We start from the raw sequence: 57,671 nt of genomic DNA, 5'->3' as shown, positions 1-57,671 counted from the left end.
TCTTATCTATTACTTCAAGCTCTTCTACGCCAAACGTTATTCCATTCATAGAGTTAGCAAAGTCATGAAGCAGCCGTCCTGATAGCAGTTCCGTTATTAACAGTATGTTTTTGGTATTTTCGTTCATTGGATAATTATAAATGATTTAAGTTACCCTATATTGGTAAGTATATAATAGTCAATTAAGAGAAAGTTTCGTTGCACTTTTTATATCAAGGCATTAATATAGTATTAACAATTTTAAAATTTATAAAAGGATTATGAATACTTATACCAGATCAGGAATAGATATTGAACTATATAATAAGTTAATAAAAGAAGTCAAGCCTATTGCTCAAGAAACTACTAGAGAAGAAGTAATCAGCGAAATAGGTTCATTTTCTGCGTTATTTGATTTTGCTGCACTAAGTAAGAAGTATGACCATCCAGTACTCGTTTCCTCAACTGATGGAGTAGGTACGAAACTGTTGATAGCTCAAGAAGTGAATAAACATGATACTATAGGTATAGATTTAGTTGCAATGTGTGTAAATGACTTACTTGCACAAGGAGCAACGCCTTTGTTTTTCCTTGATTACTTTGCAACAGGCGTTTTGACCAAAGATGTTTTATTATCTGTGGTTAAGGGCATTGCAGAGGGGTGCAAGCAAGCTAAAATAGCATTGGTTGGTGGGGAAACTGCAGAAATGCCTGGAATGTATGGTAATAATCACTATGACCTTGCAGGGTTTGTGGTTGGTGTAGTTGATCGAAAGCAAATTCTTCCAAACTGTAGTATGATGAAAGCAGGTGATTATATAGTTGGCTTAGAGTCAAGTGGAATTCACTCAAATGGGTTTTCTTTAGTGCGCCATGTTTTCAAAAGCTTAGGTATAAATTATAACGATACATCTCTATGGAATAATAAATCTTGGAGTGAAATACTACTTGAACCAACAAAAATATATGTTGATTCTTTGCTGCCTATCATGTCACAAGTAAAAGGTATTGCGCACATCACGGGTGGTGGTTTGGTAGACAATATTCCGCGAATTCTTCCAAAAAACTTATTTGCAAACATAGACATTAATTCCTGGAAATGGCCAGATATATTTTTATGGCTAACAAAGGAGGGTAAAATAGAGAAGAAAGAAATGCTAAAAACATTTAATTGTGGTATTGGTATGGTATTGATCGTAAGTTCTGAGAATATGCAAAACGTGAAAAATCATTTCCAAAAACGTGGAGAAAAAATTGAAATTATTGGAAAACTTGATGAGGCATGTAACCCTCCACTTGATAGAGTAGTATTTAGTTAACCTAACTTTACTGACAGTCTTTTTGCAACTTCTAGGTATGCTTCCTTTAAATCTCCTAAATTCAAACGAAAGACATCTTTATCTAGCTTTTTATAAGTATTTTTATCCCATAATCTGCAGTTATCAGGGCTAATTTCATCAGCTAAAACGATTTTAGTACTGTCATTTATTAATCTGCCAAATTCTAACTTGAGATCAACTAAATATATACTTGCATTTGAAAATAGGTGAACTAATATTTCGTTGATTTTTAAAGTTGTAGTTTTAACTTCATCCATTTCTTTGCTAGATAGCCAATCAAAATACAGTATGTGATTTTCACTTACCATTGGGTCGGCTAGGTCATCATTTTTGTAAAAAAAATCGATTATAGGAGATGCAAGCCTCTCACCTTCTTTGATATTAAAACGTTTGCAAAAGCTGCCAGCTGCGACATTTCTAACTACTACCTCAAGAGGTATTATCTTGAGTTTTTTGACTAGCTGTTCTCTTTCGTTTAGAGTTTTTATAAAGTGTGTGCTAATTTCTGCTTTCTCAAGCTTTTCCATGATAAAAGCACTAATATGATTATTAATTATTCCTTTACCATCGATTATTTCATATTTTTCCTTATTGAATGCTGTAACATCATCTTTAAAGTGCTGTATGACAATTGATAAGTCTTCAGTTTCAATAATGGCTTTCGCTTTACCTTCGTATATCGTTTTATTCAGTGACATGTTTAATTTAACTATATATTATATCAATTTACTATTCTTAGAGTATAGCCCCAAATAACTTAAAATAAACCTTAATGGCATTCAATGTTACAATATTAACCATATTCCCAGAAATGTTCCCGGGGTTTTTGAACTATTCTCTTGCCGGAAAAGCGTTAGAAAAAAAAATATGGAACCTTGAAGTAATAAATATTCGTTCTTTTGCGAAAGATAAACATTCAACTGTGGATGATGTTCCATATGGAGGTGGAGCAGGAATGGTTATGCGTTCTGATGTAGTTGGTGATGCAGTAGATAGTATGCTCTCTGTTCATAAAAACACTAAGTTTATTTACATGACTCCATCTGGAACTAAGTTTAATCAGAATATTGCCAGAGAATTATTAGAGTTTCCTCATATAACAATATTGTGTGGTCGATTTGAAGGTATTGACCAAAGGATAATTGATGCGTATACTCCTTATGAGTTAAGTATTGGAGATTATATACTTTCAGGAGGTGAGCCAGCTGCAATGGTGGTTCTTGATGCATGCATTAGACTTCTTCCAGGTGTAGTAAATAATACCGATAGTATTACTGAAGAAAGTTTTAATTATGGTGGTGGTGTACTTGAATATCCTCAATATACTAGACCTGAGCAGTGGAAGGGATATAAAGTACCTGAGGTTTTGTTATCTGGCAATCACAAAAAAATAAGTGATTGGAGGCAGAAGCAGTCTCATGTTATAACAAAAAAGCGTAGGCCTGAATTATTGAGTGGAGAGATAAATGACAAATTTACTTAAAAAATTTAACGAACAGCAAATGCAAGTGTTAGCTAAAGAAATACCAGAATTTCGTCCTGGCGATGATTTGAAGGTCACTTTTAAAGTAGTTGACGGTACAAGTGAACGTATACAGATATTTGAAGGTGTATGTATATCAAAAAGGAACCGCGGGTTACATTCTTCTTTTGCAGTCAGAAAAGTGAGCCATGGAGAAAGTATAGTGTCTCAGTTTTTTGTTTATTCTCCTGCACTGGTTTCAGTGCAAGTGACAAGAAAAGGAAAGGTTCGTAGAGCAAAACTGTATTATCTGTGCAAACTATTTGGAAAAGCTGCAAGGATCAAAGAGCGTACTACTTATGTTAAAAAGAAATCTAAGTAGATACAATAGGGAGTGATGTCAATTGTGTCATCTCAGAACTCTCTCTTGTCATCCCAGTGCGTGACACACAACTGTACGAACATTGTGTTTGCCTCCCGCTGTGGTGTCATCCCAGTGCTCCGACACTGGGATCCAGCATTCATTATTCTCCTTTTGGTTTGTGCTTTCATGGAAAATGTAAAAATTATTTGCAGGCAAAGCCTGCTGGATCCCAGTGTCAGCTACTTGCATGACAAAAAAGGGGAAAGTTTTTTCAAATCCTCGTGTAAAGAAAAGTAAATGAGTATAAAGAAAAAATTCCTTAAATTACTTCAGTCAAGGCGTGTACATGCTCGTATAAAAAGGAAAAATAAAAAGAACAGAGCGCTACGCTTTTGTTCTTTCACGGCACTAGTTATCTCACTTGGCTGTCCTGTGTGTATATTGCTCAGTATATTGGTTAACTCTTACAGTGCCTTAACAGTAACGAAAATTTTATTGCCAGTTGAAATAAATGCTGATCTTGCTTTGGCGAGTAATCCTAGTGATTTGCGGTATAAGTCCATTGGCTTACTCAACGATTCTTTACGTAAGGTGTTTGGAGGAACTGATTTTAAAGACGGTGACGAAATTTTAAGTCGTAATTCTTACAAAGAACTAGAGAAATTTTTTCGTAAGAAAGTAAAAGATAGTGGTGAATATGAGATCTGGTTTACCGCGTCAAGTATAATTAATTCAATAAATAAAGATAAATATTTGAATGATCGTTATGCTAAATTACTTGATTGGCTAAAAGAAAAGAGGAGAGTGAAAAAATTTTTTAATAAGTCTTTATTCCTTAAATCTGACTCTCGTGAACCTGAAAATGCAGGGATTTTAGGAGCGTTTATCGGTTCATTAATGACAATTATAGTGTGCCTAGCATTAGCATTACCAATAGGAATTATGTCGGGCATCTGTCTTTACGAATTTATGCCTAAAAATAGGCTAATGACTAATATTGTAGAAATTAGCATAAATAATCTTGCTGCAGTGCCTTCAATAATATTTGGTGTAGTGGGCTTAACTCTCTATCTTGGCATATTTGGGCTACCACGCTCTTCACCACTTGTTGGTGGAATGACTCTTTCATTTATGATGTTACCTAATATTATAATTGCAACAAAAAATGCCTTTGCGAATGTTCCTATTACGATAAAAGATGCAGCGTTTGCGCTCGGTGCACCTCACATCAAGGTGATATTAGATCACTCTTTACCGATTGCGTTACCAAGAATAATACATGGTACTGTGCTTGCAATTGCAAGGATTTTAGGTGAATCTTCTCCTTTACTTATGATGGGTATGGTGGCATTTATTGCTGATACACCTACGTCCTTTTTCGATCCGGCGACTGTTCTACCTGTGCAAATATACATATGGTCAAGCAATCCTGAAATTGCATTTGTTGAACTTGCTGCTATCGCAATTATAGCTTTATTATTGGTGTTATTTGCGTTAAATTTAGTAGCAAATTTTGTAAAAAGGAAATTCGAATTTTTTAATTTTTAGCAATTCATGAAAATCACAGTCCTATCTGGTTATGGCTTAAATTGCGAAAAAGAAACTGCATTTGCATTTATGGAATGCAGCAGAAAACTTGGTATTGGTAATATTGAAGTAAAAATCGTTCACATTAACGATATCATAGATAATCCAGGTGAACTGAAATTAAGCAATATACTTGCAATTCCAGGGGGTTTTTCCTATGGTGATGACACTGGTGCTGGTAATGCGTTTGCTTTACGTATTAAAAACAACTTGTTGGATGAGTTTCAAGAGTTTTTATCTCAGGACAAGCTGATTATAGGAATATGTAATGGTTGTCAGATATTAGTAAAATTAATTCCAGAATTCTCTAGTCTAGCTTTAATCCATAATGATATAGGCAATTATCAATGCCGTTGGATTAGAGTGAGAGTTAATTCAAAGAGTAATTCTGTTTGGCTACGGGGTCTGAGTGAACTATATCTCCCTATTGCTCATGGGGAAGGCAAATTTTTTATGGATCAAGATATTTTGAACCAATTGATTGAGAGCAATTCCACCGCATTACGTTACATTGATAAAAATGGCAACTATGCTAACCTACAATTTCCTTACAATCCGAATGGATCTACATACGACCTAGCAGCTTTATCAGATAAAAGTGGAAGAGTGCTAGCTTTAATGCCCCATCCAGAAAGGGGAATATTTTTTACCCAGCAAGATAATTGGCCCCTTGAAAAAGAAAAGAGCAAGCGTTTAGGTGTTGCTGTGCCAAAATATGGCGATGGAATGCTTATATTTGAAAATGCACTAAAGTATTTTTGTTAAAATTTATTGATAGGGATTTATGGTCGAAATTATCCCCTTGATATTGCAAAAAACTTGCTTGACAAGCCTTGCCAGTCCCCTTATCATGAAACTGAAGCTATTTATTTATCTTCTCTGTACAGATTAAATGACAAAAAAACTCACGTATCTGGCGTCCCATGTTTAATTTTTTGCACTATGTGCATCTTATGTCTTTATAAAATTTCTAGGTTTTTACCTAATATAAGCTGAAATGCGCTTATAAAGCATTTAAAATATCAAAAAACGCCAACTTAAAAAATGGATAGTGAATAATTAGCTACCCTAGGGTTTCTTTTGCCTTTTTTTCTGTTTAGTAAATTTCTTAAACATTTATGACTAAAGGTTAGTTGCATTAAAAAGCAGCTAAATCGCGGTTATTAAGCGTTTAGAATAAAAAAACGCCATACTTGAAAGTATAATGTAAGTAATTAGCCAACCACGGGGCTTCTTTTGCCTTTTTTTTATTTGGTAAATTTCTTAATATTTATAGCTAAACGACAACCGTCATCCCGCTACTTGTTAGCGGGATCTATGCTTTGAGATACCGCGAATGAATCGCGGTATGACGGTGTAATGATGGTTAAGTAATTCGTCATTCCGCTACTTGTTAGCGGCTGAGATACCGCGAATGAATCGCGGTATGACGGTGTAGATGATGGTTAAGTAATTCGTCATCCCGCTGCTTGTTAGCGGGATCTATGTTAAGGTATAGTAGGGGATCTATGTTAAGAGATACCGCGAATGAATCGCGGTATGACGGTGTAGATGATGGTTAAGTAATTCGTCATCCCGCTGCTTGTTAGCGGGATCTAGAGATACCGCAACGTCTCACCTATAGCCTTCAGTGCTCCTTTTTTTGTCATCCCAGCGTCACGCGTTGGTTTCAACATTATATCATGAACTTTCTAAAATTCATTGAACTGTGTTTTCAAACGGTAGTGCCGGGGTGTGAGTATAATGATTATCAGTATATAAAAGTCATAGCAGACAGACTTGAAGCGGCAAATGTTGGCAAAATGAGGCGAATAATATTCAATATGCCTCCGCGTTCAATGAAGTCCCTGTGCGCTAGTGTTGCGTGGCCCGCATGGATACTGGGAAATCAGCCAACTGCAAGAATAATAGTTGCAAGCTACTCTCGGCTGCTTAGCGAAAAGCACTCGCTCGATACAAGATGCATAATGCAGTCTAGTTGGTATAGAGAGCTGTTTCCAGAGGTAGAACTATCCAAAGATCAGAATACCAAATACAAATTTCAAACAGTGCAGAGAGGATACAGAATCGCAACGTCAGTTGGAGGGACGTTAACAGGTGAAGGTGGTGATTTCATCATCGTGGATGATCCACTGAGTCCCGCCCAAGCTTTGAGTGAAACGTTTAGAAAGCGTGCTACAAATTGGTTTGACCAGACTTTAGTAGCCAGGCTCAACAATAGAAAAAAAGGAGTAATTGTTCTTGTGATGCATAGGCTACATCAAGAAGATTTAACCGGGCACCTTCTCTCCAAACCGAAAAACATATGGAACCATACTTGTTTACCGATGATATCTGAAAATAAGGAGATTATCTATTCAATCAAAAAGCCAGCGCCTCCTTTTCTTGTTCCTGTCACCCGAGTAACTACAAATGAGTACAAAAGCTGGATTACAGCATCAAGTGCTAGAATGACACCACCCGTAATATTATACTCAAGAGAAGAAGGTCAGTTGCTATATCCCCTCGATGGAGGAAAAGAAGAAGTTGAGATGATAAAGGTTGAACTTGGAAGTTACGCTTTTGCTGCACAATATCAACAAAACCCTCTGCCACTTTCAAGTGGTATAATTAAACGAGAGTGGCTGAAGCGCTATAGAAATTTTTCTGATAGTCTCTCATATGTCACTCAGAGCTGGGACACTGCAGTTTCAACAAGCAGCATGAGCAACTTTAGCGTCTGCACCACCTGGACAAAAGTGGGCAATAAATTCTATTTACTCGATGTATATCGCGCAAAGCTTGAGTATCCAAAGCTTAAAGAGCAAGTTCTGTCACTAGCTGCAAGATGGACACCGCACGCAATTTTAATCGAAGCAAAAACAAGTGGTCAGCAATTGGTGCAAGAGCTAAAGACAAACAGTGATTTACCAATTATCGAAATAGTACCACATGATGACAAACTCACTCGATTTTATCAAATTGTTCCGATTATAGAGTCTGGCAAGGTTTTTCTGCCGCACCAAGCAGTATGGCTGAACGATTTTGAGTATGAGATTTTAATGTTTCCTGAAACTCGACACGATGATCAAGTGGATAGTACCGTGCAATATTTGCAGTGGGTGAGAGATAGTAGCTCTAGGGTCGCAGCTTTACGGGCATTGTGATTTAAGCCTACCAGATCCAAGTAGTCAGCTACTTGCATGACACCCTGACAACCGTCATCCCGCTACGTGTTAGCGGGATCTATGCTAAAAGATACCACGGCGGTATGACGTAGAACTGCTGCTTGTTAGCGGATGAGATACCGCGAATGAATCGCGGTATGACGGTTAAGTACGTGTTAGCGGCTAAGAGATACTGCGGCGGTATGACGTAGAGCTCGCGTTAGCTATAAGATTAGCTAACATTCTGCACGTCCATAAAAAACAAACCTTCTTTTTCGTCTTGAACGCTAATAATAGCGTGAGTGTTAAAAGGTAAAGGATCATTTGTATGTCCATGGCCTACCCCTTTCATAGTAAATACAGGAAAGTTAACACTTTTTGCAAACCTTTCTTTTACAACTTCAACAAGGTTATCGTTATAGCAGTTAACGAAATCCCCAAAGATTACTGCATGTACTCCATCAAAGATGTGAGCTTGTTTTAGGTGATCTAAACTGCGCTCTATTGCGTATGGGTAGACTCTTATGTCCTCTAAAAATAGAATTTTACCTTTCGCATTTATTTGCCAAACAGTTCCTATACTGTTTTCAACTAAAGTCATATTACCACCGATGATTTTAGACTTTAATCTGCCATCTTTTAGTCTAATGCCATTATTTATCATCTTTAGCTTATCAAATCTGATAGAATCCCGCTTGTTAAGAATTAACTCTTTCAATTTTTCAACAGAGCTTTCAGAAACGGAGTTATTTACTATCATTTCCAACATGGTGCCGTGAAGAGTTTGCCAATCATATTTAGCTTGTAGATGGATGTGCAAGGCAGTTATATCGCTATAGCCTATGAGGATCTTTTTGTTTTGAGCAATCCTTTCTTTTTTATCATTGGGTAACTTTTCTAGATAGGGAATTAACCGAGAAGCCCCTTCTCCTCCTCTGATACACCAGATTATTTTACTATCACCGGTTAGTGCACTAACCAAATCATTTGCTCTGAATTCATCAGAGTTGGAATAAAATGGGTTATCATTACTATATATTTTCTCCGAAATATGGGGATTAAAATCCAAAGCTTCTACATATTCTTTTATAGTAGTCAGATCTGATTCTTTTCCCTTGGAGGAAGGAGCAATAATATCAACTTGGTCCATTGCATGAATACCTGTGTTAGCACATAAAGTGAGAATGAAATATAAAAGGTAAACAATCATTAAAATATCTTATAAAACTCTTTTTTTAGTATATCATCCAATTCAGAGAGTGGAACTTTCACTCCTAGTTCTTCCATTGACGTGACGCCATAACCTTGCAACCCACAAGGAATAATACCCTTATAGTGAGAGAGGTCTGGAAAGACGTTAAGCGCTATGCCATGATAAGTTACCCATTTTCTTAAGCGAATACCAAAAGCTGCAATTTTTTTTTCTACTCCGTTATGGTTTACCCAAATGCCTATTCTATCTTCTCTAAACTCTCCAAGTATATTAAATTGCTTTAAAACATTTATGATCCACTTACTTAGATCTCTAATATATAGCTTTATATCGCATTTGTTTCTTTTTTTAAGGTTTAACATTAAATATATAATGCGCTGTCCTGGACCATGATATGTGTGTTTACCACCCCTTCCTGTTTTATATATGGGAAATAGTTTTTCAACAATATCATCAGCTGTTGCACTGATTCCTGCAGTATAAAGTGGAGGGTGCTGGAGTAGCCATACCAATTCGTCTGCTGAATTATTGTGAATTTGTTGAATTTTCTCTTCCATGGATTTTACAGCACAGTTATAATCAATAAGCTGATTAGATATTAGCCATTCTGTCATATTCTATTTCTTTTTTTTTAGTATAGCAGTTCGTTTTTTCCTGTTATTCCAGTGTGTGACACTGGGCGCAGCCTTTCTTATTCCTAATATACTTAATACTAACTTCTGTGCTATTTCTCCTTAACAAACATAGTACATGACAAATGTTTAATTATTTGTCAACACAGGTCCTCTTTACGTATAGGCAACTTTTTTTATTGAAAAATTCAGAAAAATGTTGTATAATTATTAGTAGATTTTAGGTAAAATATATGGCAAACTCAAAATTTAGCATAACTTTCAACAACGAAATTTCAGAGTGTCTTGCTGGACTGGCTAAAATAAGAAATAAGTCCATTAAAGAACTAACAGAGAAGCTAATACAAGAAGCAATTGAAAATGAGGAAGATAAAATACTAATTGAGCGTGCTGCTAAACGTAATGTTTCAGGTGTAAAGAAAATTAGAAGTGAGGATGTAGACTGGAATACAATATTATCTTCATAGAAAGCGTTCTTGAGAAAGACCTTCCAGCTCTTCCAAAAACAATAAGATTAAGGATCATAAATGCGATAAATAAGCGCCTTACAGTTGATCCCATTAACCTTGGTGAGCCATTATATTACAGATTTAAAGGACAAAGAAGATTAAGGGTAGGTGATTATCGCGTTATCTATTCCGTAAATATTATAAAATATGAAGTGGTTATCACAGAGATAGGACACAGAAAAGATATTTATAAGTAAGTACATCATATAAATATTAAATATATTTTTACTCCTTCCTGATTCATTTTCTACCTTAGGTGGCTTCGCTCAGCTCAAAAAAAAAGCTCATTCTTTTTGCTACCCCTTATTGTGCCTGCCATTTAACTACTGTGTAGAGATTGCTCTCAAACATAATGTTCGTACGTTAGTATATCCTTCCTGTGACACCAATTGATATAATTCTACCACAAATTCAATTTTTTAGGAGGCATATATGAATCTCAATATTTTTCAAAGAAAAAAAAGCGCAGTATTTACTAAATATTCTGCTTTGCAGCTAATGATGGAGCCAAGTTGGAGTAAGCGTGATTATGTAAGTTTTGCTGAGGAAGGTTACATAAAAAATGTTATTGCCTTTCGAGCAATTAATATGATTGCAAGTGCTGCATCTTCGGTACCTTTTACTCTCTGCCAGCTTACTGAACAGGGAAAATCGCAATTAAAAGCCCATCCATTACTGAAATTACTTTATTCTCCTAATCCAATGACATCAAAATCGGAATTTATTGAGGGGATTGTAACTTATCGGTTAGTTAACGGCAATTCTTATATATTGATGGTTGAGTCACAGAATAGTAGAAAACCACCAACAGAGCTTTATCTTCTGCGCCCCGATAGGGTTGAAATTGTTCCAGGGAGAAATAACGTTCCTTATATCTATCGTTATACCATAAATAACAACAGTTATGACTTTAAAGTTGATAAACTAACTGGATGTTCAGCAGTGTTGCACTTAAAGACCTTTAATCCTTTGAATGATTGGTATGGGTTATCACCAATTGAGGCAGCTGCATATAGCATAGATCAACATAATCAGGCGGGTGCTTGGAATCAAGCGATGTTGCAAAATGGGGCAAGACCAAGTGGTGCAATAGTTGTAAAATCAGCAAAAGATGGAAGTGGTGGAAGTTTATAAGTCAAGAGCAGTACCAACGCTTAAAAGCGCAGATAAATGATCATTATTCAGGTTCTATAAACGCTGGAAGACCGATATTGCTTGAAGGAGGCTTGGAGTGGAAAGAAATGAGCTTATCGCCAAGGGATATGGATTTTATTGAGTCCAAACACAGCTCAGCTCGTGATATTGCGCTAGCTTTTGGCGTTCCACCGCAATTGCTTGGCATACCGGGTGATAACACTTATAGCAATTTAGTCGAAGCACGCTTATCCCTCTGGGAGCAGACGGTTTTACCAACGCTAGAAAATATTATCTGTCACCTGAATTCTTGGCTGACACCAAGATTTGGTGAAGATCTGTGCTTGTCGTATGACAAAGATGCAATAGAAATTCTCATGGAAAAAAGACAAAAGTTGTGGAAATACGTAGAAAACGCAAGCTTCATGACGCTCAACGAAAAGAGAGAAGCATTTGGCTTGCCACCACTGCCAGGTGGTGATGAGTTAGGTTAAGTTTGTATCCGTTCAGATGAGTTTATTGTCCCCTAAACCGTACACCTAAGTAAATTAACTATTTTTCTTGCCAACCAGAGCGATGAAGATTTGGTCTACATCAAAACTCATCTTAGGACGCCAAATAGGGCCATCCAAATGCATATCGATATAGATTGGATTACTATAATTTGGTGGTATGAAAAAGAACCTGAATATAGAAGCTAAAGCGAAGTTAGATAAGGTTAAATTAGAAGAGATCGATCCTGATGCTTGATCAATCCCGAACTGTAAACTAGTTGAACATATACCACTCTTAATACTTGCTTTTCCGCTAATATTTTCAAAAAATGTCTTGCCATTATATATATCAACATAAGCAAGTGTGGAAATTTCAGATTTATTCTTACTGCTTAACAAATTAGTGATAAATGAATTGAAATCTACATTAGTAACTTCTATTCCTTGCGCTTGTAAGTTTACATCTCCTGATAAGTTACTAGCCCAATCATGAAAACTTTTTCCTTGAGTTTTGATTTCACCATTTAAGCTTACCTGACCATTTACATTGTCAATTCCTATAACCTTACCAATCTTTTTAGTGTCCAAATTTACAATAGAAAATCTTGTATTTATTGAGTCTGATCTTAAATAACCCTGAAAAAACACTTGCCCGCGTTCTAATACGTAACTTGCCTGCCTGATAGTGATAGTGTTGTTTCTCATTACCGCATCCAAATTAAAATCTTTTAAAACATTCTGCTCGGTTTTAAATTCTGCAGTATTGATTTGCACATTTGCATCAAAGCCTTCTTTATCATCCAAAAAATCAAGCTGCTTTGTTGACCATTGAATTTGATCTATCTCATTTCTTGAATTTCTTTTCGTCTCTACTAAATTTGGTAATGTAATAATTTTTCCATTAAATTTACTGCCCGTAAGGTTAACATCTAATAAAGGTTTGGCGTATTTTTGATCTGCTAATATTTTTGCATTACCGGTAATATCGAAATCTTCTCCAGATAGTTTTATTTTATCTGCAACTAGCTTACCTTTTTCCATTTTCAGCAAAAAATCCAAATTTTTAATTTTCGTATCATTCAATGTAAGGTTATTAACACGGGCCTTTATATTTGTATCATACTGAAAATTTTTCAGCCATTGCATTTTAGGTAAACTGCTAAATAATGAATGATCATATTTATCTGCATCAAGATTATGCATGCTAAATTCACCATCGATCACACTGCGTTTTTTTGTGTGGCTTACTCTAATTGATCCTTGCAAGGATTCCTTATTATTTAGCAGTCTAATGTCTGAGATAGATAATATTCTTGGTGCAAGGTGCAGTTTAGAACTTAGTGTAAATTGATTTTTCTGGTTTTCTTTCATCTTTATAGAAGGGAAAAAACATGAAATGAATGACTCAAAATCATTTCCTTCGACTAATAAATCACCGTTGAATTCAGATAGGACATTATTGTTTGAGATCTCTCCTGATAAGTAAGATATATTATTGATTCCAGGAAATTTAAGAAGCGTATTAACTTTTACTTTGCCATCAGTGGATTTTAGTACAGCACGGAAATTGTCCAATATTTTGTTTTGATATTGAATGTTAGAAGCTTCCATATTAAAATTTAAGCTCAAGTTCTTTGGCACAACTGCTCTAAAACATTCCAGAAGATCCTTCATATTCATTGTTCTTTGTGAATCATTTTGTATGGAATCTAAATCAACTTTACTGAAGCTAATATTGAAATTAGTGTGATTGCCTTTTCTATCATTTTGTATTGTACCGCTGGCTTGCATGCTTTTGGAATCAATTTTTAAGTCAGTTGCCGTAAACTCACTTTCATTAAGACTTATATTGGATGATATCTTGATATTTTCGCTAGGAATAACACAAGAGAGAAAGCTAAGATTAATGATTTTTGCTAAATCACTCACAGAACCGGAACTGTTATTAATTGTTAATGTTAAATTACCCTGGAGTTCTTCTTGATTTCTATTACCTGTAAATAGCAAATTTACAAAATTTGATTCAACACTAATGTGTACATTCCTTTTTGTGATATTAACCTTTCCTGAAAAATCGTAATTATTATCACCTACCTTTACTTTACCAAAAAACTGCTTATTTTTTTTTACAGCAACTTCCTTTATGTTAACAATATCAGCGAAATCATTCTTGAAACTTACTTGGCTGTCTTTTATTACTATATCGACTGTGTTACCACTGGCGTTTGTATTTATAATATTAAGTAAATTTTCTTTGTTGCTTTTCATGCCAAACAATGTGATTGACTTTGGTTGCAACGAAAATAAAAACAACGATAGGAATGATGGCCTTATTTCAATTTTTCTTACACTAATTAAATCTGACAACTTTTGCTCTTTATTTTCGTTGTATTGTACGTATACATTATAAATAGTGAGCTTTGGGGTAATCAACGAAACTTTAATTTTTCCCCCAATATGCACTTTAGCATCATACGTCTTCTCTAACTCTTTTATGATATATTTCCTGTAGCCACTCCAATCCTTAAAAGTTGCAGCAACATGCATGAGAATTAATAGCAGTGAGATTGATAATATAGCATATAAAGAAAGTCTCATAATTTACACATGCTTAAAGTTTCCCTTAAATATTAAATAGAGAATACCAAAATAAACAATAACACTCAAAGCTATTAAAGTCGTTAAATAAACAATACGAGCCAACATTTTATCAAAAAATAATCCTGCCAACAAAGAATTAAAAATATAAAGGGCTATTGACATGACTGCCGTTGCTACAAAAATTTTCATGACATTTAACAATAACGCTTGGCTAACCTTATACATTTTATTTATTGTTAAATAACTAATTAATAGAATAGAGTTTATCCAAGTGGAAACGGAAGTAGCAATAGCAATCCCCGTATGCTGATACTCGTTCATTAACAAAAGGTTTAGCACTACATTAATTCCAAGACACATTAGCGAAAATATGGTTGGTATTTTCAGATTGCCTTTAGCAAAAAATGTAGGTAGCAATACTTTATTTATAATAAATGCAGGTAAAGAAAGAGAAAATGCTATTAAAGTGGGAACAGTTTGCTGCACTGCATAATGATCAAACCGGCCGTAAGAAAAAAGCGTAAGTAAAATTATGTCGGGAATAATGATAAAGGCAGCAGTTGTTGGCATAATTAACATTAATCCTATGTTGAGAGCCTTGTTCTGTATTTTGACTATATTTTCAGTATTATCCACCTGTTTTGAAATTAAAGGAAGAAGCACTGTACCAATTGCAGTACCGATTATTCCCTGCGGTAGTTGATTTAGTCTATCGGCATAATATATATAGGACACCGCATTTGGTATAAAACTCGCCATGATTGTATCAATCCATAAGCTTATTTGAGTTACACAATTGTTGATAATTGCAGGTATCACACGCTTAAAAAATAACCTTACTTCATTGCTTAATTCAAGGCTAAAAGAAAAAGCTGCCTTTAACTTGTATGCACTAAATAGTATCAAAAGTAGCTGGAAAATTCCTCCTATAAGGACAGCTATAGAAAGGTTGTGCGCTGGAGTTTTTACGTAAGGCACAAACAAACTGATGATTAAACAGAGATTCAAAACGATTGGTGCAATAGCTGTTGAAGCAAAATGCTGCTTTACTTGCAGCATTCCACCAATAAGTGATGCAATTGAAACAAAGATTATGTAGGGCATCATAATTCTTGATAAAGTAACAGTAAGGGTAAACTTACTTTGGTCAAATCCAGGAGCAAAAATTTGAATCATATAAGGGGAGAAAGTTTGCATGATAAGGCAAAAAATTACTAAGATAATAAACGTAATGGATATTACACTACTTGCAAAATTAAATGCCTTTTTATTATCATATGATTCTGTCGAATATAATGGTATGAATGAGGTAGTGAACGCTCCTTCTGCAAAAAATGCTCGAAATAGATTGGCAAAACGAAACGAAGAAAAAAATATGTCTGCAAGAGAGTTCGCACCAATAACCGTAGCAATCAATACATCTCTTATTAACCCTGAGATCCTTGAAATAGCCGTAAAAAAACTAAATGTGAAAATACTTTTAAACATACCACTACTTCATTAGTGTCAATACAATTAACTATAATGGTAAAAGTATCAATGAAAATATTTATTGGCTAAACTTAAAACCCTCTGCAAAAGGAGAGTTAAATAATCAATTGACTATTTGCGCTCTTATGTTAGAAATTTTATATCTTGGCGGGCGTAGCTCAGTTGGTAGAGCGTCAGTTTGTGGTACTGAATGTCGCCAGTTCGATCCTGGTCGCTCGCCCCACTAAAATCCGATAATTTGAAAAACCGTCATCCCGCTGCTTGTTAGCGGGATCTAGAGATACCGTGACGGTATGACGTGAGTTAGCTATACATTGGCCACTGATGATTGAAATAGTTAATTACTGTAAAATTTGACATTAACCGCTAATAGTTAGAATATTAGTAGAGTAAGAATTACTCAAGAAGGCATGCATAAATATGATGTAGTAGTAGTAGGTGGTGGTCATGCAGGGTGCGAAGCTGCTGCTGCTGCAGCTCGCCTTGGTGCAAACACGCTGCTTATAACTCATAAAATTTCAACTATAGGGGAAATGTCCTGCAATCCAGCAATCGGAGGAGTTGCAAAGGGCGTTGTAGTCAGGGAAGTTGACGCTCTTGATGGAATAATGGGAAGAGCAATCGATCAAGCAAGTATACACTCAGTCATTTTAAATAGCAGCAGAGGTGCAGCAGTATGGGGCCCGCGTGCACAGGCAGACCGAAAATTATACAAGCAAGCAATACAGGAAATTATTCTAAATTATAATAATTTGACGGTAAAAGAAGAGTCGGTTGACGATTTTCTTATAGAGAGTAATAACAATGGAGAATTGTGCATTAAAGCTGTAATAACAAGCTCAGGGGAGCATATACTGACAAGTAAAGTCGTTCTAACTACAGGGACTTTTCTGCGGGGTGTGATTCATATAGGAGAGCAGGTAACTCCTTCAGGGAGAATGGGAGATAAGCCTGCAGTAGAACTTGCAAATACGTTGAAGAAATATAATTTTAAATTAGGTAGATTGCGTACTGGAACTCCACCGAGGCTTGATCGTGGCACTATAAACTGGTCAATACTGCAAGAACAAGTGGGTGATAATCCACCTGTGCCGTTTTCTTATCTCACAGAAAAAATTAACCAACCTCAGGTATCATGCTTTATTACCCATACTAATGAAAACACGCATAAAATAATTAGAGAGAATCTGCACAGGTCAGCTTCTTCGTATTTGGATGATATTATAGCACCAAGATACTGCCCATCAATTGAAGTTAAAGTTAATAAATTTGCAGAAAAAAGTAGTCATCAAATATTTCTAGAGCCAGAAGGCCTGGATGATGATACTGTATACCCGAACGGAATTTCAAATTCATTGCCTATTGAAGTGCAGCGTGAAATGATAAAGAGTATCAAAGGACTTGAAAACGCAGAAATACTAAGGCCTGGATATGCAGTTGAGTATGACTATATTGACCCACGAGAGCTGTTTCATACTCTTGAAACTAAGAAAATTAAAGGCCTATATTTTGCTGGCCAAATTAATGGCACCACTGGATATGAAGAAGCAGCAGGGCAAGGAATTATTGCCGGGATCAATGCAGCACTTTCTGCATCTGAAAAAAAAGAAAGCTTTGTTCTTCATCGCACAGACTCATATATCGGCGTAATGATAGATGATCTAGTCATCAAAGGGGTGATCGAACCTTATAGATTATTTACCTCGCGTGCAGAATATAGGCTAGCTATCAGGTCAGACAATGCAGATAGAAGATTAACACAAAAAGGTTATGATATTTCCCTTGTTTCGCATGAGAGATACTCTGTTTTACAGAATAAACTTGAATCCATTAAGCAGCTTGAAGAGAAGTTAGGGAGTCTGACGATTACTCCTGAGCAGCTTAGGTCTTATGGTATCAAAATATCTTATGATGGGATAAGAAAAACGGCACTAGATTTACTTAGCTATCCAAACATCGACTGGAATAAATTACAAGAAATATGGCCGGAGTTAAGCAGCGTCACGCGCTGGAATGGCAAAATGGGACACACCAAAGCGGATAATAGAGCTAAGAATGAAATATGCGAAGCGGTTGAAATTGAAGCAAAATATAAACCCTACCTAATAAGACAAGAAGCAGATATGAAGTTTTTACGAGAGGAAATTAACACTCAAATTCCAATCAACTTCAACTATTCACAAGTTAAAGGCTTGTCAAGTGAGGTAATAGAAAAGCTACAAACAATAAAACCAGCGACGATTGGCATTGCAAAGCAAATACAAGGCATCACTCCCGCAGCGATAGTGAGCATATTAGTGTATTTGAGAAACAGGAAAACGAAAGTAGCTGCTAGTTTTGCGTGAGGCATTCCATGTCAAAAATCAAAGAATTTCGTTCTTTTATGCACGAAATAAACGTTGATGCATTTGTGTTACATACTAAAGACGAATATTTAAATGAGTATTCAGAGGAGCTAACAAAGCTGTGTGGCTTCACAGGAACAAATGGGCTGCTTATTGTCACAAAAAACAACAAGTGCCAATTTTTTACAGATGGACGCTATATCACACAAGCTCACAATCAGCTCGATCAGGGCAATTTTCAAGTATATAATATACAAGAAGAGGATCCACGCGAATGGATAAAAGCAAACTTAACATCGACTGCCTCACTAGGTTATTATTTGCAATATTTTACCATGGAAGATATAAGAAAGTATGAGAATATCTGTAAATTAATACCCTGTTTAGCTGGAAAAAAAAGTGACTATCGAAAACAAGCAGTGGTTTTACATTCTATTAAATATGCTGGTGAAAGTAGTAAGGACAAATGTGAAAAAGTCGCTAAAAGTATAGATAAAGAAGCTGAAGCAGTGCTTTTAACTGATCCAAATTCAATTTCATGGTTATTAAATTTAAGAAACGAAAATGCTAAATATACTCCATGTATATTGGGTCGTGCTATATTGTATAAAAGCGGTAATGTTGATTTGTTTATTCAAGATAAAGAACATTCAACTATAGAAGCAAATTTAGGCAATCATATAAATATTTTTGATATCAGTGAGCTAGAAAATTCGCTGCACAAGCTAAATTCAATAGTTATAGATCCAAACACAACTCCAATGAGTATCATGGCTGTAATAAAAGATAAACAGGTAGCTGAAAGAGAGGATCCTTGTTTAATTTATAAAGCAGTAAAAAATCAAACTGAAATAGCTGGGGCTATAAATGCGCACATCAGAGATGGAGTGGCAGTTACAAATTTTCTACATTGGCTTGAAAGTAATGTTGGTACAGAGCTTGAAGCTGAAGAAAGGATTTTAGAATACAGAAAAGAGCAGAATTTGTTTAAACAATTGAGCTTTCCAACAATTTCTGCATTTAATGAGAATGGGGCAATAATTCACTATCGTGCAAGCAGTAAGACGAATAAAGTAATTCAGAAAGATGGACTGTATTTGATTGACTCTGGTGGCCAGTACCTTGACGGCACAACTGATGTGACAAGAACTGTAGTAGTTGGTAATCCGACCAATGAGCAAATAACCCACTATACAATAGTACTCAAAGCTCACATTGCTATAGCAAGTGTCGTCTTTCCCCCCGGCACTACTGGTGGAGAATTGGATATATTGGCACGTACGCATTTATGGAAATTTGGAATGGACTATATGCATGGTACAGGGCATGGAGTAGGAAGTTACCTATCAGTACACGAAGGACCACAAGCAATATCAAAAAGTAATAAAGTGAAACTCACGCCAGGGATGATACTTTCCAACGAACCTGGCTATTACATTCCGGGAGAGTATGGAATAAGGATTGAAAATCTGATGTATGTCAACAGACAAGAAAACGGCTTCTTAAACTTTAAACAACTGACCTCTATTCCATATGATAGAAGACTAATAAATGTGCAAATGCTTACTAAGGATGAAATTGAATGGATAAATGGCTACCATCAATTTGTCTATAAAAACTTAGAAAATAGCGTCAAAGATAAGGAGTGGTTAAAGAAAGTATGTGACCCTTTATAAGCAAAGGAGCATTTTTTATTATTTAAAAAGTATTAATGCAATTGTGATGAGTATTTTGTATTGTTTTTAATTTAAAAACAATATATAATAAAGAATCGATATTTTCAAGTAGGTGTAATTATGACAGGTAAAGTGCAAGAAGATGAATTTATGAAGCAGTATATGGATACTTGCAAAGAGCAAATAGAAAAATTAGCCAAGGATCCTGAATTGCTTAATCAGACTTTAAAACCATTTATGCAAATGTCTCAGCAGCTTATGGCTGGCGGTATGTTAGAAGGCGCTATGCCTAACATGATACCTGATTTGGACAGCATGGATGCTAACAAGATGATTGCTCAGATGAAGGAAATGATTGACTACATAAGAGGTAACTATAAGGAACTAATGAAAGAGCGCAGCTCGCAAATTCAAGAGCTTGATGAATCCAGTAAGAAGCTAAGAGGTTTAGTTAAAAAATTGATAGAAAAGATCGAAAGTAAGTAAATAACATCTGGATTTCTGTCATTCTATATACAACTTTCTAGTTGGACGGTAAGTCGAGGTCAATTGTTGATGTCATGCAAGTAGTGTAGCTACTTGCATAGCATTTATACCAGTTTTCGTAAATAAATAAGGTACGTTGCTTAAGGCTGCAGTTATAGTGAGGTATTTTTTCTAGTTTGTTTTCTTATTTCTGAGGTTTATAGCTAAGGTTTTCCCTACGTCATACCGCGATTCATTCGCGGTATCTCAGCCGCTAACGAGTAGCGGAATGACGGTTTTTCAAATCGTCGATGAACCTAAGTCACTTTATCTGTAGTATCGGGAACGTAATTGCACATTGGTTTTACAAATTTGAAAATTAGTGTTAAATAAAAATATAAACGCAAAAGGAAAAGAAATGATTGAACTTAAAGGCCCAGAAATTTGTGCAGGCGGAAATAAGAAAAATTTGATTATTTTTTTACATGGTTGGGGCTCAAGTGGCGATAATTTCATTCACCTTGCTAAAGTTATGAGCAAGTTTTTACTGGGTTCATATTTTACAGTACCCAATGCTCCGTTTGAAAGAGAAATAGGTGATGGTTATCAGTGGTTCAGCTTGGAAGATCGTAGTGAGGAAGCGCTATATAATGGAGTAAAAAATGCTACATCAATTGTAAATCATTTCATTGATACAAAATTAAAGGAGCTTAATTTAAAAGATACGCAACTTTCTTTAGTTGGATTTTCTCAAGGAGCAATGCTTGCAATACATACAGCTCTCACCCGCTCTCAATCCTGTGCATCAGTTGTTGCATACTCTGGTAGGTTTCTTTCACCTTCAAAAACTGCACCAGAGATCAAATCAAAACCTAACATATGTGTTATCCATGGTGATGCTGACGACGTGGTACCTTTTTCGTCCCTCGACTTAGCGGTTAAAGCTCTGAAAGAAAATGGAGTAAATGTTGAAGGACACCCAATTCATGCATTAGGGCATATTATTAATGAAGAGGGAATAAAATTAGGAGTAGAATTTATCAAGAAGAATTTTAAAAATTAATTTTCATGCACTTGTTTTGCTTTGGTTATGGATATGTAGCTAAATTTTTATCGAAAAAATTACTGAACTTAGGTTGGAAAGTCAGTGGCACATCAAGAAGTAAAAATATACAAGATGTAATCCTCTTTAATTATGAGAAAGTTAGTCAAGATCTGCTTAAAAGCGCAACGCACGTTTTAATTTCTATTCCTCCAGATGGCGATGATGTTGTGGAGAGATACGGTGATTGCCTGCAAAATGTAAAATGGTTCGGTTATTTGTCTGCAACTAGCGTCTATGGTGATCACTCTGGTAATTGGGTGAATGAGGAATCTGAAACAAAACCTATAGAAATCAGAGGAGAAAAGCGCCTTAGATCTGAAAAGAGGTGGCTGAATAGCAGATTGCCTGTACATATTTTTCGTTTAGCTGGAATATACGGTCCTGGTAGGAACGTGTTAATTGACTTGCAGCTTGGCAAAGCAAGGAATGTGAAAAAAGAAGGGCATTTTTTTTCTCGTATTCACGTTGAAGATATATCAAATATTTTATTTTCTTCCATGCAAAACATAAAACCTGGTGAAATATACAATTGTGCAGACGATTTACCCACTACACAATCTGAAGTGGTAATATATGCGACCAAACTTCTCAATGTTAGCCCTCCAGAACCAATTGAGTTACCAGATTATGCACAGAGTTTTTATTTAGGATCAAAGAGAGTAAGTAATGTTAAAATTAAAAAAGATCTTAATGTCTCTCTAATTTATCCTAACTACAAGGTGGGATTAGAGAGTTTGCACGTAAACAAAACTGAAATCACATCAGAATGATAGATAGGCTTATTGTCACTGCCATTAAGTTAAGGAAAGAATGGTTAAAAACTGAACTAAAAAGTCAGAAATAATTAAGGATTTATGACAAATGCTGAAACAGAATAGAGTAAACTTTAAAGCAGATAAACTCTGAAGTGTAAATTACTTAAGAAATAGTGACCTTACCCAGAAAAAGTGGAGAGAAAGAAAAGAGTTTTTTTGGGTAAAATAAAATTTTGGAGGATTAGAAATGGTAAGAGAATATACGGCAGAATTCAAATTGGAAGCTGTTAAGCTGGCAAATGAACAAAGAAAGGTAGGTCAAACAATTACAAAAATAGCAAGAGATTTAGGAATAAAGGGTGGTTTATTAGGAAAATGGATAAAGAAACACAACGAAAAAAAGTCAGCGGCAAATGCATTTCCAGATGTAGCACCTTATGACAAAGAGAGGTTTGATTTACAAAGCAAGAGTAACAAGGGAAAGAGACATTTAAAAAAAAGCCCTGGCCAGTCAAAAAGAGTAAAATATTTTTTTATATAGTAACTGCTATAAAGTACAGGAATTATGTAGGATTTTCTGCTAGTGGCTACTATAAGTGGACCACAAGAAAAATAAGCAGTAGAGAATCAGCAAATAAGGAGCTACTCGAAGCTATTCAAAAAATATATCAAGTTTCTAAATGTAGATATGGAGCTCCTAAAATTCATGCTGAATTGAAGGCTTTGGGTAAAAGTTGCAATTTGAAAACGGTGCAAAGTATTATGCAGAAAAATGACATCAGGGCTATACTGAGAAGAAAGTTTAAAATTAAAAAACAACAAACAGATAATAGAGCTGTAGCTCCCAATATACTAGATCAAAACTTTATTGTTGATCAACCAAATAAAGTATGGGATTACTTACATCAAAACCAAGGAGGGATGGCTATATTTGGCAGCAATAATTCTCACGTATGGTAGTTAATGAGTAGTGCAATAAATAAACAATTGGTTATGAACTCTTTATTAATGGCCATTAATAGGCGTAAACCTGTTAAAAATCTACTGCTGCACAGTGACCAAGGTTCACAATATACTGCGCAAGGGTATCAATATCTCTTAGCTGTAAAGAATATAGATGAGTAATAAAGGCTGTTGTTACGACAATTCTGTTGCAGAAAGCTTCTTTAGCTCATTGAAAAGAGAAATACTTATTGATACTTCACAACACTCTGCTCAACAAACTAGAACTGCAATATTTGAATACATAGAAATTTTTTATAACAAACAACGTCACTATTAACTATTGCATTCCAGAACAATTTGATGCATCATTCTTTTTGTAAAAAACATTCCACACTTTCTCTCCACTTTTTCTGGGTAAGGTCATATGTGTACATCCCCATCATGAATGCTATTTTCGGTAAAATCTCTTACAACGCTCAAAAGCAGAAAAACAAAAACTTGATTTTCTCAGCTAAATAGTGGACCATCAAAAGCACGCATAAATATCTACAATGAAAGAAAAAACTTTCACAATCATCGATGGCTATGGTTTTCTTTTCAGAGCTTACTATGTACTACCTCACTTAATTACCACAACAGGAATGCCAATAGGTGGTGTATATGGCTTTCTGAATATGGTTCTTAAGTACATTGCCCATTCGGACTACTTAACTATAGCACTTGATGCAGGGAAAAAGAATTTTAGGCACAATTTATATCCTGAGTACAAAGCGAACAGAGTAACGCCTCCTGAGGATCTAACTCCACAGTTCACCATACTGAGGGAAGCGGTAGAAGCTTTTAACCTCAGCTATGAAGAGATTGAAGGTTATGAAGCAGATGATATAATTGCAACACTAGCTGCAAAATACGCCAACCACCAAGACTTTAAAGTGGTAGTCGTTTCATCAGATAAAGATTTATTTCAACTCTTGAACCACAATATTTTAATATTCGACCCCATTAAAAATATATATATAGATGAAAAACAAGTAATAGAAAAATTTGGCGTAAACTCACACAAGCTTCTTGATTTATTTTCTCTAACTGGTGATGCATCTGACAACATTCCAGGCGTTCCGGGAATAGGTCCGAAGACTGCAGCTAAATTACTAGATGAATTTGATTCATTGAATAATATTATAGAGAACATTGATAACATCGAGCAAACGAGGATTCGTAATATTCTTGCTGAACATAAGGAAAAAGCGCTAATTTCAAGAGAACTTTTATCACTATGCGAAAAAGTAGACCTTCAACATGATATTGCAAAATGTGAAGTTCGCCCTCCAAATATGGAAAAACTATTATCCTTTTTAAAGAAGTATGAATTCAATTCCTTGATAGGGAAAGTGGAAAAGCTTTTTTCCTATAGTGGGTCTAGCACAGAAGAAAAAATAGAGTATAGTAGTGAAGAGTTAGAGAAATTTTTAGAGCATTGTAGATATGAAGGCAAAATTGCAATTCATTACCACCTTGAAAACAATGTATTAAGTCTATCTTATAGCGAAAGTAATATTTTTTATATAGAGCAAGACAGCATACAAGATGCACTCATTATAATTAACTTAACTTTGCTCTCAAATGGAGTGCTTAAAATAATACATAACATTAAAGAGATCAGGAAAATCTTCCCTGCAATAGAGAAGATGTTAGATTCAGTTGATGATTTGATGATAATGTCGTATAGCTTGGATACAGGAAAGCATGATCACAGTATTCCAAACATAGTTGCGCATAATTTGAGTGAAAATGCAGAAATTTTCTCGGCAAAAACTTTAATAGCAATTCATGAAAAGCTAAAGCAAAGGTTATTTCAGGAAAAATTGCTCACAATTTACGAGCGCTTCGATAAGCCACTTATGAAAGTAATATTTGATATGGAGAAAAATGGGATATTACTGAACATACAAAAATTACAGGAGCTGTCCGATAAATTTCAGCAGGTAATTGCCGTGCTTGAAGATGAGATATATAATTTGGCAGGAGAAAGATTTAATATTGCTTCGCCAAAACAATTAAGTGATGTTTTATTCAACAAAATGGGGCTTAATAAAAAGAAAAAGTCAAAAAAATCTGGATCGTATAGCACCAATTATGAAGTTCTAGAGGCACTCGAAGAAGAAGGGGTAGAAATCGCAAGTAAAATCTTAAATTGGCGACATTTAAGTAAATTAAAAGGCACCTACACTGATGCATTAATAAAGCAAGTTGATCCACTTGATGGTAGAATACACACAAGCTTTTCAACGACTGCAACTGCAACTGGAAGGCTGAGCTCCAGCAATCCTAATTTACAGAATATTCCTATCAGAAGCGAAGAGGGAAATCTTATCAGACAAGCATTTATTGCGCCAAAAGGGCATAAGATAATTTCTGCTGACTATTCGCAAATAGAATTAAGACTCCTGGCACACGTTGCAAACGTTGCAGCATTTAAAGAAGCTTTTGCAAACGGACAAGATATTCATGAGATCACCGCAAGGCAAGTTTTTGGAGTGCAAGAAATAGATGAGCAATTAAGACGCAAAGCAAAATCCATCAATTTTGGAATTATATATGGCATTAGCCCATTTGGTCTTGCAAAGCGGCTTGGAATTACCATTGCGGAAGCTGCTGAATACATTAATTACTATTTTTCCTGTTACCCAGAAATAAAGGCCTATATGGAAAAAGCAGTGTCTATCGCAAGATTGCATGGTTATGTAGAAACTTTGTTTGGCAGGAGATGCTTTGTAAGAGACATAAACAATACAATTCCTTATATAAGACAATTTGCAGAAAGGGCAGCAATAAACGCACCACTGCAAGGAACCGCTGCTGATATAATAAAACGTGCGACAATTCAGCTTTTTGACCAATTGAAAGTAGGTAAAATAATCCTCCAGGTTCACGATGAACTACTGGTTGAAGTAGAAGACGAAAAGGTGCAAGAAACAGCAAAACTTATAAAAGATATAATGGAAAATGCAATAGAAATTTCTATACCACTTGAAGTAGAAATAAAAATTGGCGACAACTGGGGTCTAAATTCCCTTAATTATGACTTAAACATCGTGAATTCTAGGAGTATAGATTATTTGAATTAATATGAAAAATATGCTACAATTGAAGTATAGTAAATGTGAGTAACTCAGTTATGACAAAAATATTAACTCCACAAACAAAGAATTTGGAACCTTCAAATCAGGTAACTAACAAAGATGAGAAAATTTTTGAAAAAGAGGAACATCAGGTAATCTATGATTACTTTGTAAAAGTATTAGAAGGTAAAGCCGAATTAAAGGAGAACAAAGAAATAACTGATTATTTTATATCAGCTTATAAGGACATACTACTTAATAATGTCAATCCAAAAGATATAAAACCACTCAGTGAAGAGAATTTTTCTCAGTTTTTACTTTCTATGTTTAAAGAAATTAGAGAGCAAGGCTTAGCTAGAGAAGAGAAATTAAATAATGATAAAATACAACAAATAATAACCAAGTGTGTAGCTGATATACGTGGTACAGAAGCTAAAGATTCATCCATAAAGTTTGTATTGGAAATGCTGCTGCTGCTAATTGGAGGGATCAAAATAGACCCGAAAAATATTTCTGGCTCCTTTATGGATGGGATGAAAGAAAAAATACCATTCTTAGGTAAAGACAAGAAAGAAGAGGATGAACCACCACTCAGTGATGAAGAGATGGTAACAACGTTCTTAAGCAAGATCTTTTTTCCTGTCCTTCTTTCCACTATTCCAATGTTAATTTTTGGTCCTACTACACTCGGAGTAGTTCTTACTGCTATCGGCACAATATTTGCCATAAAAGGAGGAGTGGAGGTTCTTTTTTCAAATAACAAAAAAGGTACTTTGTATGACCCTAGCTCACAAGATAAAGATGATACAGAAAAGAGAGCAAAACTGAATGGAAAAATTCTCGAGGGCATTGATGATATTTTAAAAACCCCAGTTACAGAAGTTGAGAAAGGCACCTCTGTTTCTGAACAAATTTCCCAAGGAAAAGAAAAGAGTGAACAACAGCCTGTTCCTGAGCAAATTTCCCAGGTAGGAAACGAAAAAAGTGAGCAGCACGATCAATCTTGGACAGGAAAGGAAAACAAACGAAGGGAAAAACCACAGAGCAGCAAAGGTAAGACTACTCAGGTTTGCTAAAAGTGAATTGTGTAAGAGATCTGCTATTATTCTATAGCACATACAACAGGAGTATGGTCAGACGGATTTTCTAGCTTACGCAATCTATCATCTATGTAGCATGTTTCCAATTTATCTACAGCTTGTGGTGATAACAGCATATAATCTATTCGCATTCCTTGATTATTTCTGAGTGAATTGCCTTGATAATGCCACCAAGTGAATTGTTGCAAATTTGGGTGAGATATTCTAAACGCATCTTTAAACCCAAGATTCAAGATCGCTCTTAACTTCTCACGTTCTCTTATATGAAAGCACACTTGGCCATTCAATAAGTTTGAATCAAAAACATCAATTTCATCCGGTGCAATATTATAATCGCCAGCTATAATAGTTAACTCTTCATTCTTCAACAAAGTGCTCATCCTTTCATATAGGTTATCAAAAAACTTGAGTTTATATTCAAATGCGTGAGAGTCCGGGCTTTGACCGTTTGGCACGTATACACTTCCTACCCTTATCTTACTATTGGTATACTTTATCACGCACTCTATATAACGTGCTTCTTGATGACTTTCCACAATGTCAATTTTAAACTTCTCCAGTATCGGATATTTAGATAAAACACAAACGCCATTTCTTGCAACTTGTCCATAGATAGCATATTCATATCCTAACTTTTCTATCTCCGCATAAGGAAATTGCTCTTCCGTACATTTTATCTCTTGCAGCAAAACTATATCTATCTGACTATCAACTATAAAACTACAAAGTTGGTTAACTCTTTTACGTATGGAGTTTACATTCCAAGTTGCAATCTTTAGCATCAGCAATCCTTATTAATTATATCAATTAAACTCTCCCCAGTAGGCAACCTCGATGTTATAATTTTTTTCCACTTGATTAACTTTAAACTATCAGCAATGTTTTTACTCATGGTATATGCAACTGTATTATTCATCACATGAGATAGCCCACTTTTTAGAACTAATGAACAAAATACCCTTGCTGTCTGTGAGGAAAAAAAAGCAACACTACCAATTTTACCATCCAACAGTAAATTTTTACACCTATTAGTTAGACTCCTTTTAATGATTGTTTTATAGAGTACAACTTCTCTTACGTTAAAATCTTCTTCAGATAATCTCTTTTTTAGGTCACATGATACTTCTTGTCCTCTTATATATAAGAACTTTATTGCACTTGAATAGTGAGCTTTTATGAATGATATCAGACCATCAACGTTGCTGTCTGCTGAGATTATATCAGAAAATCCCAAATTTTTTGCAGCCTGCATGGTTGAATTACCAACTGTAATAATCGGAAAGTCATCCACTTTGCATATTTGACTAAAAGCCTTTACACTGTTTTTACTTGTGGATATTACAACGTCAAATTCGTGTGCAGATATATCAGGATTTAAGTACTTTATTGTGAATACTGGTTCTATATAAACTTTGTATCCATACTTTCTCAATATATTTCTTGTATTGAACGAATCCAATAAAGGCCTCGTTAATAAAATAGACTTCATTCTGATTTATTTCACTACTAGTAAAATAGTACCCTTTATACACAAATTACTGAATAAAAACTTTTATTTTGATAGCTTGAGCAATTATTCAAGTAATTTATGTGGAAGTAGGAGTACTAAGCGCTCCTACCCCAATAAGCCCACAATTTCTGCTTACACTTTTTTGACGCTAATTACATCGAACTCTTTTGAATGGCTTCCTTCAGTGGAATTATATAGCTAATATTCCTGTATAAGTTAAATAAGTTAATACTTAAGCTTGTACTCTTGCAGTATTTGAAGAGAGATTCTCAAGGACGTTTTTTGTCTGTGGTTCACTAATCATAGTTTGAACGATATTAGCTGCCATAATAACACAGCCTAGAATAAAAAAAGGCGTAGAAACAAAATAAATAACAGAAGACTCAAAAAGCGACATAGATGCAATACCTCCTATTAGAAATGAAGCACTGGATGCTATATCAAGATAGATCTTTGTTAACTTTTTTTGTCCTGGAGTGTTTTTTATGCCAGATTTCTTATTAAGATTCTGTTGTCGGGAATGATCATTTAGTGACCATATATTTAAAGCAAACGAAAGTGCACTGAATATAGTGCCGGCAATACTAAAATACAGACTTAAGACAGGAATATTCAAGACCAATGCCGCTATGTATCCAATGAAAGAGATAGTAGATAGTGTAGTAACTAAGCGTTTCGAGTAAGTTCGTACCTTCTTTCTGTAGGCTAACTTATCTTTTTCACCATACATAGCATAAATATTACCTAATATGTTATATTATAACATTAATTAATTCAATAAGCAATATGGAAGCTAAGAGTGCCCGAGAGAAGACTTGAACTTCCACAACTTAAAAAGTTACTAGCACCTGAAGCTAGCGCGTCTACCAATTCCGCCACCCGGGCTTTTTATAGTTTACTATGTTAAAGTTAAATAATATACTTAAACAATTTTTAGTTCAAAGGTAATGCCAAATCTAGATCAAATATTTTTTGCTCAAAACAATGTTAATATTAATAACGTATATAAAATAGTCAATAACGCTTTGAGCAATAGCGATGGTGGTGAGCTGTTTCTAGAATTTTGCCAGTCGGAGTCCCTCGTTTTTGAGGATAACATATTAAAACACATGGACTTGAATACTAGAAGGGGATTTGGTTTAAGGTCTTTTTGTGAAGATAGTACATCTTTCGTTTGTTCTTCTGAGATCAGCGAAAAAGAAATTAGTAATGCTGCTTCTATGGTAAAAAGCTCAGTGTCTTTAAACAAGACAAATTCAATAAATTTAAACGAAGAGACAAAAAGCCTATATTCGAGGATTAACCCTATAAATGAAATGGATCTGAATTCAAAGATTAAGCTACTCAATGAGGTTAATGAGTATGTAAGGTCCAAAAATAACTGCGTGAAGCAAGTAAAAATAACTCTAAGTGGAGAATGGCAAGTTGTACAAATAATAAAGGGTGATCACAGATTAAGCGATATCAGGCCTCTGGTACGTTTTAATGTGCTAGTCATTGTAGAAAAAGATGGCCGTACCGAAAGAGGTTCTGCAGGGCATGGTGGAAGGGACTCTTATAGTAAGTTTATTTCTGAGAAAAAGTGGAAAGAAGTTGCAAACCAAGCGTTAGAACAAGCACTGGTAAATCTTGAAGCAATTCCAACTCCAGCCGGAGAAATGACAGTCGTTTTAGGTCCAGGCTGGCCAGGAATATTGTTACACGAAGCCGTGGGTCATGGACTTGAGGGCGACTTCAATCGCAAAAAAGTCTCAGCATTTTCAAATTCTGTGGGTAAACAAGTAGCAGCTAGTGACATCACAGTAGTTGATGACGGAACTCTGCCCAATTTGCGCGGCTCTATCAGCGTAGACGATGAAGGCACTCCACCCAGTTATAATATATTGATAGAGGATGGGATCCTAAAAGGATACATGCAGGATCATATGAACGCTAAACTCATGGGTGTAAGCCCAACTGGTAATGGTAGAAGAGAAAGTTATAAAGAAGTTATTATGCCGCGCATGACAAACACCTATATGTTGCCCGGAAAGTATACACCGAAGGAAATAATATCTAGCGTAAAGAAAGGTCTATATGCAGTAAATTTCGGTGGTGGGCAGGTTGATATAACGTCAGGAAAATTTGTTTTTTCATCTTCGGAAGCTTACCTAATAGAAAATGGCAAAATTACACAGCCAGTAAAAGGAGCAACACTAATTGGTGACGGTCCAACAGTGTTGAAAAAAGTATCTATGGTTGGTAATGACTTAAAGTTAGATCCTGGTGTTGGCACATGCTCGAAAGATGGACAAAATGTGCCCGTTGGAGTTGGTCAGCCGACACTCAAAGTCGACGCAATAACTGTTGGTGGAACTGAGATATAGATAAGGGCTAAAACGGATTCCAGCGCACGGCGCACAGCTGTACAAACATTATGATTTGGAAGCAATTGCCACCAATAGGGTGTCATCCCAGTGTCTGGGCACTGCCTTTGTGTTTGAGGCAAAACTGGCTATAACATTTAACACACTGCTTTCGCAAATAAATGTTCGTACAGTTATGTGTCAGCTACTTGGATGACACTTTTGTACTTGATGCAAGATTATATCTTGAAAAAATTAAGTTTTAATGCTGTAAAATAATTGTAAATTTTGTCTCCGTGGTAGCTTTATGAATGTTGAAAGTAAAAAAATACACGATGCTAAAATAAAATTACCAATATTTCTTGATTATCAATCTACTACTAAAGTAGATCCCCGTGTTTTAGAGGTGATGATACCTTACTTTGGTGAGTTCAGCAATGCACACTCTCGCAGCCATTCATTTGGTTGGACTGCTGAAGAAGCAGTGGAAAAAGCAAGGAAACACATCGCTGATCTGGTGAACGCAGATAGCAAAGAAATTATCTTTACCTCAGGTGCAACTGAGTCAAATAATACGGCAATCAAGGGCGTTGCTCACTTTTATAAAAATAAAGGAAATCATATAATCACTGTCTGCACGGAGCATAAGTGTGTTCTGGATTCTTGTCGGCATCTGGAAAATGAAGGCTTTAAAGTTACATATTTGCCTGTTAAGCAAAACGGAATTATAGATTTATCAAAGCTTGAGGAAGCAATTACTGATAAAACAATTTTGATTTCAGTAATGATGGTAAATAATGAAATCGGAGTAATTCAGCCTGTAAAGGAGATTGGTAAAATATGCAGAAAGCATAATATATTTTTCCATACAGATGCAGCTCAAAGCTTTGGAAAAGTTCCAATTGATGTTAATGAGATGTGCATTGATCTTATGAGTCTCTCTAGCCACAAAATTTATGGACCTATGGGAATAGGCGCATTATATGTACGTAGAAAGAATCCTCGTGTTAGGCTGATACCACTAATTAGTGGTGGTGGACAGGAAAGAGGCATGCGTTCTGGAACAGTTCCAACACCTCTTGCAGTTGGTTTTGGTGAAGCGGCACGTATTGCTAGAGAAGAAATGAAAAAAGAAACAACTAGAGTGGAAGAATTAAGGGATATTTTGTATAACAAGATAAAAGAAGCGTTTCCTGATATCGTTTTAAATGGTGATTATGAAAATAGAATTCCTGGCAACCTAAACTTGAGCTTTCCCTATGTTGAGGGTGAGTCTCTCATCATGGCAATCAAGGATTTAGCAGTAAGTTCTGGTTCTGCGTGCACGTCTGCGTCTCTTGAGCCTTCCTATGTAGTACGGTCGCTAAATAATGGCCATGACCTTGAGCATTCATCAATTAGATTTGGCCTAGGCCGATTTACAACTAGAGAAGAAGTTTTGTATGCAGCAGATCTTGTTGCTAAAAATGTTGGCCGACTGAGAGAAATGAGCCCACTTTGGGAGATGGTACAAGAAGGAGTAGATTTGAACACCGTGAAATGGGACTCTCATTAAATGTATCCGTTCCAACTGCAAATGCACTTTGAAATTACTCTGTACCGTTCACACTTAATTCTTCAATCTCACTAATAGAAAGGCCAGTAAATTTGACAATAGTGTTGACATCAACATTGTTAGCCAGCATTGCTTTTGCGACTTCGATTTTTCCTTCAATTTTCCCTTCCTCTTTACCGATTTTGATGCCTCTTTCTTCGCCAATTTGGATGCCTTTTTCAGTAGCAAGGTCAAGTCTGTATTCAAGAATGGCTTCTTCTTTCCGTAGATCCATTATTCTTTCTTCATAAGCTACTAAATCTTTTTCATTCCAGCTAAACCTGTCTAATTCATCGTAGGCTAACTTTATTATTGGTGCTTTTTCTGCTATTTTCCTTAAGTCTTCTTCCGTAGTTTCATCTGCATATTTGAAGAAAAATAACCAACGATCCACTATGCTTTCTAGCTGTTCTTCCTTATTCTTAGGAAATTTAGGTAGTTCAATAAATACAAATTGAAAATCTTTTAAGTCATGCTCATAGGTTTTCTCATCTCTTATAGTGTGGCTGGATATATAATCAAGCTTATCAGGAAATAAATTACAATTAGAGATAGCAATAAAGAAAACCTTCTTTAAATCAATGTACTTACCAGATTTATCAGCTTGCCTTGAGTAAGCCTTAGCAGCATATAGTTGAGCTCGTTTTTCGAAGCCTTTATCGCGAGTGAGCTGGTTAGGTAAGGAAGTAGTATTGCTACTACTCCCTCCCTTAGAAACGCAGCATGCAGGTTTCCCCACACTACGCTTGAGCCCCTTATCTAAGTCCTTCTTTTCTCGAACCGGCTTGTCCTTCATGATTCCTCAGAAAACATCATTCTTAATGGTGACACCAACAGTAGAGAACCTTCTCTTGAGAAAGAGCTTGCTAAAATTTTTGTTTGTTTCACTCTTTCATCAAAATACTTTTTCCATTTTAAGTCAAGTGGATTTGCATCCGCCCTGATTTTAACATGTCGTCTGATAGGTATATCAATCAACCTAAGCAGTCTTAAATACCTTATCTCTTTCGGTTTGTTCTTGCATATGGGTGCAGCAAAGACCCATTGGCGTTGTTTCATTACCTTGAAGTAACGATTCTTTATCCAACGTAATCCTTTACGAGGATGTCTTTTCTTTGCCCATTTCCATAGAGCACACATAATTTCATGGTCTATTTTGTTAAAAGCTCTTTTCGCACACACATGGCTGTAGTAATTTCCCCATCCCCTTAATAGGGAATTGAGCAACTTGATTAGTACGGCCTGAGTGTTCGCTATGTTTGCCTTTATCAATGTACGTGCTTTATTAAGAAGTTTCTTAATACTTTCTTTTGAAGGTTTTATAATTAACTTCTTATTATACCTGCGTACATTACAACCAAGAAAGTCAAACCCTGTTGTAATAGATGTAATTTTTGTTTTCTCTTCGGAAAGGATAAGACCTCTCTCCTGAAGAAAGGACGATACTAGAGGTTTTACTTCATTTTCCAGTACTTCGCGTGTGATTCCTGAAATGATAAAGTCATCTGCGTACCTGATTACATTTACTCCACTTCTGATTTTGCTTCTTCTTTTACTGCCAAGTTTACCAAATTGACTTTCCAATGATTTTTCAAGTCCATTTAGGGCTAGATTTGCTAGTATTGGAGAGATGATACTACCTTGTGGGGTACCTGCAGTTGTGGAATACAGAGTTTTTGATTCTAGGAAGCCAGCTTTTAACCAGCTATGAAGAATTTTCTTCTCCATAGGAATATGCTTCATGAGCCATTCATGGTTAATGTTATCAAAACACCCTTTAATATCACCTTCGAGTATCCATTGTAGTTGGTTACGGCTTGCCAGTAACAAGTGACAAGCCACAGTAGCGTCTGCGCAGGATCTTTTTGGTCTAAAACCATAAGAGTGACGATCACTGATCGTTTCAGCTATCGGTTCCAAAGCAAACAAGTATAATGCTTGCATGGCTCTATCTTTTATCGTAGGGATTCCAAGAGGTCTTCTTTTGCCATTAGACTTACTGATGTATATCCGTTTTAGCGGAGAAGGTTTGTATCCTCTTTGTTTTAATAGCTTTATTCCTTGAAATTTTGTGTTGCAAGTTGACCATATTTGACGATCTACACCTGCTGTGTTTTTTCCTTGGTTTTCAGTTACTCTCTTAACCGCCAAAGCTTTGCCGCTAAAAGAGCGTGTGAGAAGGTGTTGTAAAGTTTTCACCTTACCCCATCTGCCTTGTTGGACAGCCTTAACAATACGCCTCTGTAGCCTCATAACAACTTTTTGGCATTTCTTCCAGGGTAACTGGTTCCATGCTTCGGAGTTATTGGTAGGTGCACTTACAGTTGTACTTGTAATCATCTGCTTTCCTACCTTAAGTGGTTAACAAAGTTTCTTGTCATGAGGGACCAAATGGAAGTCTGCTCGTTTTCACGCGAATTAATGTTACAAATTCTATCCATTTCGTTACAAAATGGCATTCGCTTTCTCCATTATCCTTTACCTGCACATCCATCAGCATTCCTTGCGGGTTGCCTGCCATATAGGCGAAAATACAGGCTTATCCTGTTCCTTTTGTCATACAATAGTGGGTTAGGTGGCTTCTCTATACCGGGGAATTATTATTTGCGTACATCCAGAAATGAAAAATGTAACTCATCCACATTACCTTTTGGTCGGAGCTTATCAGCATCTTTAGCTCTTTAATCGTTACGATACTTATGAAGCTTCACTTACGTTCACCATACCACTAAGCCTAGCCCTCCAACCACATGATGCTTGTAGTTTATGCTTTCTCTCACGATTGAGCATCTTCTTTATCAAGAGGAGGTTCATTGTCCGCGTCGCTCGGCACCAACTGGTTACCCAATTCGCACTGATGCGTAGACTCAGATGGCAAAACATCTGGTTCAATAAGCTTTAGAATCCTTTCAGTTTCTTTCTGAATGAATTCCTCTCCTTTTAAACAATATGACCGAAGGCTTTCAGGTCGCACCATTTCAATCACATACCTAGCCCCACTAGAGTCCCTGCAAAGAACATCAACTATACTTTGCTTATCAGAGGCAATTTCAGGATCCATTATAGTACTGAGGAATTCCACTTCTTGTATAGTATTTATCTCGGTAAACCCTAAAATATCATTCAAAAAATGTATGAGAATATTCTTGTTTTTTTCAGTGCCAAATATTTTTTTGAAGGTTAAATCCAGCTTAGGGTCGAGAAACTTAGATAAAGCCATAGCCAAAGTGCTTAAAAATATTAATAATTATACACTATTATTAACAATTATTCAACCATATTTTTGAAGATAGCTATGCCGCCGCGAACCGTCATACCGCCGCGGTATCTCTAGATCCCGCTAACAAGCAGCGGGATGACGAATTACTTAACCGTCATACCACCGCGAACCGTCATACCGCCGCGGTATCTCGGCATAGATTCCGCTAACAAGTAGCGGAATGACGATTGTGTATCGTGTTTTGCTAAAAATCACAGAATGCAGTCTGGTTACATTACTCTAGCTATACGCAACAACTTTACTTTCAACAATTTTGTGAGCAATAATACGACTTTCATAATCAATATTTATTATATCAGATAGTGAATTAATATCAGTATAACTACCAAAACTTTCCATTGTTGATTCCACTACCTCTACTATTTTTAAAAAGCCGATTCGTGACTTCAAAAATTCATTAACAGCTATTTCATTTGCAGCATTGAGCACAATACTGTTTGTTTGTGGAGCAGAAGAGTTTAACACTGCCATGCTAAGCTTTAGCGCAGGAAAACGCTTATGGTCTGGTTCTTGAAAGGTCAATTTTCCTTGCTTTGTTAAATCTAATTTACGATTTAAAGCTGATCTTTCCGGCCAAGATAGAGCATATGAAATAGGAATTGCCATGTCAGTTTCTGCAAGCACAGCAAAGTTGAACCCATCCTTATAAGTTACAATTCCATGTACTATTGACTCAGGATGCACTATTGCTTCAATTTTATCCGGGCTGATATTAAACAAGTTATGTGCTTCTATTATCTCTAGTGCCTTATTCATCATTGTTGCGCTATCAACCGAGATTTTCTTTCCCATATTCCAAGTGGGGTGACTAAGCGCCTTATCTACCATAACATTTCTTAATTGCTCAAGGCTATAATTTAAGAATGGTCCACCAGAAGCAGTAAGTATGATCTTTTCTACGCATTTGTCGTCATTTTGCAAAATTTGAAAAATTGCATTGTGCTCAGAGTCAATAGGGATTATTTGTACATTTTTTTCTTTAGCTTTTTTGAGTAATAACTTTCCACCGCAAACAATGCTTTCTTTGTTTGCCAATGCAATGACTTTGGTACCGCTTTCTATAACTTCCATAACTGGCCCAAGGCCTGCAATGCCAACTATTGCAACAACTGAGAGATCAACAGGTATGGTAGCAATATTTGTAGCACCAATTGCTATTTTTACATCTGTACCAAGTAAACTTTCTTTCAAATCTTTGTAAAGCCTTTCATCGGAGATAGCAACATATTTTGCATTTAGCAGTTTTGCTTGGTGTGCCAGTAGAGCAAAGTTCGAATGGGCACTTAGTGCTTCCACTTGGTATTCTTCTTTTCTCTTTGAGAGCAAATCTACAGTCTTTTTTCCAACACTTCCTGTTGATCCCAAAACTGAAACCTTTTTCACTAAGACAAACTCATAACAACAGCAACTTTTCTTATTAGGCCTTCTTCCAACTATTCAATAGTTTTTAAGTGTTTAACCAAGTTCATGTCCGTGGTCATCGCCAACAGATGGTGAAGGACCAGGTGAAAAAGATTGACCATGGTGATCACCTGCATCATGCATGTCTTGCAAACCATCAGCATTATGAGCTATTTCGTTATTGGCATGAGGGTAATCATCTGAGTGATGTCCATCATCACCATGAGCCATATCCATTTCTTCTGATGGCATATCTTCCCCACCTCCACCTGAAAAATATTCTGCAAGGCCTTCAAGAAGTTTTATGCCAAACATATTACCTGACTTTCCAAACAATGTTACTAGACTACTGCCACTCACCAAACCTTCAAACACGTTACTATAAGCAGCAATTGCTCCTTCATGAAAGTTGAACAACCATTTCATTCCATCGACAACTGTTGAAACAGAGTCACTATGACCAAGACCAAAACCACTTTTCTCACCAGCAGCCTCTTGGTGTTGCTGCTGCGCTTGCCATTCTGCAATGTTTGGACCTTGAGCTTCACTCATAAATTTTTACTCTCAACCTTTAAGCTATTATTTTATCACAAATATTGCAAAATATCAATAGAGCTTTTGAATATAGCTAATACAAACAATTTCTGTCATCCTATATATAGCTAAACTGACTTACGACAATTTGAAAAACGACAAATTCGTCATTCCGCTACTAGTTAGCGGAATCTATGCCGAGATACCGCGAATGAATCGCGGTATGACGTGTTAGCTATAGGATCCAGTTTGAAAAAAATCTGAATTCCAATGTTCACTACCTTTTACAAAGTTAAAACTTAAAAATATGACTGTTAGCAATAGTGTATATATCTTTAGCTATATATAATGAATGAATTTTTTTATATATTCGTTATTAGTATTTTGTATTTCCTGAACAGTTCCATGGGAAATGATCTCCCCTTCATATAATACTGCTATTTTATCAGCTATTTTAAATGCGCTATGAATATCATGTGTAATCGTGATAATTGTAGGGTTAAGATCTCTAGATAATTTTATTATTATCTCGTTTACTATATCTGACATAATTGGGTCCAATCCTGAAGTTGGTTCATCCAAAATAATGATTTCTGGATTGTGTGCAATCGCCCTTGCAAGTGCCACTCTTTTTTTCATTCCACCTGATAGCTCTATTGGAAACATATCTGCTATGCTTTCCTCCAGTCCAACATCATTTAACTTCTCGATTGCTAGCTGTTTTGCCTCTTTTTTGCTGATATTAAAGCGCTTTTTATAATTAAAAGATATATTTTCCCACACTGTAACGTAGTCAAATAAAGCGGAATTTTGAAATAAAACCCCAAATTTATTTTTGCTTTTACTATTTATTTTAACAGACCCTGAGTCTGGAGCAAGCAAGCCGATAATTGTTTTTGTTAATACAGATTTGCCGCTTCCTGAGCCACCAAGTATGACTAATGATTTCCCTTTTAATATATCAAAATTTAGATCTTTTAGTACTGTCCTATCATCAAAAGATAAGCTTAAGTTCAATATTGATATTATGGGGTTACGCATGTATCAAAGTAATCATGTAGTTTGCTAAAATGATCAGTATGGACGATAAAACAACAGTTGATGTTGTAGCAACACCTACTCCTCGTGCACCTTCTTTGCAATGGTAACCGTAATAGCAGCTTGAGACAGAAATTATGGCGCCAAATGCAGTTGCTTTTATTAGCCCAGTTATAAAATCATACGTATTAAAGAACTGAGCTGTGTGTTTAATGTATATATTTAAATTGTGGTTAAATTCGAAGACTGCAGTGATGCATCCTCCAAATATTCCTATTAAATCTGCACATACTGTAAGTATGGGAAATACTATGATTGACGCTAAAATCCTTGGTGCAATTAAATATTTGAAAGGGTTGATGTTCAAAGTTGTAAGGGCATCTATTTGCTCGGTGATGCGCATCGTACCAATTTCTGCTGCAACTGATGATCCAACCTTTCCTACCATTATTAAGCTGATCAAAACTGGTCCTAACTCTTTAATGATAGTGATCGTAACAAGTTTGGGTATTATCTGTTCTTGGTTAATTAATGGGTCACTCAAGCTACTTTGTAAAACTATCGCCGCTCCTATAAAAACTCCAGTGAGCCCAACAATTGGCAGAGAGAAAAAGCCTATCTCTATAATTTGTCTTGCTATGTTGCTAAAATAATATGGTGGCACAAGGCAGTGGTATAGAGATTGAATAAAAAATATGAATGCACTACCAAGCCTTAACAAAAAATTGATAAAGTACCTACCAATTATTCTAACACTATTTATATCAAAAAAGCTCACTTTGTATTCATTTTAGCTAGAGGTTAGTCTTACTGATTTTATTAAAATTTTTATTAACTTTATCGCAAAGTATAGCTGAGATATGTTTTAAGTTCAATATACTTGATGTTTTAATTTAAAGCTTAACCCAAGAAAGGTTTCCCTACGTCATACCGCCACGGTATCCACAACTGTACGAACGTTGTAGTTTGGGAGCAATTCCCACCAGTGGGCCAGTGCCCAGACACTGGGATGGCTTTGTTGCATCGCTACTTATGAAAGGCTAACTATAATTAGGATTATAAGCAACTTATTGAAAATCTTGTTTTTTTGCAATCAATCTGATCAAATTTAAGAATAGTAATTTGTTATTTATATTAATAAATTTAATTCTATTGAAAATAGCTAAAGCATTGAAATTCTTGAATTTTAGCCAGATTAGTGAGTGGTAGTGAAATTTCTTTTACTCAAATTTAGGTATTCACTGACCGTTCTTGTTATAAATACCAGAATAATAAGCTACTGATATTCCCTATCTTTTTTATCTTTAATCCATCATAGCTAGCGATGCAACAAAGCCCACTGGGATCCAGCTTCTATGCAACTTAATTAAAAACGTTTGTTTTAGCATAAGACAACTACCTTTAGCTCATCAGCTCAGTTATAAGCAAAATTTCTGGATTCCAGACTGGAATGACATCATCTGTTGTGCAATTTACCTTCAAAAATGAATGTTCGTACAGCTATGGATTCATTCGCGGTATAGATTCCGCTAACGAGTAGCGGAATGACGGTTTTTCAAATTGTAGAGCCACTTTAGCTATAGAACTCAATTACATAAGCAAACCTTACTTATTTTACTATCCCTGTTTACTTCCTGTAAAAAACATGTTACTAATGAATTGAATTTTGTAGTAGAATGGAGGAAGTTTTGGCAGTTCCAAAAAGAAAAAAGTCAAAGTCAAGGCGTAATATGCATCGTTCTCATCATGCTATTGAGCCTAAGAATGTTGTGGTATGTTCAACAACTGGGGAATTCATGTTGCCTCATAACGTAGCAGTTGATGGCAGTTACAAAGGAAAACGGGTTTTCATCAAGCAACAGGCAGAGTGACTATTATGATATGTTATCTACGGTCAATAATAATATAGTTATTGCACTTGACGCTATGGGGGGCGATTTTGCGCCTCTTTCCGTAATTCATGGTGCTGGTTTTTTTTTAGACAACCTTGTTGACCCAGGCATTAAAGTTTTTTTTCATATTTATGGAGATAAGGAAGAAGTATCTCCTTTGCTTTTGAAATATAAAAAAGTAAGTAACAATTCTGAATTTACTCATTGTTCTGACAATGTCCTTGCAAATGATAAGCCATCTTTTGCGCTGAGACATCGTAAAGACTCAAGTATGAAAGCTGCAATTGTTGCAGTGAAAGAAGGTAAAGCTTTCGGAGTGGTATCTTCAGGCAACACCGGAGCGTTGATGGCAATTTCCAGATTTATTTTAGGAACATTACCAAACATTTATCGTCCTGCTATTGCCTCTATCTGTCCAACTAAGACAAAAAGCTTCGCTTTGCTTGACCTTGGTGCAAATGTTGATTGTAATGCCGACTCATTATTTCAATTTGCGTTAATGGGTAGTATATTTGCAAAAATAGCATTAAAAATTGACAATCCTGAAGTTGCTTTGCTAAATATCGGCACAGAAGAAGTTAAAGGTAATGACTCAGTGCGCGGCGCTTTTGAGTTGCTTAAAAACGCTCCAGGCATTAATTTCAAAGGGTATATAGAGGCAAGTGAATTTTTAGAGGGTAATATAGATGTGATTGTTGCTGATGGTTTTGTTGGCAATGTAATGCTCAAAACGGCTGAGGCAACCGCTAGTACCTTTATCAATCTAATAAAGCAGGAAGTATTCAATTCGTGGATAGCGAAAATGCTTGTTGGTATATTGTTAAAATCCAAACTAAATAAAGCTTTAACGCGTTTTAATCCCAAAATTAGAAGTGGAGCTATGTTTTTAGGGCTGAATGGTATCATCATTAAAAGTCATGGAAATTCTGATGCTATTTCTTTTGCCCATGCCATAAAATTTGCAGTAAATGCAATTAGTGAAAATTTAAATCAAAAGATAATTAACGGGGTAAGTCATATTGAATAAAAGTTTCATATTAAGCACTGGATCTTACCTACCAAGAAAAATGTTGAGTAACAACGAAATTGCATCGATAGTTGAGACGAGCGATGAATGGATAAGGCAGAGAACAGGAATAGTTCAAAGGCATATAGCAGATGAAGGAGAACTAACGTCAGATCTAGCTGTAAATGCAGCAAAAAGTGCTATAGAAAAAGCTAAAATTTCAGTAGATGAAATTGACTTGATTATAGTTGCTACAACAACTCCTGATAAAACTTTTCCTAGCTGTGCAACGATTGTACAAAGTAAGTTAAAATGTAAAAACGCATTTGCTTTTGATGTACAAGCAGCATGCTCTGGTTTTATATATGCAGTTACAGTTGCTGATTCGCTCATAAAATCTAACAATAGAATTAAATATGCATTGGTTATAGGTGCTGAAATAATGTCTAGGATTGTTGATTGGGAAGATAGGTCAACTTGTGTACTCTTTGGTGATGGTGCTGGTGCAGTGGTGATGAAATCAGAAATGGGTAGAAGCGGCATCATATCAACAAACTTATACTCTGACGGCAATGTGGACATACTATGTACGAACGGAGGGATATCCTCAACTGGTGATTCTGGAAAAATATGCATGAATGGAAGAGAAGTGTTTAAACATGCAGTGGATAAGTTAACAGCCTCAGTAGAGGAAACTCTGAAATGCAATAATTTGAAAATCACTGATATTGACTGGTTAATTCCCCATCAAGCAAACATTCGTATTATTGAAGCAGTAGTAAAGAAATTAGATTTTCCTATAGAGAAAGTGATTAATACCGTTGATAAGCATGCAAACACCTCAGCGGCATCAATTCCACTGGCCTTAGACTATGCAATACAAGAATCAAAAATAAAATCAGGAAATCTGGTACTGCTGATTTCAATAGGTGCAGGCCTGACCTGGGGTTCCGTGTTGCTGCACTATTAGACTTCCTGCATTACCTCCTGTCATCCAAGTACCCTCTTTGTCATTCCAGTGCCTCTTTCTCCTGTCATCCCAGTGCCCTGACTACTTGGATCCAGAAAAAAGAATGGTGTCATGAAAGTAGCTGATACTGGTTTTCATCCAAGAGGGTGTCATCTCAGTGCCCTGACTACTTGGATCCAGGAAAGTTTGCTTGTAAGCAAGCAAACTAGCACAGAAAGTGGTTACAACATTTTCGATGAGATTATATGGAAAACTAGATCCCAGTGTCAAGCACTGGGATGACAGCAGTCCTACGTCATACCGCGATTCATTCGCGGTATCTCTAGATCCCGCTAACAAGCAGCGGGATGACGGTTGTCGTTTAGCCATAAATATTTAAGAAATTTACCAAATGAAAAAAAAGGCAAAAGAAGCCCTGGGGTTATTATCCGCTTTAAAATATTGGCGTTTTTTATGTTTTAAACGCTTGACAAGCGAGATTAAGCTGCTTTTAATTGCAACTAACTTACGCTGCAAACGTTTAAGAAATTTACTAAGCAGAAAAAAAGACAAAGAATCCCCGAGTTAGCTAGTCTTTTACTATCTCTGTCGAGTATTGGCATTTTTTGATGTCTTGTAACGCTTTATAAGCGCGTTCAGCTTATTTAGATAAAAATCTAGATGTAGATGAAGTTTTGTAAAGACATACAGTATCTATATACTGCAAAAAATTGAACATAAGACGCCGATACATTAAGTAATCCTTACCTTTTAATCTGCAGATTGGCGAAAGCAAATACAATAGCTTCAGTTTCATGATAAGGGAGCTGGCGAGGTTTGTCAAGGAAGTTTTTCTTTTCCGTGAATTCCCTTTGAGGTTGAATATTGAAAATTAACCGGAGAGTTGTGGATTACTTTGTATATGTCATAACAAGCCATGGCGCTCTCAGCAAAACCATTTAGTATTAATTTTAGTTTGCCTGAATAAATAGCTATATCTCCGATTGCATATATCCTATCTCTACTGGTTTTAAGTGTAGCTGGGTCGACAACTATGCGGCTATGTTCTAACTGTATACCCCAATTGTTTATTGGACCAAGATTCATTGACAATCCAAAAAATGGCAGCAAAAAATCAGCGGATATTTCTTTTTCTTCCTTAGAGGCAATGTTTTTTACTATCACTGCGCTCAACTGCCCATTACCTCCTGCTAGTTCGTGTAATTGATATGGCACTACCAGTTCTATTTTTCCATCAATTTCAAGTGATTCTAATTTATTTCTAGTTTCAGGAGTGCAGCGAAATTCCTTTCTCCTATGTATCACATAAATTTTCTTCGCAACTTTAGAAAGTTCTACAGTCCAATCAGCCGCAGAATCACCCCCACCTGCAATGACTATAGTTTTGTCCTGAAAATCAGAAATTTTATTTACACTGTAAAATACAGATTTATTTTCATATTCTAATATACCACTTAAGGGTGGACGGTTAGGTTCAAACATTCCGTTACCTGCAGCAACAATAACGGCTTTGCATTTTACCTCTGTACCTATGTTCGTTATGACAGTAAAGCTTTCACCTTCGTTATTTGAAATCTTTTCCACTTTTTGACTTAAATGGTAAACAGGCTTAAATGGCGAAGATTGCTCCATTAGTTGCTCAATTAATTTTTGGGCAGTGATTACAGGATAACCAGGTATATCATATATTGGCTTTTCTGGGTAAAGAGCTGTGCATTGTCCTCCTGCTTGATCCAAAACATCTATTATATGACATCTCATATCAAGCATTCCCGCTTGAAAAGCAGTGAATATTCCAACAGGTCCTGCACCTATTATTACTATATCGGTTTTCATATTCAGATGGTGATCTATTTATAGATATTAGCTTTCTTTGCTAACAAGGTCAATTTACAAAGGGATGTATTTTTAAAAGATGTGGCTAGATTAGACAAGATTTCCAGCGTTATGAACCACATAGTCCAAATAAGCTCTAAAAATCAGCTAGCATAGCGAGATGCTGTGCGGACGGAATGGGATTCGAACCCATGGTACGCTCATCACGTACGTCAGTTTTCAAGACTGGTGCCTTAAACCGCTCGGCCATCCGTCCATTTCTTTTCTATCACAACATTTGATTTTAAGCAATCTATAAAAGCTTTACTTGCCCACGCAAAAGTTGCTAAACACACTACTCAATATTTCCTCAACATCAATAATTCCAATCACCGCACCAAGTTCAAATGCAGCAAGCCTCAAATCTTCAGATATCAACTCAATTGGATTATCGATATTAAAACGTTGTAAATGTTCCAGTGCTTTCTTCATGTGATTCCTATGTCTTTGCCGAGTGATTACAGGAGTGTCTCTATCGTGCCCAAATTTTTCCTCTGCCTTCTCTTTTATGAGAGAGATCAATTTGTTTGTACCTATTTCCTTTAGAATAGAAATGGGTAAAAGATCTATGCCATTAATTTTTATATTGTGATTATTGATAACATCGTCAGCTTTGCTCAATACATAAATGGTGTCATTTTGGTCTGATGTCATGCAAGTAGCTGACACTGGAATCCAGCTATGAACATTGTTTTCAGCACATGTTTCTAGAATCCATTGTCTATTGCATAATTTGCAAGTATTTTTATATCTGGATCCCAGTGTCAAGCACTGGGATGACACCGTTTGTTGATTACAATATTTGCATAGTTGTGTGTCAACGACAGATGGTATATTGCCTGTGGCTTGATAATTGACATCGTGTCGTTGTTCAAAAGGAAATAGCTCTATTCTTAAATCAGCTTCAAAAGACCTCTTTTTCGCTCGACTTATACCTTCTAATTCTATTGGATCTGAACTTTCACGAATTCCAGCAGTATCAGAGAGAATGATTGGGTATCCGCCAATGTCAATATGAGCTTCAAGTATATCTCTTGTTGTGCCTGCATATTCAGAAACAATAGCAATATCACGCTTGGCTAAGAAATTAAACAGAGTTGATTTACCGACATTTGGTTCACCAGTTATTACAATATGTAAACCCTCACGCAACCTTTCGCCCCGTCTATTATCATTTAAATGCTCTTGTATCAACTGCACGAGAGATTGCACTTCATTATTAATTTTTTCCAATTCACTTTTTTCTGCCCAAATGTCCTCTGGAAAGTCTATATATGCTTCGATTTTGGATTGTATCCTTATTAATCTTTGCCTCCAATTGCTGTATAGTCTCTCCAATTCTCCTGATATCTGCTTAATCGCTTGTTTAGCTTGCATTTTCGTCTCAGCATCAATTAAGTCTGCAATCCCTTCTATTTGCGTTAAGTCAAATTTACCATTTAGAAAAGCCCTAAGTGAGAATTCTCCAGGCTTGGCCATAACGAAAACTTTTGATAATTCCTCCAAGATGATTTTTATAACTGCCTTGCTTCCATGCACTTGTAACTCTATAACGTCCTCGCCAGTGAAACTGTTTGGAGCAGGGAAATAGATGATTATTCCATTATCTATCAATTGACTGGAATCATCATATAGATCAACTAAAGTAGCAAATCTTGGTTTAATTTCTTTCTTAATATGAAAATGATTTAAAGCTTTAAGCGCGTAGTTGCCTGAAATTCTGATTACTGCAACTCCTGACTTACCAAATACGGTCGATAAAGCGAAAATAGTTTCATTTGTGTTTGTCATTATTTATATAAACTACTTAGCAATATTACACTTAAGAAACCAAAATACCTAAAAAGTCACCCAGGTGAAAATATTTATTTTGAAAACTGATAATATGATTTATAATGACTGACACAAGTTTTAAATATTTTATGCTCAAGAAATTAGCTTGGTACTGGTCTTTTGTAGAGTTAATTAAAGGGTTTGTTATTACATTAAAATATATGTTTAAGCCAAAGGTTACTTTGAGGTATCCTATGGAGAAGGGCCCTTTAAGTCCAAGGTTTCGTGGTGAGCATGCGTTGCGTAGGTATCCAAACGGTGAAGAACGATGCATAGCTTGTAAATTATGTGAAGTTATCTGCCCTGCTCAAGCAATAGTTATTGAAGCAGAGGAAAGAGAAGACGGTAGTCGCCGCACCACGCGCTATGATATTGATATGACAAAATGCATATACTGCGGACTTTGCCAAGAGGCATGTCCAGTTGATGCAATTGTTGAAGGTCCTAACTTTGAATTTGCTACTGAAACAAGAGAGGAGCTAATGTACAATAAAGAAAAGTTATTGCGTAATGGTGAAGTTTGGGAAGACGCAATTGCACTCAGGTTAAAAAAGAATAGGCCTTATTATTAATGTTCAGAGCTTATAACCCTGTTATCCATTATGATTTAGGGGCAGTGCCCACTAGGGGTGGTGTCATCCCAGTAGCTGATACACAACTGTACGAACATTTGTTTGCGAGGGCAGTATGTTAAATGTTATAGCCTGTTTTGCCTCAAACACAAAGGTGTCATCCCAGTGCTTGACACTGGGATCCAGTAAAATTGATTGTGAACAAGCACACTATGCAACATTTTCAATGAAATTACAAAAAAGCTGGATTCCAGTGTCAAGCACTGGGATGACACCATTTGCTGTGCAATTTACCTTCGAAAATGAATGTTCGTATGGCTATGTGCGTGACACTGGGATGACACCGTTGGAAGAAGCAAACCGCCTTCAAGCTACATGTCCGTATAGGTTTATTTATGGTTAGGGTTACTTTTTCAACCGAACAAAAAGTAAAAGAATACAGTGGTAAAGTCACTGGCTTTGATATATTACAACCGGATGCTTTGAAAGAAGTAGTTGCATTGAAAGTAAATGGTGAGCTATATGACCTCTCACGTGAAATTGAAGCTGATGCAGAGATAGAGGTGATACAACTGAGTGACGAAGTGGGTTTAGATATAATAAGGCATGATGCTGCTCATATAATGGCGCAGGCAGTGAAAGAGCTATTTCCTAATACTCAGATTACTATCGGCCCAACAATTCAGGACGGTTTTTACTATGATTTTGCTACAGATCGTACCTTCACTACGGACGATCTTACCGCAATAGAAAAGAAAATGAAAGAGATTGTAAAAAGTAACCACAGATTTGTTCGAGAAGTTTGGACTCGCAAGCAGTCAGTTGATTTCTTTAGTGGTATAGGTGAAAAATATAAGGTTGATATTATCTCATCCATACCAGAGGGTGAAAACCTAACTGTTTATAGGCAAGGTGATTTTGTTGACCTATGCCGTGGTCCGCACTCACCATCAACCGGTAGAGTTAAAGCGTTTAAACTTATGAAAGTAGCGGGTGCATACTGGCGTGGTGATTCTAAGGGCCCAATGTTGCAGCGAATATATGGCACAGCATGGGGAAATAAGGATGAATTAAACGCTTACCTTGAGTGCCTCAAAGAAGCAGAAAAACGTGATCACCGCAAAATTGCTAAGGATATGGATTTATTTCACATTCAAGAGGAAGCTGTTGGGCAGGTTTTTTGGCATGAACAAGGATATATTCTATATAATGTTCTTGAGTCTTACATCAGAAAGAAGCTAATAAATAATGGCTATTTTGAGGTAAAAACTCCTATTTTAGTAAGTAAAGAGCTGTGGGAAAGATCTGGACATTGGGATAAGTTTCGTGAAAATATGTTTATTGTTGACGAATCTGAGAATAAAAAGTTAGCAATAAAACCCATGAATTGTCCTTGTCATGTGCAGATTTTTAATTCTCACACCAGGAGCTACCGTGATTTACCAATACGTATGGCAGAGTTTGGCGCATGCCATAGAAATGAAAGCTCAGGCTCATTGCACGGACTGATGCGAGTGCGTGGTTTTACGCAAGACGATGCACACATTTTTTGTATGGAAGAACAAGTGAATTCTGAGACTATAAAGTTTTGTGACCTTTTAAAAGAAGTATATTCAGAGCTTGGATTTAATGAAATTTCTGTGAAATTTTCAGACCGTCCAGATATTAGAGCAGGTAATGATGAAGTGTGGGATAGAGCTGAAAAAGCGCTGCTTGAAGCCGTTAAAGAAGCGGGCTTGAGTTATAAACTTAACCCTGGTGAAGGTGCATTTTATGGTCCAAAGTTAGAGTTCGTTTTGAAAGACGCAATAGGCAGAAATTGGCAATGTGGAACATTACAAGTTGATTTCATTTTACCAGAACGTCTGGGAGCTTTTTATATAGGGGCAGATGGGCACAAGCATCACCCTGTCATGTTACATAGGGCAATTCTTGGGACTTTTGAGCGTTTTATCGGAATTTTGATAGAAAATTATGCAGGAAAATTTCCAGTTTGGCTTGCTCCAACGCAACTTGCTATTCTGACCATTACAAATGAAGCTGACGGTTACGCCACAGAAATTAGCAATATTTTAAAAGAACAAGGTGTGAGAGTCAAGACTGATTTGACCAATGAAAAAATTAGTTATAAGATACGTTTGCATAGTTCAAACAAGGTTCCTATATTGTGGATTGTAGGCAAAAATGAAGTTACAAGTAAAACTGTGTCAGTAAGAAATTTAGGATCGGAAAGACAGGAGTCTTTTTCTTTGGAAAAGGCTAATGAATCGCTGTTAAAAAGTATTAATTTGAATTAAGGGAGTTAAAGTTTGCAAGTTAAAAAGAACAATAAAAACAGAATTAATGGATTTATCACAGCTAAGGAGGTACGCTTAGTTGATCATAGTGGTGAAATGGTCGGAATCGTGCCAATAGAACGAGCTTTGGAATTTGCACAGGGTGTTGGTTTAGACTTGGTGGAAATTGCACCTGATTCAACCCCTCCAGTATGTAAAATTCTGGATTATAGCAAGCAAAAGTATGATATAAAAAAGAAAGCAAGTGAAGCAAAAAAGAAACAAAAAACATTAACTATAAAAGAAATTAAACTGGGTCCCAATATTGGTGATCACGATTACGGAACAAAATTGCGTCAAGCAAGAGACTTACTTGCCCACGGACATAAAATTAAAGTCACAATGAGATTTAGAGGGAGAGAGCTTATAAACACTGAAGTTGGACTGGAAAAATTAGAACGGCTAATTCGAGACACTGAAGATATCGCAAAGGTAGAATTGGCACCTAAAAGAGAAGGGAATCAATATTTTTTAGCTCTGGTTGCTAAGTAGCAAAACGGCTTAAGAAGTATAAGTAAAGTTAAATTATCGCTCTCTCTTTGATAACATGGCGAAAATGTCTTATTAATCCTTGAATCGGCCAAGCTGCAGCATCGCCAAGTGCGCAAATTGTATGTCCTTCTATTTGAGTTGTAAGGTCAAGCAGCTTATCTATTTCATCAGGCTTAATATCTCCTGCCACCATCCTCTTCATAATCCTCCACATCCATCCAGTACCTTCACGGCATGGTGTGCATTGTCCACAGGACTCATGCATATAAAAGTGTGATAACCTCTCTATTGCAGCTATTATATCAGTTGATTTATTCATCACTATTACAGCAGCAGTACCAAGCCCTGATTGTGCAGTTCTTAATGAATCAAAATCCATTTCAATAGTATCACATATAGATTTTGGAATTAATGGCACTGAAGACCCACCAGGTATTACAGCAAGTAAATTATCCCAACCTCCTCGCACTCCACCTGCGTATTTTTCAATTAATTCACGTAATGGAATTCCGAGCTCTTCTTCAACATTACACGGGTTGTTTACGTGCCCTGAAATACAAAAGACCTTGGTACCAGTATTATTTGGTTTACCAAGAGATGCAAACCATTCTCCTCCGCGATTCAGAATATCTGGAACCATGGCTATAGTTTCAACGTTGTTTATTGTGGTTGGGCAGCCAAAAAGTCCAACACCTGCGGGAAATGGAGGCTTCATGCGAGGAAAGCCCTTTTTTCCTTCAATTGATTCGAGTTGAGCTGTTTCTTCCCCACATATGTAAGCTCCTGCGCCCCTATGGATAAACACATCAAGATCATAACCTGATTTGCAGGCATTTTTTCCAATTAAACCTTCTTTATAGGCTTCCTCAAGTGCTTTTTTTAGAACTAAATATTCATTATAAAATTCACCCCTGATATAAATATATGCAACTGATGCGCTGATCGCTTTGCCGGCCAGGAGAATTCCCTCAAGTAACTTATGTGGCTCATATCGCAATATATCTCTATCTTTACATGTACCAGGTTCTGACTCATCTGCATTGACTACTAAATATGCTTTTGGGAGATTTTTGGGCATAAAGCTCCACTTAAGGCCGGTGGAAAATCCTGCACCCCCTCGACCTCTCAAACCAGATTTCTTTACTTCATCAATGATCTTTTCTGATCCTAAATCCAGTAATTCCTTTGTTTTTTGCCAGCTACCACGTTTTTTTGCACCCTCAAGTAGTGGAGTTCCTTTACCATTTAGGTTGGTGAATATTTTGTCTTGTTCTTTTAGCATGTTTTTCAAAATTTGTGAGTGATCCCGACGCGATTCGAACGCGTGACCCACTGATTAAAAGTCAGTTGCTCTACCGGCTGAGCTACGGGATCATTTCATTTTTCAGCTATACTAAACATCAATACAGTTTTTATCCGTTTTAATCAAACTAAAATTTTCATGTGTGGTTAAATAAATTATATAATATACTGCGTTAGTGATAATTTAGTTAAAAAATCTATGAATAATTTAAAAAAATTTCCAAAGGAAAACTTCTTGTTAATTTTCAGTTCACAGATTTATTTGGATGGTGTGACGTATAACGCTAAGGAGACAAAAAAATAGAGAAGTGTGTACACCCTGCAGAATTTGTACACTATTTAGCAATAGCCTAATAGATAAATATTTCTTGCATTTCAGCCTGAGTGATTTATGCTTTAAGCAAGAATTACCTGGGGGTATAGCTCAGCTGGTAGAGCATCTGTTTTGCACGCAGAAGGTCAGCGGTTCGATCCCGCTTGCCTCCACCAGTCTATACAGCTCTAGCCGCCACAAAACCTGTCAAAGCAGCTTATTTTAATCTATGAGGATTTTATACTATTTCCCTGAAAATCTCTATTTCTTTTCGTAACTTTTCTCTACACAAGTAATGTTGGTTATTACAATTGTAATATATACTAACTTAACAATAAATTAATCAATAAATGTTAGAATACTAACAATTAATTTATTGGTAACGCCTATGAGTGGAAAAAAGCATGTTTTTAAGATGATACCTGGAAAAGAGGTGTTTAGAAAAACCCCGACTACAAGGATAAAGTGGCCTGAAGGTAATGATCCTACAATGCCTATTAAAAAAGTTGAGCTTGTATCGCTGGATGATAAAAACGATGTAGTACTAGGCTTATTGCCTATAAAACTTTGCAGCAGTTCTTGCCTAGACAGTTACATATGTCTGGAGGAAGAAAATGAAGGAAATCTGGTAGCCAAAGATTATAAAAGTGATTCTAACTTAGATTATGTAAAAAGTAACCATACATTTGTATATTACGGTAATGAGTTGGCTAAGTTATTATATACAAGAGAGCTTGTGCAGCCTTTCAAAACTATGTGTAGCAGTTCTATTAAATCAAAAAAATTGGAATACAAATATGTAACATGGGAAGATTCAGATACTGGCAACAATAAATATTATTTTTCAGACGAGGCAGGAAATATAATCGATTCACCTGACAATGAGGTATTACAAGACATTATGTTATACTACGGTGAGAGACATATAAGAGATGTGCTACTGTTGCTATCAAACGCGTTTACTAAAGTTTTTATTCAGGGCCTAACAGACGGCCAACTAAAAACTCTTGCCAATACTCTTAGTAACGAGCAACTGCAAAAAATAATTCCTGAACTGAGCTCAAGCCAGTTGCAGGCCTTAGCAGAGAACTTAACAGATGAACAACTCCAAGCTTTAGTGGATCATCTAACCAATCACCAGCTAAAAACCCTCGCTCAGGAACTAAATCCAGAAAAGTTACAAATAATTGTTCCTATTTTAAATGATACTCAGCTTGAAGCTCTAGTGAGAAAATTAAATTCAGAGCAAGTAAAAGAAATTTTACCTCACTTAAAAGTGGATCAGTTCAAAGCACTTATTAAAACTTTAAATGACGAGCAATTTACAGTGCTTGCAAAAGACTTGGCTGAGCACCACTTGACAATACTCTCCAAAGAATTAGAAGGTGATCAGTTGAAAGCTTTAGTAAATAGTCTGCAAGAAGAACAACTGAAAGACTTAGTTAATAAGCTTGATCCTGAGAAACTCGAAGCAATTGCTCAGGATTTAACTGATTCTAATAAGATTCAGATTATCATTAAGTCTTTAGTTGACAACCCAGACAAACTTCAAGCTTTTGCTCGCAATATGTCTAATGAGCAGTTTAAAGAACTTTTGGATAACGTAGGCGCAGAAGAGCTTAAAGACATCATTCACAAACTGCCTTATGAGAAAGTGACAGCTGTGATCGGTGATCTCAGCAATCAAGATCAGTCTAAAGCTATTATTGATGCATTAAAAGGGAAACTTGACGAGCAGAGTAAACAGAACAAGGAAATGATTGAGATGCTCAAGCAAATCAAGGACGATATGCCAGGCATTGCAGAAGCTCCAGATTTTACAATAGTAGAAAACAATAACGATTCAATGCTACTTGTATGGTAGCAATTTATGAAAATCAATTTTTTTATAGGAGGTAACTTATTATGAGTAAAAACAATGTAGAATTATATTTTGGTGACGAGCCTTCAGACCAAAGTAAATTACTAAAACTTGAGAGCCCGGTTTTTACAAAACCAGATTTTGTAAAACCAAGTATAGATTCAGTAAAAATTCAGAATAAAGAAAAAGGTGCTAAGGAGTTAGATTTTGATATAAATCAGCCACTGGAAAAAATACCTATAGCGGAAATGAAGCAAACAGCCGCAGCTATAACATACCTTAAAAAGGTTTATGATGGCTTGATAGACAGTATTAATGAGTATAACACAAGTTTAAGCAGTAACATTACAACTGGCATAGTGGAGCCACTGTCAACAACTATATCAAATATAGGGAACAATACAACTGAAATAAAAAGTCAACTTCAAACTCTTCGAGATGAGCTTCAGGAATTTCGTGATGATCAGCCAGGCATTGCAGAAGCTTCCATATTCCCTCATGCTACTGGCGAAGAGAACGGGTTGCTTTAATAAAAAAGGTAATAGCTTGCTAGCTGTTACTCTTTCCACATACCACTTCAATGTAGCTGAATTGATTTTAAAATTATAATTTTTTATAGGAGTTAGCATGAATAATAGTAAACAAGAAAGCAAAAACGAACTTAAAGTAATAAGCAAAATAGAAGTTAACACCAAACCTAAAGGTTATGATGAAACAGTTGCGCGAAATCCAGCGCAGCTTGGTTATGTCCACAAAGCTTTAGATAAATTAATCGCAGAGCTGAACACGAAATTCGTTCCTGAATTGGATGATGTATTGCATAACAATAGCAACTCTATCAGTCAATTAAATGACATGCTAACAGAAGAAAGGAGTAAGCTTGACGAGCTAATTACAAAGGTTGGTAATGAAAATAGTGGTTTAGTACAGAGCCTGAATAACTTACAGACAAAAGTAGAGGAATTAGAAAACAATACCATTAATGAACCAGATTGGGGTTAAACTGGAAAGAGTAATAGTCTCTAGGCTGTGACTCTCTCTACATACCGTTTCAATACAGCCAGGTTAAGGAATCTATTTTAAAACTTTCGGCATATAGTTCTCATCATGTTTTGCAAACACTGTATCTGCAAGAAAAGTACTATTATCAAACATTTTACCTTGCACAACAACACCACTTTTTTCTGAAAACATTGGTGGAAGTATTCCCTGATATTTCACCATAACGCTCTTATTAAAATCTGTCATTTGAAAAATCACTTCACTTTCGTTGCGTATCACGCTATTTTCAACAACCATTCCACCAACACGGATTAGTTTTTGACCATTTGGTAAAACTATTGCCTCACTTACTGTATAGAAAAATGAGATATTTTCTTTGAGCGTTGTTAAAATAAAAAAAACTGCACAACTTAAAAAGCAGAAAATTCCTGAAGTTATAAGTAATCGCTTATGTTTCTTCTTCATGATTATCTTTCAGGCTTTCTAGAATTTTTTTACTTTTAGTATAACAAGAAATGGTAAAAATTAGCTCTCCAGCAATCAGCGTGAAACTAATAAGGTAAGCAAAAATTACATATGTATTCATAATGCATTATCAATAAATAACTCACCTGCATCAAAATAAATTAAGCTTCCATCCTTTTGCTGCAACACCAATTTACCACTTTTATCTATATCAGCAAAAATTCCTTCATACAATTTGTCAGCTAACTTTACACTGATTTGCTCATTCATTTTGAATGCTTTTTTTAACCACATTTCTCTTATAGCATAAAACCCATCAAGTAGCCATTGCTTTCTTAGCTTATTAAAATTTATTATTAATTTCTTTAACAGATCTATGTTAGACACAGACTCACCGTAATTGCTAATGCACGTTGTTCCTGGAAGTGGTGCATGACTGACATTAATTCCAATTCCTATAATGAGCCAATTCGAATTGGATCTTTTTTCAAGCAATATTCCACTTATTTTCTTGCCATCGATTAGAATGTCATTTGGCCATTTATACTGGAGATTTAGACCATTTATAAATGACAGTATAGCATTTCCAACAGCAAGAGCAGTAACAAAAGTCAATTCTGTTAATTTGCTAACTTGATTCATTAAACCTCTTTCTATCATCCCAGTATTTTCCCCAGTGCTTGACACATAACTATGCGAACATTGCAATTTGCAGGTGGTATGTGGTGTCATTCCAGTGCGTGACACTGGAATCCAGTTCTTATTACACAGTTGCCTGATGTGCCCATTTGTAATTAAGTTTTCTGGATCCCAGTGCCAGGCTACTCGGATGACATCATCCTTGGTGGGAATACCACAACGTTTGTACAGTTGTGTGCTTGACCATTCTTCTTGATTTCTAGATTCCAGCGTCACGCGCTGGAATGACACCGAAAGCTGGCTTTCATTCAGATAATCGTTAAAGAGGTTTATTACCAAACTTGCATAAAAATTACCCTCTGGAGAAATCCAGTTTTTTCCGGTGCGCCCCCTGCCTTCTGTTTGTTTATCAGCAACAATAATAGTTTCATTTGATATTCCTTTATCAATTAAATCCAACGCTTCTTTATTAGTGCTTGAAACTTTTTTGTAATGATGAATATGAAAACCCTCAGGGGTCACCTTGTCAGCCCTTTAGTTCAATGAGTGAGTAAAACGTACAAGAAAAGAACGAGGTTGATCAGCGAAGCCACCGAAGTGATAATGAATAGGCCCTTAGAATAAGCAACCTTATTACCACTAGCTTTATCGAAATACATAGCTTTTATAATATTTAGATAATAGTAACACGATACAACACTCGCCACCACAAGGGTCAAAGACAGGCTGATAAAGCCAGAATTTATTAAACTTTTGAATATAAAAAATTTAGCGATAAAACCTGCAAGTGGAGGTATTCCCGACATCGAGAGTAACAGTACAGAAAGATGAAATGCTACAATTGGGCGTTTCTTCCCTATACCAGATAAATTTGCAATATCACAATCTTCATCGTCAATTTGTACAAGATATGAGAATAGCCCTATGCTTGTGATGATATATATCACCAGATACATTAAGGCACTATCTGTTCCTGCTTGTGTAAAAATAGAAAGTGAAGCAAATATAAAACCAATGTGACCAATTGAACTGTAAGCAAGCAGCCTTTTTAAGTTTTGCTGACGTAAGGCCCCAAAAGCTGAGATAAGAACAGACAATGCTGAAACGTATAAGAAAATAGGCTGAACATAACTTTTTACATTTACTAACTCTTCATTCATCAATCGAATTAAAAATGTTACAAGTGCAGCTTTTGGGGCCGTAGAAAAAAACGCAGTTACTATGGTAGGTGCACCTTGATAGACATCTGGAGCCCACATATGAAAAGGAGCAATAGCAAGCTTGAAACACAAACCAATTAGGACAAAGACTAACCCAAAAACTATTCCATAAGTTATCTGATGGTTTTGCAAGAATGAACCGAGCTCAGAGAAATTGACTTGTCCTGTATATCCATAAAGCAGCGACATTCCATATAGCATAATGCAGGAAGATAATGCACTGAGTGTAAAATATTTCACTCCTGCTTCACATGAATAAATCGAATCTTTATTAAAGCTCGCAAGAACATACAAAGATATACTCATCAACTCAAAAGCTAAATAAAAAGAAATCAGACTATTTGCTGAAACCAAAGTTATCATGCCAAATAGCGCAAAAAGAATCAGCATTGAAAATTCATACTTATAGTCATATTTTGATAAATTCAGCATCAAAAGTATTAAAATTCCTGTGCTGAGAATTAACCCTTGGGCTGACCTGATGTATAAATTGAGTTTTAACAACGAATTAAAGAGAAAAATTTCATTGTTTTCTGCCGAAAGAATTAAAATAATCAAAGTTACCACTGTGCAGCCAAGTGCTAATAAGTTGATAGTTCTGCGGTTAAATATAATCCCAAGCAGCAGCAACACTAACGAGGAGATAATAGAGAACGTTTCCGGCAATATCTGTATATAATTCATAGCGCATTATATTTGACTAACAAATTTGCCATACATGGCTTC

At 36.0% G+C, this 57,671-nt stretch carries 53 protein-coding genes, 5 tRNA genes and 3 pseudogenes (2 of these 61 running past the window's edge); 32 read left to right on the top strand and 29 right to left on the bottom strand.

The genetic code is table 11. The features are described from left to right. Positions 1-127, bottom strand: the beginning of a protein-coding gene (locus ACQH2O_RS07635; protein WP_006280049.1) for a hypothetical protein. It extends 167 nt beyond the left edge of the window; 127 of the gene's 294 nt are visible here — the first part of the coding sequence; its start codon is at positions 125-127; the stop codon falls past the left edge of the window. Between the two features lie 133 nt (positions 128-260). Here ACQH2O_RS07635 and purM point away from each other — a divergent pair, with 133 nt between their 5' ends. Next, positions 261-1,298: a phosphoribosylformylglycinamidine cyclo-ligase gene (gene purM / locus ACQH2O_RS07630; RefSeq protein ID WP_007549277.1), complete on the top strand. Its 1,038-nt coding sequence runs from the start codon at positions 261-263 to the stop codon at positions 1,296-1,298. Here purM and purC read toward each other — a convergent pair. Beyond that, positions 1,295-2,017, bottom strand: coding sequence for a phosphoribosylaminoimidazolesuccinocarboxamide synthase (gene purC / locus ACQH2O_RS07625; RefSeq protein WP_010081959.1), 723 nt, complete (start codon positions 2,015-2,017; stop codon positions 1,295-1,297). The genes purM and purC overlap by 4 nt on opposite strands. A 74-nt stretch (positions 2,018-2,091) precedes the next feature. Between purC and trmD the strand changes: the two genes are divergently transcribed. Continuing rightward, the gene (gene trmD / locus ACQH2O_RS07620; protein WP_007549279.1) at positions 2,092-2,802 is read left to right on the top strand and encodes a tRNA (guanosine(37)-N1)-methyltransferase TrmD; all 711 of its coding nucleotides are present in this window, start codon (positions 2,092-2,094) and stop codon (positions 2,800-2,802) included. Continuing rightward, complete coding sequence (rplS, locus tag ACQH2O_RS07615) at positions 2,786-3,163, top strand: 50S ribosomal protein L19 (RefSeq protein WP_006279489.1); 378 nt, start codon at positions 2,786-2,788, stop codon at positions 3,161-3,163. Before trmD ends, rplS begins: the two co-directional genes overlap by 17 nt. A 48-nt stretch (positions 3,164-3,211) precedes the next feature. Here rplS and ACQH2O_RS07610 read toward each other — a convergent pair whose 3' ends face one another. Continuing rightward, positions 3,212-3,394 carry a hypothetical protein gene (locus ACQH2O_RS07610; RefSeq protein ID WP_010962989.1) on the bottom strand — a complete coding sequence of 61 codons (183 nt, stop codon included), beginning with the start codon at positions 3,392-3,394 and terminating at the stop codon, positions 3,212-3,214. Between the two features lie 48 nt (positions 3,395-3,442). On the opposite strand from ACQH2O_RS07610, the gene pstA reads away from it, so the two are divergent. The 3 genes from pstA (at position 3,443) to terL (ending at position 7,878) form a co-directional block, all read left to right on the top strand. Then, positions 3,443-4,693, top strand: coding sequence for a phosphate ABC transporter permease PstA (pstA, locus tag ACQH2O_RS07605; protein WP_007549491.1), 1,251 nt, complete (start codon positions 3,443-3,445; stop codon positions 4,691-4,693). Between the two features lie 6 nt (positions 4,694-4,699). Further along, the gene (locus tag ACQH2O_RS07600) at positions 4,700-5,497 is read left to right on the top strand and encodes a phosphoribosylformylglycinamidine synthase subunit PurQ (protein ID WP_006279487.1); all 798 of its coding nucleotides are present in this window, start codon (positions 4,700-4,702) and stop codon (positions 5,495-5,497) included. Between the two features lie 917 nt (positions 5,498-6,414). After that, positions 6,415-7,878, top strand: a complete 1,464-nt coding sequence (gene terL, locus ACQH2O_RS07595; RefSeq protein WP_010962987.1) for a phage terminase large subunit — start codon at positions 6,415-6,417, stop codon at positions 7,876-7,878. Between the two features lie 232 nt (positions 7,879-8,110). Here terL and ACQH2O_RS07590 read toward each other — a convergent pair whose 3' ends face one another. Next, on the bottom strand, positions 8,111-9,088 hold the full coding sequence (locus ACQH2O_RS07590) for an LD-carboxypeptidase (RefSeq protein ID WP_010081984.1): 978 nt from the start codon (positions 9,086-9,088) through the stop codon (positions 8,111-8,113). Next, positions 9,088-9,705, bottom strand: coding sequence for a lipoyl(octanoyl) transferase LipB (lipB, locus tag ACQH2O_RS07585; protein ID WP_010081985.1), 618 nt, complete (start codon positions 9,703-9,705; stop codon positions 9,088-9,090). The genes ACQH2O_RS07590 and lipB overlap by 1 nt, the downstream gene beginning before the upstream one ends. Before the next feature lie 251 nt (positions 9,706-9,956). On the opposite strand from lipB, the gene ACQH2O_RS07580 reads away from it, so the two are divergent. The 3 genes and pseudogenes from ACQH2O_RS07580 to ACQH2O_RS07570 all read left to right on the top strand — a co-directional run bounded on the left by ACQH2O_RS07580 (position 9,957) and on the right by ACQH2O_RS07570 (position 11,860). Continuing rightward, complete coding sequence (locus tag ACQH2O_RS07580; protein WP_010081986.1) at positions 9,957-10,190, top strand: DUF6290 family protein; 234 nt, start codon at positions 9,957-9,959, stop codon at positions 10,188-10,190. Next, positions 10,166-10,429 (top strand): type II toxin-antitoxin system RelE family toxin, encoded by a 264-nt coding sequence (locus ACQH2O_RS07575; RefSeq protein WP_080717643.1) that lies wholly within the window; start codon positions 10,166-10,168, stop codon positions 10,427-10,429. Before ACQH2O_RS07580 ends, ACQH2O_RS07575 begins: the two co-directional genes overlap by 25 nt. 235 nt (positions 10,430-10,664) lie before the next feature. Then, a pseudogene (locus ACQH2O_RS07570) lies at positions 10,665-11,860 on the top strand (phage portal protein). Between the two features lie 54 nt (positions 11,861-11,914). On the opposite strand, the gene ACQH2O_RS07565 reads toward ACQH2O_RS07570, so the two are convergent. Further along, a complete protein-coding gene (locus ACQH2O_RS07565; protein ID WP_182282701.1) occupies positions 11,915-14,458 on the bottom strand; it encodes an AsmA-like C-terminal region-containing protein in 2,544 nt (847 codons plus the stop codon). A gap of 3 nt (positions 14,459-14,461) precedes the next feature. Further along, complete coding sequence (gene murJ / locus ACQH2O_RS07560; RefSeq protein ID WP_010962984.1) at positions 14,462-15,949, bottom strand: murein biosynthesis integral membrane protein MurJ; 1,488 nt, start codon at positions 15,947-15,949, stop codon at positions 14,462-14,464. Positions 15,950-16,099: 150 nt separating this feature from the next. Between murJ and ACQH2O_RS07555 the strand changes: the two genes are divergently transcribed. From ACQH2O_RS07555 to ACQH2O_RS07515, 9 genes and pseudogenes are all read left to right on the top strand, one after another. Beyond that, a tRNA-His gene (locus ACQH2O_RS07555) sits at positions 16,100-16,175 on the top strand. A gap of 187 nt (positions 16,176-16,362) precedes the next feature. After that, positions 16,363-18,297: a tRNA uridine-5-carboxymethylaminomethyl(34) synthesis enzyme MnmG gene (gene mnmG, locus ACQH2O_RS07550; protein WP_010962983.1), complete on the top strand. Its 1,935-nt coding sequence runs from the start codon at positions 16,363-16,365 to the stop codon at positions 18,295-18,297. Between the two features lie 8 nt (positions 18,298-18,305). Beyond that, positions 18,306-19,973: an aminopeptidase P family protein gene (locus ACQH2O_RS07545; protein WP_070356957.1), complete on the top strand. Its 1,668-nt coding sequence runs from the start codon at positions 18,306-18,308 to the stop codon at positions 19,971-19,973. A 120-nt stretch (positions 19,974-20,093) separates the two neighbouring features. Continuing rightward, positions 20,094-20,459, top strand: a complete 366-nt coding sequence (locus ACQH2O_RS07540; RefSeq protein WP_138264783.1) for a hypothetical protein — start codon at positions 20,094-20,096, stop codon at positions 20,457-20,459. Positions 20,460-20,856: 397 nt separating this feature from the next. Next, positions 20,857-21,501, top strand: coding sequence for an alpha/beta hydrolase (locus tag ACQH2O_RS07535; RefSeq protein WP_010962980.1), 645 nt, complete (start codon positions 20,857-20,859; stop codon positions 21,499-21,501). 5 nt (positions 21,502-21,506) lie between these two features. Then, on the top strand, positions 21,507-22,313 hold the full coding sequence (locus ACQH2O_RS07530) for an SDR family oxidoreductase (RefSeq protein WP_010082068.1): 807 nt from the start codon (positions 21,507-21,509) through the stop codon (positions 22,311-22,313). Between the two features lie 232 nt (positions 22,314-22,545). Beyond that, positions 22,546-23,623 (top strand): annotated as a pseudogene (locus ACQH2O_RS07525) (IS3 family transposase). Between the two features lie 171 nt (positions 23,624-23,794). Continuing rightward, positions 23,795-26,371 (top strand): DNA polymerase I, encoded by a 2,577-nt coding sequence (gene polA / locus ACQH2O_RS07520; protein ID WP_010962979.1) that lies wholly within the window; start codon positions 23,795-23,797, stop codon positions 26,369-26,371. 50 nt (positions 26,372-26,421) lie between these two features. Further along, positions 26,422-27,441: a hypothetical protein gene (locus tag ACQH2O_RS07515; protein ID WP_070356955.1), complete on the top strand. Its 1,020-nt coding sequence runs from the start codon at positions 26,422-26,424 to the stop codon at positions 27,439-27,441. 26 nt (positions 27,442-27,467) lie between these two features. Here ACQH2O_RS07515 and ACQH2O_RS07510 read toward each other — a convergent pair whose 3' ends face one another. From ACQH2O_RS07510 to ACQH2O_RS07495, 4 genes are all read right to left on the bottom strand, one after another. Next, positions 27,468-28,247, bottom strand: a complete 780-nt coding sequence (locus ACQH2O_RS07510) for an exodeoxyribonuclease III (protein WP_010962977.1) — start codon at positions 28,245-28,247, stop codon at positions 27,468-27,470. Next, complete coding sequence (locus ACQH2O_RS07505) at positions 28,247-28,954, bottom strand: uroporphyrinogen-III synthase (RefSeq protein ID WP_010962976.1); 708 nt, start codon at positions 28,952-28,954, stop codon at positions 28,247-28,249. Before ACQH2O_RS07505 ends, ACQH2O_RS07510 begins: the two co-directional genes overlap by 1 nt. 253 nt (positions 28,955-29,207) lie before the next feature. Continuing rightward, a complete protein-coding gene (locus tag ACQH2O_RS07500; RefSeq protein ID WP_010962975.1) occupies positions 29,208-29,705 on the bottom strand; it encodes a hypothetical protein in 498 nt (165 codons plus the stop codon). Between the two features lie 70 nt (positions 29,706-29,775). Beyond that, positions 29,776-29,860: transfer RNA gene (locus ACQH2O_RS07495), tRNA-Leu, on the bottom strand. Between the two features lie 62 nt (positions 29,861-29,922). Here ACQH2O_RS07495 and tldD point away from each other — a divergent pair. Together tldD and ACQH2O_RS07485 are read left to right on the top strand one after the other, a co-directional pair. After that, positions 29,923-31,341, top strand: a complete 1,419-nt coding sequence (gene tldD / locus ACQH2O_RS07490; RefSeq protein ID WP_010962974.1) for a metalloprotease TldD — start codon at positions 29,923-29,925, stop codon at positions 31,339-31,341. Between the two features lie 286 nt (positions 31,342-31,627). Next, positions 31,628-32,875: an IscS subfamily cysteine desulfurase gene (locus tag ACQH2O_RS07485; protein WP_010081919.1), complete on the top strand. Its 1,248-nt coding sequence runs from the start codon at positions 31,628-31,630 to the stop codon at positions 32,873-32,875. 34 nt (positions 32,876-32,909) lie between these two features. Here ACQH2O_RS07485 and ACQH2O_RS07480 read toward each other — a convergent pair whose 3' ends face one another. From ACQH2O_RS07480 to ACQH2O_RS07445, 8 genes and pseudogenes are all read right to left on the bottom strand, one after another. Then, a complete protein-coding gene (locus ACQH2O_RS07480) occupies positions 32,910-33,710 on the bottom strand; it encodes an Rpn family recombination-promoting nuclease/putative transposase (protein WP_070356954.1) in 801 nt (266 codons plus the stop codon). Next, positions 33,707-35,254: a group II intron reverse transcriptase/maturase gene (gene ltrA, locus ACQH2O_RS07475; RefSeq protein WP_425385084.1), complete on the bottom strand. Its 1,548-nt coding sequence runs from the start codon at positions 35,252-35,254 to the stop codon at positions 33,707-33,709. Before ltrA ends, ACQH2O_RS07480 begins: the two co-directional genes overlap by 4 nt. Before the next feature lie 37 nt (positions 35,255-35,291). Then, positions 35,292-35,435, bottom strand: coding sequence for a hypothetical protein (locus ACQH2O_RS07470; RefSeq protein WP_173862902.1), 144 nt, complete (start codon positions 35,433-35,435; stop codon positions 35,292-35,294). A gap of 453 nt (positions 35,436-35,888) precedes the next feature. Next, positions 35,889-36,134 (bottom strand): annotated as a pseudogene (locus tag ACQH2O_RS07465) (PD-(D/E)XK nuclease family transposase); the annotation flags it as partial. Between the two features lie 279 nt (positions 36,135-36,413). Next, positions 36,414-37,577, bottom strand: coding sequence for a 1-deoxy-D-xylulose-5-phosphate reductoisomerase (gene dxr, locus ACQH2O_RS07460; RefSeq protein WP_070356952.1), 1,164 nt, complete (start codon positions 37,575-37,577; stop codon positions 36,414-36,416). A 72-nt stretch (positions 37,578-37,649) separates the two neighbouring features. Then, positions 37,650-38,147, bottom strand: coding sequence for a hypothetical protein (locus ACQH2O_RS07455; protein ID WP_010082318.1), 498 nt, complete (start codon positions 38,145-38,147; stop codon positions 37,650-37,652). A 321-nt stretch (positions 38,148-38,468) separates the two neighbouring features. Next, complete coding sequence (locus tag ACQH2O_RS07450; protein WP_425385184.1) at positions 38,469-39,170, bottom strand: ABC transporter ATP-binding protein; 702 nt, start codon at positions 39,168-39,170, stop codon at positions 38,469-38,471. Further along, positions 39,163-39,945: an MlaE family ABC transporter permease gene (locus ACQH2O_RS07445; RefSeq protein WP_038199265.1), complete on the bottom strand. Its 783-nt coding sequence runs from the start codon at positions 39,943-39,945 to the stop codon at positions 39,163-39,165. The genes ACQH2O_RS07450 and ACQH2O_RS07445 overlap by 8 nt, the downstream gene beginning before the upstream one ends. Positions 39,946-40,855: 910 nt before the next feature. On the opposite strand from ACQH2O_RS07445, the gene rpmF reads away from it, so the two are divergent. The 4 genes from rpmF to ACQH2O_RS07425 all read left to right on the top strand — a co-directional run bounded on the left by rpmF (position 40,856) and on the right by ACQH2O_RS07425 (position 43,317). Further along, positions 40,856-41,038 (top strand): 50S ribosomal protein L32, encoded by a 183-nt coding sequence (rpmF, locus tag ACQH2O_RS07440; protein WP_010962967.1) that lies wholly within the window; start codon positions 40,856-40,858, stop codon positions 41,036-41,038. A gap of 10 nt (positions 41,039-41,048) precedes the next feature. Beyond that, positions 41,049-42,086, top strand: coding sequence for a phosphate acyltransferase PlsX (gene plsX, locus ACQH2O_RS07435; RefSeq protein ID WP_038199264.1), 1,038 nt, complete (start codon positions 41,049-41,051; stop codon positions 42,084-42,086). Next, positions 42,079-43,035 (top strand): beta-ketoacyl-ACP synthase III, encoded by a 957-nt coding sequence (locus ACQH2O_RS07430; protein ID WP_010962965.1) that lies wholly within the window; start codon positions 42,079-42,081, stop codon positions 43,033-43,035. Before plsX ends, ACQH2O_RS07430 begins: the two co-directional genes overlap by 8 nt. Before the next feature lie 111 nt (positions 43,036-43,146). Further along, positions 43,147-43,317, top strand: a complete 171-nt coding sequence (locus ACQH2O_RS07425) for a hypothetical protein (protein WP_010082311.1) — start codon at positions 43,147-43,149, stop codon at positions 43,315-43,317. Positions 43,318-43,854: 537 nt separating this feature from the next. Here ACQH2O_RS07425 and ACQH2O_RS07420 read toward each other — a convergent pair. The 3 genes from ACQH2O_RS07420 to mnmE form a co-directional block, all read right to left on the bottom strand. Beyond that, positions 43,855-44,871 carry an NAD(P)/FAD-dependent oxidoreductase gene (locus tag ACQH2O_RS07420; protein ID WP_038199260.1) on the bottom strand — a complete coding sequence of 339 codons (1,017 nt, stop codon included), beginning with the start codon at positions 44,869-44,871 and terminating at the stop codon, positions 43,855-43,857. 168 nt (positions 44,872-45,039) lie between these two features. Then, positions 45,040-45,127: transfer RNA gene (locus tag ACQH2O_RS07415), tRNA-Ser, on the bottom strand. 47 nt (positions 45,128-45,174) lie between these two features. Further along, positions 45,175-46,701 (bottom strand): tRNA uridine-5-carboxymethylaminomethyl(34) synthesis GTPase MnmE, encoded by a 1,527-nt coding sequence (gene mnmE, locus ACQH2O_RS07410; protein ID WP_425385183.1) that lies wholly within the window; start codon positions 46,699-46,701, stop codon positions 45,175-45,177. Between the two features lie 131 nt (positions 46,702-46,832). On the opposite strand from mnmE, the gene nuoI reads away from it, so the two are divergent. The 4 genes from nuoI to infC all read left to right on the top strand — a co-directional run bounded on the left by nuoI (position 46,833) and on the right by infC (position 50,143). After that, the gene (gene nuoI, locus ACQH2O_RS07405; RefSeq protein WP_038199316.1) at positions 46,833-47,315 is read left to right on the top strand and encodes an NADH-quinone oxidoreductase subunit NuoI; all 483 of its coding nucleotides are present in this window, start codon (positions 46,833-46,835) and stop codon (positions 47,313-47,315) included. 115 nt (positions 47,316-47,430) lie between these two features. Next, positions 47,431-47,718, top strand: a complete 288-nt coding sequence (locus ACQH2O_RS07400; RefSeq protein WP_010962961.1) for a hypothetical protein — start codon at positions 47,431-47,433, stop codon at positions 47,716-47,718. Next, on the top strand, positions 47,711-49,612 hold the full coding sequence (gene thrS, locus ACQH2O_RS07395) for a threonine--tRNA ligase (protein WP_425385182.1): 1,902 nt from the start codon (positions 47,711-47,713) through the stop codon (positions 49,610-49,612). Before ACQH2O_RS07400 ends, thrS begins: the two co-directional genes overlap by 8 nt. A 12-nt stretch (positions 49,613-49,624) precedes the next feature. Continuing rightward, positions 49,625-50,143 carry a translation initiation factor IF-3 gene (infC, locus tag ACQH2O_RS07390; protein ID WP_006279610.1) on the top strand — a complete coding sequence of 173 codons (519 nt, stop codon included), beginning with the start codon at positions 49,625-49,627 and terminating at the stop codon, positions 50,141-50,143. 28 nt (positions 50,144-50,171) lie between these two features. Here infC and nuoF read toward each other — a convergent pair whose 3' ends face one another. Together nuoF and ACQH2O_RS07380 are read right to left on the bottom strand one after the other, a co-directional pair. Beyond that, the gene (nuoF, locus tag ACQH2O_RS07385) at positions 50,172-51,425 is read right to left on the bottom strand and encodes an NADH-quinone oxidoreductase subunit NuoF (RefSeq protein ID WP_010962959.1); all 1,254 of its coding nucleotides are present in this window, start codon (positions 51,423-51,425) and stop codon (positions 50,172-50,174) included. A gap of 19 nt (positions 51,426-51,444) precedes the next feature. Then, a tRNA-Lys gene (locus tag ACQH2O_RS07380) sits at positions 51,445-51,517 on the bottom strand. A gap of 341 nt (positions 51,518-51,858) precedes the next feature. Here ACQH2O_RS07380 and ACQH2O_RS07375 point away from each other — a divergent pair. The 4 genes from ACQH2O_RS07375 (at position 51,859) to ACQH2O_RS07360 (ending at position 54,621) form a co-directional block, all read left to right on the top strand. Next, positions 51,859-51,934 (top strand) — tRNA-Ala (locus ACQH2O_RS07375). A gap of 212 nt (positions 51,935-52,146) precedes the next feature. Continuing rightward, complete coding sequence (locus ACQH2O_RS07370; protein WP_425385181.1) at positions 52,147-53,622, top strand: magnesium transporter MgtE N-terminal domain-containing protein; 1,476 nt, start codon at positions 52,147-52,149, stop codon at positions 53,620-53,622. 41 nt (positions 53,623-53,663) lie between these two features. Further along, entirely contained in the window at positions 53,664-54,149 is a 486-nt protein-coding gene (locus ACQH2O_RS07365) for a hypothetical protein (RefSeq protein ID WP_010082371.1), read from the top strand. A 97-nt stretch (positions 54,150-54,246) separates the two neighbouring features. Beyond that, a complete protein-coding gene (locus tag ACQH2O_RS07360) occupies positions 54,247-54,621 on the top strand; it encodes a hypothetical protein (RefSeq protein WP_010082372.1) in 375 nt (124 codons plus the stop codon). A gap of 72 nt (positions 54,622-54,693) precedes the next feature. On the opposite strand, the gene ccmE is transcribed toward ACQH2O_RS07360, so the two are convergent. The 5 genes in view from ccmE to ACQH2O_RS07335 are tightly spaced (at most 17 nt apart) and all read right to left on the bottom strand, a layout consistent with a single transcriptional unit that may run on beyond the window. After that, complete coding sequence (gene ccmE / locus ACQH2O_RS07355; RefSeq protein ID WP_010082373.1) at positions 54,694-55,086, bottom strand: cytochrome c maturation protein CcmE; 393 nt, start codon at positions 55,084-55,086, stop codon at positions 54,694-54,696. Continuing rightward, positions 55,070-55,207, bottom strand: coding sequence for a CcmD-like small membrane protein (locus ACQH2O_RS07350; RefSeq protein WP_010962957.1), 138 nt, complete (start codon positions 55,205-55,207; stop codon positions 55,070-55,072). The genes ccmE and ACQH2O_RS07350 overlap by 17 nt, the downstream gene beginning before the upstream one ends. Next, entirely contained in the window at positions 55,204-56,247 is a 1,044-nt protein-coding gene (locus ACQH2O_RS07345; RefSeq protein WP_010082374.1) for a biotin--[acetyl-CoA-carboxylase] ligase, read from the bottom strand. The genes ACQH2O_RS07350 and ACQH2O_RS07345 overlap by 4 nt, the downstream gene beginning before the upstream one ends. A 17-nt stretch (positions 56,248-56,264) precedes the next feature. Beyond that, a complete protein-coding gene (locus ACQH2O_RS07340; protein ID WP_095742783.1) occupies positions 56,265-57,629 on the bottom strand; it encodes an NADH-quinone oxidoreductase subunit N in 1,365 nt (454 codons plus the stop codon). Then, positions 57,626-57,671, bottom strand: the end of a protein-coding gene (locus ACQH2O_RS07335) for a complex I subunit 4 family protein (RefSeq protein ID WP_425385180.1). It continues 1,397 nt past the right edge of the window; 46 of the gene's 1,443 nt are visible here — the last part of the coding sequence; its start codon lies beyond the right edge, outside the window — the gene reads right to left on this strand; its stop codon occupies positions 57,626-57,628. The genes ACQH2O_RS07340 and ACQH2O_RS07335 overlap by 4 nt, the downstream gene beginning before the upstream one ends.

Source organism: Wolbachia endosymbiont (group B) of Schoenobius gigantella, from assembly GCF_964031005.1.
Classification (GTDB): domain Bacteria; phylum Pseudomonadota; class Alphaproteobacteria; order Rickettsiales; family Anaplasmataceae; genus Wolbachia; species Wolbachia pipientis.
This window is presented reverse-complemented; position numbering and strand designations above follow the sequence as displayed.

Excerpts from the sequence above, each read along its gene's own strand:
- ACQH2O_RS07515 (WP_070356955.1), top strand. The coding sequence starts at position 26,422 with ATGACAAAAATATTAACTCCACAAACAAAGAATTTGGAACCTTCAAAT.
- ACQH2O_RS07400 (WP_010962961.1), top strand. The coding sequence starts at position 47,431 with ATGTTAAATGTTATAGCCTGTTTTGCCTCAAACACAAAGGTGTCATCC.
- ACQH2O_RS07480 (WP_070356954.1), bottom strand. The coding sequence starts at position 33,710 with ATGAAGGACAAGCCGGTTCGAGAAAAGAAGGACTTAGATAAGGGGCTC.
- ccmE (WP_010082373.1), bottom strand. The coding sequence starts at position 55,086 with ATGAAGAAGAAACATAAGCGATTACTTATAACTTCAGGAATTTTCTGC.
- nuoI (WP_038199316.1), top strand. The coding sequence starts at position 46,833 with ATGCTCAAGAAATTAGCTTGGTACTGGTCTTTTGTAGAGTTAATTAAA.
- ACQH2O_RS07545 (WP_070356957.1), top strand. The coding sequence starts at position 18,306 with ATGTCAAAAATCAAAGAATTTCGTTCTTTTATGCACGAAATAAACGTT.
- ACQH2O_RS07530 (WP_010082068.1), top strand. The coding sequence starts at position 21,507 with ATGCACTTGTTTTGCTTTGGTTATGGATATGTAGCTAAATTTTTATCG.
- ltrA (WP_425385084.1), bottom strand. The coding sequence starts at position 35,254 with ATGATTACAAGTACAACTGTAAGTGCACCTACCAATAACTCCGAAGCA.
- ACQH2O_RS07340 (WP_095742783.1), bottom strand. The coding sequence starts at position 57,629 with ATGAATTATATACAGATATTGCCGGAAACGTTCTCTATTATCTCCTCG.
- ACQH2O_RS07365 (WP_010082371.1), top strand. The coding sequence starts at position 53,664 with ATGAGTAAAAACAATGTAGAATTATATTTTGGTGACGAGCCTTCAGAC.
- ACQH2O_RS07540 (WP_138264783.1), top strand. The coding sequence starts at position 20,094 with ATGACAGGTAAAGTGCAAGAAGATGAATTTATGAAGCAGTATATGGAT.
- ACQH2O_RS07455 (WP_010082318.1), bottom strand. The coding sequence starts at position 38,147 with ATGAGTGAAGCTCAAGGTCCAAACATTGCAGAATGGCAAGCGCAGCAG.
- terL (WP_010962987.1), top strand. The coding sequence starts at position 6,415 with ATGAACTTTCTAAAATTCATTGAACTGTGTTTTCAAACGGTAGTGCCG.
- ACQH2O_RS07360 (WP_010082372.1), top strand. The coding sequence starts at position 54,247 with ATGAATAATAGTAAACAAGAAAGCAAAAACGAACTTAAAGTAATAAGC.
- pstA (WP_007549491.1), top strand. The coding sequence starts at position 3,443 with ATGAGTATAAAGAAAAAATTCCTTAAATTACTTCAGTCAAGGCGTGTA.
- ACQH2O_RS07610 (WP_010962989.1), bottom strand. The coding sequence starts at position 3,394 with ATGCAAGTAGCTGACACTGGGATCCAGCAGGCTTTGCCTGCAAATAAT.
- rplS (WP_006279489.1), top strand. The coding sequence starts at position 2,786 with ATGACAAATTTACTTAAAAAATTTAACGAACAGCAAATGCAAGTGTTA.
- nuoF (WP_010962959.1), bottom strand. The coding sequence starts at position 51,425 with ATGCTAAAAGAACAAGACAAAATATTCACCAACCTAAATGGTAAAGGA.
- ACQH2O_RS07420 (WP_038199260.1), bottom strand. The coding sequence starts at position 44,871 with ATGAAAACCGATATAGTAATAATAGGTGCAGGACCTGTTGGAATATTC.
- ACQH2O_RS07350 (WP_010962957.1), bottom strand. The coding sequence starts at position 55,207 with ATGAATACATATGTAATTTTTGCTTACCTTATTAGTTTCACGCTGATT.
- trmD (WP_007549279.1), top strand. The coding sequence starts at position 2,092 with ATGGCATTCAATGTTACAATATTAACCATATTCCCAGAAATGTTCCCG.
- ACQH2O_RS07580 (WP_010081986.1), top strand. The coding sequence starts at position 9,957 with ATGGCAAACTCAAAATTTAGCATAACTTTCAACAACGAAATTTCAGAG.
- mnmE (WP_425385183.1), bottom strand. The coding sequence starts at position 46,701 with ATGACAAACACAAATGAAACTATTTTCGCTTTATCGACCGTATTTGGT.
- polA (WP_010962979.1), top strand. The coding sequence starts at position 23,795 with ATGAAAGAAAAAACTTTCACAATCATCGATGGCTATGGTTTTCTTTTC.
- tldD (WP_010962974.1), top strand. The coding sequence starts at position 29,923 with ATGCCAAATCTAGATCAAATATTTTTTGCTCAAAACAATGTTAATATT.
- ACQH2O_RS07600 (WP_006279487.1), top strand. The coding sequence starts at position 4,700 with ATGAAAATCACAGTCCTATCTGGTTATGGCTTAAATTGCGAAAAAGAA.
- ACQH2O_RS07450 (WP_425385184.1), bottom strand. The coding sequence starts at position 39,170 with ATGCGTAACCCCATAATATCAATATTGAACTTAAGCTTATCTTTTGAT.
- ACQH2O_RS07505 (WP_010962976.1), bottom strand. The coding sequence starts at position 28,954 with ATGAAGTCTATTTTATTAACGAGGCCTTTATTGGATTCGTTCAATACA.
- ACQH2O_RS07590 (WP_010081984.1), bottom strand. The coding sequence starts at position 9,088 with ATGATTGTTTACCTTTTATATTTCATTCTCACTTTATGTGCTAACACA.
- thrS (WP_425385182.1), top strand. The coding sequence starts at position 47,711 with ATGGTTAGGGTTACTTTTTCAACCGAACAAAAAGTAAAAGAATACAGT.
- purC (WP_010081959.1), bottom strand. The coding sequence starts at position 2,017 with ATGTCACTGAATAAAACGATATACGAAGGTAAAGCGAAAGCCATTATT.
- murJ (WP_010962984.1), bottom strand. The coding sequence starts at position 15,949 with ATGTTTAAAAGTATTTTCACATTTAGTTTTTTTACGGCTATTTCAAGG.
- lipB (WP_010081985.1), bottom strand. The coding sequence starts at position 9,705 with ATGACAGAATGGCTAATATCTAATCAGCTTATTGATTATAACTGTGCT.
- ACQH2O_RS07535 (WP_010962980.1), top strand. The coding sequence starts at position 20,857 with ATGATTGAACTTAAAGGCCCAGAAATTTGTGCAGGCGGAAATAAGAAA.
- ACQH2O_RS07485 (WP_010081919.1), top strand. The coding sequence starts at position 31,628 with ATGAATGTTGAAAGTAAAAAAATACACGATGCTAAAATAAAATTACCA.
- plsX (WP_038199264.1), top strand. The coding sequence starts at position 41,049 with ATGTTATCTACGGTCAATAATAATATAGTTATTGCACTTGACGCTATG.
- ACQH2O_RS07510 (WP_010962977.1), bottom strand. The coding sequence starts at position 28,247 with ATGCTAAAGATTGCAACTTGGAATGTAAACTCCATACGTAAAAGAGTT.
- mnmG (WP_010962983.1), top strand. The coding sequence starts at position 16,363 with ATGCATAAATATGATGTAGTAGTAGTAGGTGGTGGTCATGCAGGGTGC.
- ACQH2O_RS07500 (WP_010962975.1), bottom strand. The coding sequence starts at position 29,705 with ATGTATGGTGAAAAAGATAAGTTAGCCTACAGAAAGAAGGTACGAACT.
- ACQH2O_RS07565 (WP_182282701.1), bottom strand. The coding sequence starts at position 14,458 with ATGAGACTTTCTTTATATGCTATATTATCAATCTCACTGCTATTAATT.
- ACQH2O_RS07370 (WP_425385181.1), top strand. The coding sequence starts at position 52,147 with ATGAGTGGAAAAAAGCATGTTTTTAAGATGATACCTGGAAAAGAGGTG.
- ACQH2O_RS07425 (WP_010082311.1), top strand. The coding sequence starts at position 43,147 with ATGAAAGTAGCTGATACTGGTTTTCATCCAAGAGGGTGTCATCTCAGT.
- ACQH2O_RS07470 (WP_173862902.1), bottom strand. The coding sequence starts at position 35,435 with ATGGCAGGCAACCCGCAAGGAATGCTGATGGATGTGCAGGTAAAGGAT.
- purM (WP_007549277.1), top strand. The coding sequence starts at position 261 with ATGAATACTTATACCAGATCAGGAATAGATATTGAACTATATAATAAG.